The organism is Streptomyces sp. NPDC048290 (genome assembly GCF_040652095.1).
In the GTDB taxonomy this organism is placed as follows: Bacteria; Actinomycetota; Actinomycetes; order Streptomycetales; family Streptomycetaceae; genus Streptomyces.
Genome location: NZ_JBEZLM010000038.1, coordinates 1 through 56,112, shown reverse-complemented (window position 1 = coordinate 56,112; position 56,112 = coordinate 1). Strand labels below are relative to the sequence as shown.

The 56,112-nt window shown below is 71.2% G+C and carries 54 protein-coding genes, 1 tRNA gene and 1 pseudogene (1 of these 56 only partly in view); 44 read left to right on the top strand and 12 right to left on the bottom strand.

Translation table 11 applies throughout. The features are described 5' to 3' along the window. Positions 1-241: the 5' portion of an NUDIX domain-containing protein gene (locus AB0D49_RS39140; RefSeq protein WP_362768135.1), read on the bottom strand. Its footprint begins 167 nt before the window's first position; the window shows 241 of its 408 coding nt (coding positions 1-241); it begins with the start codon at positions 239-241; its stop codon lies off the left edge, out of view. A 112-nt stretch (positions 242-353) separates the two neighbouring features. Between AB0D49_RS39140 and AB0D49_RS39135 the strand changes: the two genes are divergently transcribed. From AB0D49_RS39135 to AB0D49_RS39085, 11 genes are all read left to right on the top strand, one after another. Next, positions 354-1,145 (top strand): GntR family transcriptional regulator, encoded by a 792-nt coding sequence (locus AB0D49_RS39135; RefSeq protein ID WP_362768099.1) that lies wholly within the window; start codon positions 354-356, stop codon positions 1,143-1,145. A 167-nt stretch (positions 1,146-1,312) separates the two neighbouring features. Next, the gene (locus AB0D49_RS39130) at positions 1,313-1,669 is read left to right on the top strand and encodes a hypothetical protein (RefSeq protein ID WP_362768096.1); all 357 of its coding nucleotides are present in this window, start codon (positions 1,313-1,315) and stop codon (positions 1,667-1,669) included. After that, the gene (locus tag AB0D49_RS39125; protein ID WP_362768093.1) at positions 1,669-3,036 is read left to right on the top strand and encodes an FtsK/SpoIIIE domain-containing protein; all 1,368 of its coding nucleotides are present in this window, start codon (positions 1,669-1,671) and stop codon (positions 3,034-3,036) included. Before AB0D49_RS39130 ends, AB0D49_RS39125 begins: the two co-directional genes overlap by 1 nt. Positions 3,037-3,114: 78 nt before the next feature. Beyond that, on the top strand, positions 3,115-3,375 hold the full coding sequence (locus tag AB0D49_RS39120; protein WP_362768090.1) for a hypothetical protein: 261 nt from the start codon (positions 3,115-3,117) through the stop codon (positions 3,373-3,375). Beyond that, entirely contained in the window at positions 3,372-3,962 is a 591-nt protein-coding gene (locus AB0D49_RS39115; RefSeq protein WP_362768088.1) for a DUF2637 domain-containing protein, read from the top strand. The genes AB0D49_RS39120 and AB0D49_RS39115 overlap by 4 nt, the downstream gene beginning before the upstream one ends. A gap of 11 nt (positions 3,963-3,973) precedes the next feature. Next, positions 3,974-4,165: a mobile element transfer protein gene (locus tag AB0D49_RS39110; RefSeq protein WP_362768085.1), complete on the top strand. Its 192-nt coding sequence runs from the start codon at positions 3,974-3,976 to the stop codon at positions 4,163-4,165. Positions 4,166-4,180: 15 nt separating this feature from the next. Beyond that, entirely contained in the window at positions 4,181-4,375 is a 195-nt protein-coding gene (locus AB0D49_RS39105) for a hypothetical protein (protein ID WP_362768082.1), read from the top strand. Positions 4,376-4,400: 25 nt separating this feature from the next. Then, a complete protein-coding gene (locus AB0D49_RS39100; RefSeq protein WP_362768079.1) occupies positions 4,401-4,646 on the top strand; it encodes a SpdD protein in 246 nt (81 codons plus the stop codon). 165 nt (positions 4,647-4,811) lie between these two features. Further along, entirely contained in the window at positions 4,812-6,086 is a 1,275-nt protein-coding gene (locus AB0D49_RS39095) for a replication initiator (protein WP_362768076.1), read from the top strand. After that, positions 6,083-6,295 (top strand): excisionase family DNA-binding protein, encoded by a 213-nt coding sequence (locus AB0D49_RS39090; protein ID WP_362768073.1) that lies wholly within the window; start codon positions 6,083-6,085, stop codon positions 6,293-6,295. The genes AB0D49_RS39095 and AB0D49_RS39090 overlap by 4 nt, the downstream gene beginning before the upstream one ends. Beyond that, positions 6,295-7,461 carry a tyrosine-type recombinase/integrase gene (locus tag AB0D49_RS39085; RefSeq protein WP_362768071.1) on the top strand — a complete coding sequence of 389 codons (1,167 nt, stop codon included), beginning with the start codon at positions 6,295-6,297 and terminating at the stop codon, positions 7,459-7,461. Before AB0D49_RS39090 ends, AB0D49_RS39085 begins: the two co-directional genes overlap by 1 nt. 79 nt (positions 7,462-7,540) lie before the next feature. Here the strand turns inward: AB0D49_RS39085 and AB0D49_RS39080 are convergent. Then, positions 7,541-7,614, bottom strand: a tRNA-Gly gene (locus tag AB0D49_RS39080). Positions 7,615-7,913: 299 nt separating this feature from the next. Between AB0D49_RS39080 and AB0D49_RS39075 the strand changes: the two genes are divergently transcribed. The 3 genes from AB0D49_RS39075 (at position 7,914) to AB0D49_RS39065 (ending at position 9,307) form a co-directional block, all read left to right on the top strand. Beyond that, the gene (locus AB0D49_RS39075) at positions 7,914-8,108 is read left to right on the top strand and encodes a hypothetical protein (protein WP_362768068.1); all 195 of its coding nucleotides are present in this window, start codon (positions 7,914-7,916) and stop codon (positions 8,106-8,108) included. Between the two features lie 118 nt (positions 8,109-8,226). Beyond that, positions 8,227-8,802, top strand: coding sequence for a dCTP deaminase (gene dcd, locus AB0D49_RS39070; RefSeq protein ID WP_362768065.1), 576 nt, complete (start codon positions 8,227-8,229; stop codon positions 8,800-8,802). 19 nt (positions 8,803-8,821) lie between these two features. Further along, entirely contained in the window at positions 8,822-9,307 is a 486-nt protein-coding gene (locus AB0D49_RS39065; protein WP_362768062.1) for a phosphoribosyltransferase, read from the top strand. 84 nt (positions 9,308-9,391) lie between these two features. Here AB0D49_RS39065 and AB0D49_RS39060 read toward each other — a convergent pair whose 3' ends face one another. The 6 genes from AB0D49_RS39060 to AB0D49_RS39035 form a co-directional block, all read right to left on the bottom strand. Next, positions 9,392-10,351 carry a YIP1 family protein gene (locus AB0D49_RS39060; protein ID WP_362768059.1) on the bottom strand — a complete coding sequence of 320 codons (960 nt, stop codon included), beginning with the start codon at positions 10,349-10,351 and terminating at the stop codon, positions 9,392-9,394. A 145-nt stretch (positions 10,352-10,496) separates the two neighbouring features. Then, entirely contained in the window at positions 10,497-10,664 is a 168-nt protein-coding gene (locus tag AB0D49_RS39055) for a hypothetical protein (protein ID WP_362768056.1), read from the bottom strand. A 183-nt stretch (positions 10,665-10,847) separates the two neighbouring features. Next, complete coding sequence (locus tag AB0D49_RS39050; RefSeq protein ID WP_362768053.1) at positions 10,848-12,287, bottom strand: FG-GAP and VCBS repeat-containing protein; 1,440 nt, start codon at positions 12,285-12,287, stop codon at positions 10,848-10,850. 355 nt (positions 12,288-12,642) lie between these two features. After that, positions 12,643-13,938 (bottom strand): VCBS repeat-containing protein, encoded by a 1,296-nt coding sequence (locus AB0D49_RS39045; RefSeq protein WP_362768132.1) that lies wholly within the window; start codon positions 13,936-13,938, stop codon positions 12,643-12,645. Positions 13,939-14,091: 153 nt separating this feature from the next. Further along, complete coding sequence (locus AB0D49_RS39040) at positions 14,092-14,871, bottom strand: GntR family transcriptional regulator (RefSeq protein ID WP_362768050.1); 780 nt, start codon at positions 14,869-14,871, stop codon at positions 14,092-14,094. Next, a complete protein-coding gene (locus AB0D49_RS39035) occupies positions 14,868-15,410 on the bottom strand; it encodes a UTRA domain-containing protein (RefSeq protein WP_362768047.1) in 543 nt (180 codons plus the stop codon). The genes AB0D49_RS39040 and AB0D49_RS39035 overlap by 4 nt, the downstream gene beginning before the upstream one ends. Before the next feature lie 155 nt (positions 15,411-15,565). Between AB0D49_RS39035 and AB0D49_RS39030 the strand changes: the two genes are divergently transcribed. Beyond that, positions 15,566-15,877, top strand: coding sequence for a hypothetical protein (locus AB0D49_RS39030; RefSeq protein WP_362768045.1), 312 nt, complete (start codon positions 15,566-15,568; stop codon positions 15,875-15,877). Positions 15,878-15,960: 83 nt separating this feature from the next. On the opposite strand, the gene AB0D49_RS39025 is transcribed toward AB0D49_RS39030, so the two are convergent. Continuing rightward, complete coding sequence (locus AB0D49_RS39025) at positions 15,961-18,246, bottom strand: (Fe-S)-binding protein (RefSeq protein ID WP_362768042.1); 2,286 nt, start codon at positions 18,244-18,246, stop codon at positions 15,961-15,963. Between the two features lie 619 nt (positions 18,247-18,865). On the opposite strand from AB0D49_RS39025, the pseudogene AB0D49_RS39020 reads away from it, so the two are divergent. The 7 genes and pseudogenes from AB0D49_RS39020 to AB0D49_RS38990 form a co-directional block, all read left to right on the top strand. Then, positions 18,866-19,786 (top strand): annotated as a pseudogene (locus AB0D49_RS39020) (MraY family glycosyltransferase); the annotation flags it as partial. Positions 19,787-20,165: 379 nt separating this feature from the next. Next, positions 20,166-22,007 carry a molecular chaperone DnaK gene (dnaK, locus tag AB0D49_RS39015; protein ID WP_362768039.1) on the top strand — a complete coding sequence of 614 codons (1,842 nt, stop codon included), beginning with the start codon at positions 20,166-20,168 and terminating at the stop codon, positions 22,005-22,007. Next, positions 22,004-22,660, top strand: coding sequence for a nucleotide exchange factor GrpE (gene grpE / locus AB0D49_RS39010; protein WP_362768036.1), 657 nt, complete (start codon positions 22,004-22,006; stop codon positions 22,658-22,660). Before dnaK ends, grpE begins: the two co-directional genes overlap by 4 nt. A 72-nt stretch (positions 22,661-22,732) precedes the next feature. After that, positions 22,733-23,914: a molecular chaperone DnaJ gene (gene dnaJ, locus AB0D49_RS39005; RefSeq protein ID WP_362768033.1), complete on the top strand. Its 1,182-nt coding sequence runs from the start codon at positions 22,733-22,735 to the stop codon at positions 23,912-23,914. Positions 23,915-23,919: 5 nt separating this feature from the next. Continuing rightward, a complete protein-coding gene (locus AB0D49_RS39000) occupies positions 23,920-24,381 on the top strand; it encodes a helix-turn-helix domain-containing protein (protein WP_362768030.1) in 462 nt (153 codons plus the stop codon). A 372-nt stretch (positions 24,382-24,753) separates the two neighbouring features. Next, a complete protein-coding gene (locus tag AB0D49_RS38995) occupies positions 24,754-25,857 on the top strand; it encodes a substrate-binding domain-containing protein (protein ID WP_362768027.1) in 1,104 nt (367 codons plus the stop codon). Between the two features lie 359 nt (positions 25,858-26,216). Then, a complete protein-coding gene (locus tag AB0D49_RS38990; RefSeq protein ID WP_362768024.1) occupies positions 26,217-27,266 on the top strand; it encodes a LuxR C-terminal-related transcriptional regulator in 1,050 nt (349 codons plus the stop codon). 185 nt (positions 27,267-27,451) lie between these two features. Here AB0D49_RS38990 and AB0D49_RS38985 read toward each other — a convergent pair whose 3' ends face one another. Next, positions 27,452-28,417, bottom strand: a complete 966-nt coding sequence (locus tag AB0D49_RS38985; protein WP_362768021.1) for a helix-turn-helix transcriptional regulator — start codon at positions 28,415-28,417, stop codon at positions 27,452-27,454. 380 nt (positions 28,418-28,797) lie between these two features. Here AB0D49_RS38985 and AB0D49_RS38980 point away from each other — a divergent pair, with 380 nt between their 5' ends. Then, a complete protein-coding gene (locus AB0D49_RS38980; RefSeq protein WP_362768018.1) occupies positions 28,798-29,133 on the top strand; it encodes a hypothetical protein in 336 nt (111 codons plus the stop codon). A gap of 144 nt (positions 29,134-29,277) precedes the next feature. On the opposite strand, the gene AB0D49_RS38975 is transcribed toward AB0D49_RS38980, so the two are convergent. Further along, the gene (locus tag AB0D49_RS38975; RefSeq protein ID WP_362768012.1) at positions 29,278-29,688 is read right to left on the bottom strand and encodes a TIGR03618 family F420-dependent PPOX class oxidoreductase; all 411 of its coding nucleotides are present in this window, start codon (positions 29,686-29,688) and stop codon (positions 29,278-29,280) included. 164 nt (positions 29,689-29,852) lie between these two features. Between AB0D49_RS38975 and clpB the strand changes: the two genes are divergently transcribed. Beyond that, positions 29,853-32,456 carry an ATP-dependent chaperone ClpB gene (gene clpB, locus AB0D49_RS38970; protein ID WP_362768130.1) on the top strand — a complete coding sequence of 868 codons (2,604 nt, stop codon included), beginning with the start codon at positions 29,853-29,855 and terminating at the stop codon, positions 32,454-32,456. Positions 32,457-32,613: 157 nt separating this feature from the next. Continuing rightward, positions 32,614-33,144 (top strand): YbjN domain-containing protein, encoded by a 531-nt coding sequence (locus tag AB0D49_RS38965; RefSeq protein WP_362768009.1) that lies wholly within the window; start codon positions 32,614-32,616, stop codon positions 33,142-33,144. Between the two features lie 180 nt (positions 33,145-33,324). On the opposite strand, the gene AB0D49_RS38960 is transcribed toward AB0D49_RS38965, so the two are convergent. Beyond that, a complete protein-coding gene (locus AB0D49_RS38960; protein WP_362768006.1) occupies positions 33,325-34,515 on the bottom strand; it encodes a pyridoxal phosphate-dependent aminotransferase in 1,191 nt (396 codons plus the stop codon). 130 nt (positions 34,516-34,645) lie between these two features. Here AB0D49_RS38960 and AB0D49_RS38955 point away from each other — a divergent pair, with 130 nt between their 5' ends. The 19 genes from AB0D49_RS38955 to AB0D49_RS38865 all read left to right on the top strand — a co-directional run bounded on the left by AB0D49_RS38955 (position 34,646) and on the right by AB0D49_RS38865 (position 56,021). Next, positions 34,646-34,951 carry a hypothetical protein gene (locus tag AB0D49_RS38955; protein WP_362768003.1) on the top strand — a complete coding sequence of 102 codons (306 nt, stop codon included), beginning with the start codon at positions 34,646-34,648 and terminating at the stop codon, positions 34,949-34,951. A gap of 367 nt (positions 34,952-35,318) precedes the next feature. Next, on the top strand, positions 35,319-35,843 hold the full coding sequence (locus AB0D49_RS38950) for a DUF2617 family protein (protein ID WP_362768000.1): 525 nt from the start codon (positions 35,319-35,321) through the stop codon (positions 35,841-35,843). Positions 35,844-36,252: 409 nt separating this feature from the next. Next, complete coding sequence (locus AB0D49_RS38945; protein ID WP_362767997.1) at positions 36,253-37,902, top strand: polyamine aminopropyltransferase; 1,650 nt, start codon at positions 36,253-36,255, stop codon at positions 37,900-37,902. Positions 37,903-37,954: 52 nt separating this feature from the next. Further along, positions 37,955-38,803: an SRPBCC domain-containing protein gene (locus tag AB0D49_RS38940; protein WP_362767994.1), complete on the top strand. Its 849-nt coding sequence runs from the start codon at positions 37,955-37,957 to the stop codon at positions 38,801-38,803. A 130-nt stretch (positions 38,804-38,933) separates the two neighbouring features. Continuing rightward, a complete protein-coding gene (locus AB0D49_RS38935; protein WP_362767991.1) occupies positions 38,934-39,725 on the top strand; it encodes an aldose 1-epimerase in 792 nt (263 codons plus the stop codon). A 32-nt stretch (positions 39,726-39,757) separates the two neighbouring features. Next, positions 39,758-40,306, top strand: a complete 549-nt coding sequence (gene pyrE / locus AB0D49_RS38930) for an orotate phosphoribosyltransferase (protein WP_362767988.1) — start codon at positions 39,758-39,760, stop codon at positions 40,304-40,306. A 123-nt stretch (positions 40,307-40,429) separates the two neighbouring features. Further along, positions 40,430-41,461 carry a class II fructose-bisphosphate aldolase gene (gene fbaA, locus AB0D49_RS38925; protein WP_362767985.1) on the top strand — a complete coding sequence of 344 codons (1,032 nt, stop codon included), beginning with the start codon at positions 40,430-40,432 and terminating at the stop codon, positions 41,459-41,461. 96 nt (positions 41,462-41,557) lie between these two features. Further along, positions 41,558-43,033 (top strand): MFS transporter, encoded by a 1,476-nt coding sequence (locus AB0D49_RS38920; protein ID WP_362767982.1) that lies wholly within the window; start codon positions 41,558-41,560, stop codon positions 43,031-43,033. A gap of 175 nt (positions 43,034-43,208) precedes the next feature. Further along, complete coding sequence (locus AB0D49_RS38915; RefSeq protein ID WP_362767979.1) at positions 43,209-43,622, top strand: DUF3151 domain-containing protein; 414 nt, start codon at positions 43,209-43,211, stop codon at positions 43,620-43,622. Between the two features lie 143 nt (positions 43,623-43,765). Beyond that, positions 43,766-44,704: a tryptophan 2,3-dioxygenase family protein gene (locus tag AB0D49_RS38910; RefSeq protein ID WP_362767976.1), complete on the top strand. Its 939-nt coding sequence runs from the start codon at positions 43,766-43,768 to the stop codon at positions 44,702-44,704. Further along, positions 44,697-45,938: a kynureninase gene (gene kynU / locus AB0D49_RS38905; RefSeq protein WP_362767973.1), complete on the top strand. Its 1,242-nt coding sequence runs from the start codon at positions 44,697-44,699 to the stop codon at positions 45,936-45,938. Before AB0D49_RS38910 ends, kynU begins: the two co-directional genes overlap by 8 nt. A 355-nt stretch (positions 45,939-46,293) precedes the next feature. Continuing rightward, entirely contained in the window at positions 46,294-47,244 is a 951-nt protein-coding gene (locus tag AB0D49_RS38900) for an alpha/beta hydrolase (RefSeq protein ID WP_362767970.1), read from the top strand. Between the two features lie 492 nt (positions 47,245-47,736). Further along, positions 47,737-48,735 carry an alpha/beta hydrolase gene (locus AB0D49_RS38895; protein ID WP_362767968.1) on the top strand — a complete coding sequence of 333 codons (999 nt, stop codon included), beginning with the start codon at positions 47,737-47,739 and terminating at the stop codon, positions 48,733-48,735. Further along, positions 48,728-50,140, top strand: coding sequence for an acyltransferase (locus tag AB0D49_RS38890; RefSeq protein ID WP_362767966.1), 1,413 nt, complete (start codon positions 48,728-48,730; stop codon positions 50,138-50,140). The genes AB0D49_RS38895 and AB0D49_RS38890 overlap by 8 nt, the downstream gene beginning before the upstream one ends. Positions 50,141-50,150: 10 nt before the next feature. Then, positions 50,151-51,695: a sensor histidine kinase gene (locus AB0D49_RS38885; RefSeq protein WP_362767962.1), complete on the top strand. Its 1,545-nt coding sequence runs from the start codon at positions 50,151-50,153 to the stop codon at positions 51,693-51,695. Next, complete coding sequence (locus tag AB0D49_RS38880) at positions 51,692-52,366, top strand: response regulator transcription factor (protein WP_362767959.1); 675 nt, start codon at positions 51,692-51,694, stop codon at positions 52,364-52,366. Before AB0D49_RS38885 ends, AB0D49_RS38880 begins: the two co-directional genes overlap by 4 nt. Positions 52,367-52,643: 277 nt before the next feature. Beyond that, positions 52,644-54,011 (top strand): histidine kinase, encoded by a 1,368-nt coding sequence (locus tag AB0D49_RS38875; RefSeq protein ID WP_362767956.1) that lies wholly within the window; start codon positions 52,644-52,646, stop codon positions 54,009-54,011. Beyond that, positions 54,008-54,673, top strand: a complete 666-nt coding sequence (locus AB0D49_RS38870) for a response regulator transcription factor (protein ID WP_362767953.1) — start codon at positions 54,008-54,010, stop codon at positions 54,671-54,673. Before AB0D49_RS38875 ends, AB0D49_RS38870 begins: the two co-directional genes overlap by 4 nt. A 127-nt stretch (positions 54,674-54,800) precedes the next feature. Next, positions 54,801-56,021 carry a cytochrome P450 gene (locus tag AB0D49_RS38865; protein ID WP_362767950.1) on the top strand — a complete coding sequence of 407 codons (1,221 nt, stop codon included), beginning with the start codon at positions 54,801-54,803 and terminating at the stop codon, positions 56,019-56,021. Positions 56,022-56,112: the final 91 nt, after the last annotated feature.

Here is a 56,112-nt window from a genome sequence, read left to right as displayed (position 1 = left end):
CGGTCTCGCAGCGGAAGACCAGGGAGACGATCAGGCCCGTCATGTTCTTGTAGATGCCGGTCAGGGTCGCCGGAAGTGCGATCTTGATACCGGTTTCTTCGAGGACTTCCCGTTGCAGAGCTTCGGGGATGGTCTCCTCGCGTTCGAGGATTCCGCCCGGGGGCTCCCACTTGCCGTTGTCCCGGCGCTGGATCAAGAGGGCACGGCCCTGGTCGTCCACTACGACCCCGGCGACGCTCACGGAGTGCGGGCGTTCAGTGCTCACGTTCCTCGGCCCTCTCATATGGCTAGGCTCTCCACCGTAGCAACAACACTCGCCCACTCGTCTAGATACCTAAAGGAGTGCATCCACCGTGACCCCTGCCCTTCCTTCCGGACAGCTCGGTGATCTCGACCCCACGAGTGATCGTGCGGTGTTCCGGCAGATCGCCGATCAACTGCGTGAGGCCATCGACCGTGGGCGATTCCGGGAGGGCGAGAAGTTGCCTTCCGAAGCGGAGCTTGTCGAGCATTACGGGGTGTCCAGGATGACCGTCCGGAACTCGTTCTCCGTCCTCCAGGGGGAGGGGCTCGTGCACGCCGAGCACGGCAAGGGCGTCTTCGTCCGGCCGCGTCCCCCCGTGCGGCGCCTCGCCTCCGACCGGTTCGCCCGGCGCCATCGCGAACAGGGGAAGTCGGCCTTCATCGTGGAAGCCGACGCCGCCGGTAGTCATCCCCAGGTCGACAGTCTTGAGGTCAAGGAGGAGAAGGCCAGCCAGGACATCTCCACCCGGCTCGGGTCTGTCCGGCGGGTGCTCGCTCGGCGGCGCCGGTACCTCCTCGACGGACGGCCCGTCGAGTTCGCCGCCTCCTACCTCCCGCTCGACATTGCGCGCGGCACGCAGATCGCCGAACCCAACCCCGGTCCCGGCGGCATCTACGCCCGTCTCGAAGAACTCGGCCACCGGCTCGACCACTTCGAGGAAGAGATCCGTGCCCGGATGCCCTCGCCGGCGGAGGTGAAGACGCTCCGGCTGGCCTCCGGCGTGCCGGTTATCCATCTGATCCGGACCGCCTTCGACACCGAGGGGCGGGCCGTGGAGGTCTGCGACACGGTGATGGCGGCGGATGCCTACGTCCTGTCGTACCAGCTCCCGGCCACGTGAGCGGGTGATCGGCGTGGTGCGCGGGGGAGGCTTCTCCGAACTCGTACACGCCAACAGGCATACTCGTATAGACGAGTGGGCAAGTTGTGTGGCAGAGTGGTCGCGTGATCCCGGGCTCCGGGTTCGCCGACTGCATCTCATCTAGACGAGTAGATAGGGAAACTCTCTTGCGTACCATCCGCGTTGAGACCTCCGCCGCGACGATCCTCCTCACCGAGTCACCTGAGCCGAAGGTCCGCGACCGGCAGACGGGCGAGATCGCCAAGGACGCCGTCAGCGGTGAAGCGCTGATGACGATCGGCGTCGTCTACATCGAGGAAGGCGAGTCGTCGCTGATCAAGGTCACCGTGCCCGAGAGCGGTGTTTCCGAGGGGCTCGCCCTCGGGGCGCCGGTCGCCCTCCCGGGGCTCGTCGCCCGGCCGTGGGAGTCGGTGTTCAACGGGCAGCAGCGTCACGGCATCGCCTACCGGGCCGCCGCCGTCACCCCGGCGGCCTTCCTGGGCGTCACCGGGGCCGCTGCCTGATGGCCGACATAGTGACGCTTCTGGAGGTAGGGGGTCCCCTCGCCGTGCTTGGCGGCGGGGCTGCCTACGCCCGATCAAGGCATCCGGCCGTGTACTGGATGACCGTCGGGCTCCTGATCGCCAGTGTCCGCCTGCTCGCCTCGTACGGCTCGGTCATGGAGGCGTGCGGCCTCACCGTGGCACCCTCCCGGCTCCGCGTCCTCGCCGTGAAGGCGACAACCCGCCGAGAGGTGCGGCCCGTACCGCCTCGCCGGGGCCTCATCCGTCCCACCTCAACCGGGTTACGGCTCCGTCTTCGGCTCGCTCCCGGTCAGGAACCCGCAGACGTCGCCGCCTCGGCCGAACGGCTCCGGCACGCCTGGGGCGTCCATGCCGTCTATGTGACGACCGTCAAGCCGGGGGTCGTGGAACTCAGGCTCGTCGGCTTCGATGTCCTGCGGCGGGTCCGGATGCCTCGGAAGCTCGACACCCGGGTTCTTCAAGTGCCGGTTGCTCTGCGGGAGGACGCAACGGCCTTCGTACGGGACTACCGGGCCGTTCCTCACCAACTCACCCTCGGCGCCACCCTGTCCGGCAAGTCGATGTACCTGCGGAATCTGATCGCCGGACTGGCCACTCAGCCGGTGGTCCTGGTCGGGATCGACTGCAAGCGGGGAGTGGAGCTGGCGCCGTTCGCCGCCCGGCTGTCCGCGCTCGCGACCGACCCGGGACAAGCCGCCGAACTGCTCCCCGTGCTCGTGAAGGAAATGGAGGACCGATACGACCTGATCAAGGCCCGGCAGGGCATCGCGCCCGGTACCCCGGACGAGGAGATCACCTCAGATATCTGGGGACTGCCGGACAGCGAGCGACCGGCGCCCATCGTGCTCTTCGTGGACGAGGTGGCCGAACTCTTCCTCGTCGCCACCCGCAAGGACGAAGATCGGCGCGACGAAATGGTCACCCAGCTCATCCGCCTCGCCCAGCTCGGCCGCGCGGCCGGGATCTACCTGGAGGTCTGCGGGCAGCGGTTCGGCGCCGAACTGGGCAAGGGCGCCACCATGCTCCGTGCGCAGCTCACCGGCCGTGTCTGCCACCGCGTCAACGACGAAGCCTCGGCCAAGATGGCGCTCGGTGACGTATCGCCCGAAGCGGCTTTCGCCGCCTGCGCCATTGCCGCTGAACGGCCGGGGCTCGCTGTGGCCGGTGACACTGCCGGTGGCTGGTCCCGCATCCGTACCCCGTATCTGTCCCTCGCCAGTGCCGCCACCACGTGCCGGGAGTCGGCGCACCTGGCCCCGAACGTACCGGCGCTCGCCCCCTTCCGGCCTTTCACACCAACTGCGGCCCCAGGGCGGTTCCCCGTACCGCGACGCGTCACCAGCTAGCGACGCGATCCCCCGACTGACATCACGCTCACGTGCCGAGTCCCTACCCCCGCCATCCCTGAAACGGAGAGAACCCCTGTGACTGCCTCGATGGCCTTCTACGCGGACGGTGACACCACCGTCCGACTCAGCCAGTACGGCACGACCCGTACCCCGATCCTCACCCTGGACGCTGACGGCCACTCCCTCTCGGTCTCGGCCTTCAACCAGGTGCCCATCGCTGATCACCTGGCCTTCGCCCGTGAGCTGGCCACCGCGTGCGCCGAGTACGTGACGGCCCTGGAGACCTACGCCGCCGCTCCTAGCGACGGCGAGGAGGCACGGGACGGAGCCGCGTGAACCGGCTGCCTGTCCGGCTGGACGCCGTACTCGTCCAAGCGCTCATCGCTGGTGCCCTGTCCTTCGCGCACCTGCACGACCTGGCCTCGGCTGCCGGACAGACGGGCTGGAAGGCATGGGCCTACCCGGTCTCCGTCGATCTGCTGATGGTGGCGGCCTGGCGGCGGTTGCGTTCGGGAGGGGGCAAGAAGGCTGGATGGTGCTGGTTCCTCGTGGCGCTGACGGCGTCCCTCGGCGCGAACGTCGCCACCGCCGGACTCCTCGACCCGAACGCCGTCCCGGCCTGGCTCCGCATCCTCGTCGCCGGATGGCCCGCCGTCGCCTTCCTGGGCGGCACGCTCCTCGCCCACTCAGCACCGCAACGCCCCCCGGATCTGATGGACCTGCCCGAGACGCCCGTCCAACCCTCTGCGGAGGCACCACCCAACCCGTCGCCCCCGCCCGTACCGGCCGCTCTCATCGACCACGCCCGAAAGGTCGCCACCGAGCATCACGCCCGCACAGGCACCCCGATCGACACCCCCACTCTCCGCGCTCGCCTCGGCGTCCCCGCGCCCCTGGCCGAAGCCATCGCCGCCCACCTCTGAGAGGAGACCCCATGCCCAGGAACCACCGCTTCCGAAACGTCACCCGCATCGGTCCCGTCCACGTCGCCACGTACTACGACAGCCGGGGTCGCGAGAAGCACACCGCCGCCTGCACGGCACCGCGCTGCGGCTTCTCCAGCGACTACGACAGCCGCGCGGCTGCCGAACTGGCCGCCCGTACCCACCGCTGCCCCGTCCGCTGAAAGGCCCGGCACCACGTGACCATCAGCCTCCCGCTAGTCGTCGTCCTCGGCCTCTTCGCCTGGGGAGCGGTCAAGTTCCTCGGCGTCCGCGTCTGGGTCGTCGTGCTGATCGCACTGTTCGGCTTCTGGCTCTCCCGCACCTTCCTCGCCCCCGCCATCGAGTCCGGCACGCGCACCGGCGTGGACGTCATAAACGGCTCACATGACTAGACGAGTAGGTAAGAAAGGTTTCGCTGTGCTCCTGCCCAAGTACCCGGACAACCCCACCCCACCAGCCGCTCACACCCACACCCCGACGGCCCCCGAACCCGACTCCCGCGCGCTGCCGTCGCTCTCGATCAGTACCGGCGCGGTAGTTGCTGTCATCGCGGGCGGCGTCGTCCTCACCGCGCTCCTGGCGGCCGTCGCCGTCACCGCCGTCTCGGTCGCCATAGCCGCCGTGGTCCTGCGCTCCGTCCTCCGCGAGAACCACCGCCGCTGACCCCACCCATGCCGACCCCGGGGCGACCACGACACCGCCAAGCATCCGGCCGCCCCGGGCCCATCACTCCCGACTGATCAAGCCCGCCAGAAGGAGACAGCCATCTTCTCCCGCGCCACCCCGCCCCCACTCCCGGAACTCACCAAGCTCGCCCAGCACGGCACCTTGCCCGGTATCCTCCGCCAACTCTCCGGACTCGGCGGTTGCACCCACCCGATCCGCCTCGACGGTCACCGCACCGAGTACACGGTCGACACGCACACAGGTGAGATCGGCCCCGCCCTCCACCACCTCGACTCCGCCACCCTCCCGGCCGGTCACCTCTTGGTCCGCTGCAACAACCGCCGCACGACCCGCTGCCCGGCCTGCGCCGAGACCTACCGCCGCGACACCTTCCACCTGATCACCACCGGCCTACGCGGCGGCAAGGGCACCCCCGAACAGGTCGCCACCCACCCCCGAGTCTTCGCCACCTTCACCGCTCCGAGCTTCGGCCCGGTCCACAACCGCCCCTCCACCTCCCGCCCCTGCCGCTGCGGCACCCACCACGACCAGGACGACCCCCGACTCGGCACCCCACTCGACCCCACCACCTACGACTACGAATCCGCCGTCCTCTGGAACGCGCACGCGGGCGCCCTCTGGCGGCGCTTCTCCACCTACCTCCGCCGGGAGATCGCCAAGCGAGCCGGTCTGCCCCAACGCCGCTTCCGCGAGCACGCCCGCGTCTCCTTCGCCAAGGTCGCCGAATACCAGAAACGCGGCGCCGTTCACTTCCACGCGGTCATCCGCCTGGACGGCCCCCAGGGCGGCGACACCCCACCCCCGTCCTGGGCAACCGCCGACCTGCTCACCGACGCCATCCGCACAGCCGCGACCAAAACCCGCGTGGACGGCCCCACCATCGACCGACGCACCCACACCTTCACCTTCGGTCGCCAACTCGACGTCCGCGCGATCCGCTCCGCCGACTTCAACGACGGCCAGGAACTCACCGAACGCGCGGTCGCCGCGTACATCGCCAAGTACGCCACCAAGGGCGCCGAGACCGCCACGGGAGCTCTCGACCGCCCACTCAAGTTCGCCGCCGAACTCGCCCAGCTCGACCTCAGCGACCACGCCCGCCGCCTCGTCCGAACCGCCTGGACCCTCGGCGCACGCAAGGAACTGGAACACCTCCGCCTGCGCGCCTGGGCCCACATGCTCGGCTTCCGCGGCCACTTCTCCACCAAATCCCGCCGCTACTCCACCACCCTCGGCGCCCTCCGCGACGCCCGCGCCGAGTGGAAGCGAGCCCAGACGGCGGACACCACCGCACCGGACACGACGTACATCCTCGCCCACTGGGTCTTCGCCGGTACGGGCCTCTCCGACGCCGAAGCCTGGCTCGCCGCGTCCCTCGAAGCCGCCCCCGGAACGGAAGGAGAACCCACCACATGAGCGACCGCTATCTGTCCGTGGACCAGGTGGCCGAGTTGCTTGGCACCTCCGCCCGCTTCCCCCGGCGCCTGATCGAGGAGCGGCGCATCCGGTTCGTCAAGGTCGGCCGGCACGTCCGTATCCCGGAGAGCGCGGTCAGCGAGTACATCCGAGCGCGCACGGTCGAGCCGATCAGGCTTCGCCGCCCCGGACTCCGGAGGGTCGCCTGATGGCCAACAAGAAGGGCAACCGCCGTCGCTTCGGTGCGGTCCGCCAGTACCGGTCTGGCAGTTGGACGGCTTCCTACCTCGGCCCCGGTGGGGAACGCATCCGCGCCGAGGAGACCTTCGAAACCAAGAAGGACGCCGAGATCTGGCTGTCTCAGATCGAAGCCGACCTGACCCGTGGAGACTGGCGCGCTCCCGACGCTGGCGCGGTCAACTTCCGGGTGTACGCCGAGAAGTGGGTCGAAGAGCGGGAGTTGGCTGTCCGTACCGTCGACCTTTACACACACCTGCTCCGCCTCTACCTCCTTCCGGCCTTCGGCACGCTCGACCTGGACGAGATCACGGCCCCGCGCGTACGAGAGTGGCGAGCCGAGCGGCTGAGAGCCACGGGCGCCAAGACGACCGTCGCCAAGTCGTACCGCCTCCTGAAAGCGATCATGGAGACGGCCGTCGATGACGAACTGATCAGCCGCAACCCCTGCCGCATCAAGGGCGCGGGCAAGGAGTCGGCCGCAGAACGCCGTATCGCCACCGTCGCCCAGATCGACGCCCTCGCCGACGCGATCGGGATTCGCTGGCGCCTCATGGTCTACCTCGGCGCCTATGGCCCGATGCGCCCGGAAGAACTGGCCGGGCTTCGTCGCCGGGATGTCGACCTTGACGCCCTGACCATCCGTGTGCGGGTCGCCGAACCCGAACGCACCAACGGCCAGCGAGCGCCTGGAGAGACCAAGTCGGATGCGGGCGTCCGTTCCGTCGTCCTCCCGGCCTTCCTCCACAAGGACGTGAAGCGGCATCTCGCCTGGTACGCCGAGAAGGGGCGGGACGGATTGGTCTTCGTCGGGGAGAAAGGCGCTCCCTTCCGTCGCAGTTCCTTCGGCCGGAAGTGGCGTCGGGCACGTACCGCCGTCGGCCTCCCGGACGGCTTCCGCTTCTACGACCTTCGTCACACCGGACACACCCTCTCGACCCGCTCGGGGGCGACCCTCAAGGACACGATGGTCCGTGCGGGTCAGTCGTCCGAGCGAGCGGCGCTGATCTATCAGCACTCCGACGAGGAGCGGCAACGCGATGTCGCCGCCGGGCTGGACGACCTGGTCCGCGCCGAGCGGGCGAAGCACGACCCGGGCGACCCCACGCACCACAACGGGGAGGCCGCTGAAGGCTAGTGGTGCGGCTGTGGTGCGCACCCCGCTAATTGGTCTAGACAACAAACAACCCCCGGGCCACTGGCCTGGGGGTCTGTCATGGAGCGGGTGACGAGAATCGAACTCGCGCTCTCAGCTTGGGAAGCTGATGTTCTACCATTAAACTACACCCGCGTAAGGAGTCGATCTTGTCGCTCCGAACGTTCGCCCACTGTACCCCATGCCATGCCCCCGGTGCTCGCCCCGGGGGCTTCGTCGTGCCAGGGGAGGGAGGCGGGTGAGGGGGGCGTTTCGACCCCGCGGCGCAGGTGCTGACGCGGGTGTGGGGGGCTGTAGTTGGGGCGTACGGTGGGGCCCGGCGTGGGGGTGTGCGGGGTCGGTGTGCCGTCGAGGAGTGGCTCCCTTTCGTCACGTAATGTGTGGGTTTGTCGTCCGGCGAGGAGCAGTCGGGCGCGGCTCTGGGGAAGGGACTCTTGGACTTGATGGAGCGCACCGTCGTCCGCTGTGCCGATGGGCACGTGTTCAGTACCGCTTCGTTCCCGATGCAGCAGGCCGAGCGGCTCGGGCCGGGTCGGCTGGTGCGATGTCCGCGGTGTGCGCGGCTGCGCAGCGTCGTGCCGGTCGCCCTGCGGGAGGGCGGGCTGAAGAGCGCGTTCGAGAAGCGGTAGCGGGCGGCGTCGATGGTGCGGTGTGGATGGTGCGCGCGGTGAGTGCGCGTTAGTGGGACGCGGGCGCGCGGGCCGTCGCGATTGTGGTCGGTCCGCGTGCCGTGCGTATCCTCAGGGCGTGCTTCTCTCAGACAAGGACATCCGGGCCGAGATCGACGCCGGGCGAGTACGGATCGATCCTTTCGATGAATCCATGGTGCAGCCGTCAAGCGTCGATGTACGGCTGGACCGGTACTTCCGGGTGTTCGAGAATCACCGGTACCCCCATATCGACCCCTCCGTCGAGCAGGTCGATCTCACGCGGCTGGTCGAGCCCGAGGGGGACGAGCCGTTCATTCTGCATCCCGGGGAGTTCGTGCTCGCCAGCACGTACGAGGTGATCTCGCTGCCCGATGATCTCGCCTCCCGGCTGGAGGGGAAGAGTTCCCTCGGGCGGCTCGGGCTCGTCACGCATTCCACCGCCGGTTTCATCGACCCCGGTTTCTCCGGGCACGTCACCCTTGAGCTGTCCAATCTCGCCACGCTGCCCATCAAGCTGTGGCCGGGGATGAAGATCGGGCAGCTGTGTCTGTTCCGGTTGTCCTCGCCCTCTGAGTTTCCTTATGGCAGTGAGCGGTACGGGTCCCGTTATCAGGGACAGCGTGGGCCCACTCCTTCCCGGTCCTTCCTCAATTTTCATCGGACGCAGGTGTGAGGGAGGGGGCGGTGGTCGTATGAGTGAGCGGCGGGAGAATCTCAGTTACTCGCTGTTCGGTGACGCCGTGCGTGAACTCGCCCAGGTGATCGCCGACGACGGATACCGGCCCGACCTCGTGCTCTCCATCGCCCGAGGCGGCGTCTTCGTCGCCGGAGGGCTCGCCTACGCGCTTGACTGCAAAAATCTTCATCTTGTCAACGTGGAGTTTTACACCGGGGTCGGTACCACGCTCGACATGCCCGTCATGCTCGCGCCTGTTCCCGACCTTGTCGACTTCTCCGACAAGAAAGTGCTCATCGCCGACGACGTCGCCGACACCGGCAAGACGCTCAAGCTCGTACGGGAATTCTGTCTCGATGCCGTGGCCGAAGTGCGGTCCGCGGTGATTTATGAGAAGTCGCATTCGCTGGTGAAATGTGACTATGTGTGGCGGCGGACCGATGAGTGGATCAATTTTCCGTGGTCCGTGCTGCCGCCCGTCCGGCGGACGGGTGAGGGCTGACCGGCTGACGGGCTGAGGGGTGGTGGCGGGCCGGGGCGGGCGTCCCGGCCCGCCCTGTCAGCCGTGGCGGCAGCGCCCCGGGGGCTAGAACGTGCCCAGCTTCACGATCGACAGCAGTGCGATCAGCTGGATGGCCGACGCGCCCAGCGCCCTCGGCCACGGCAGGTCGTGGGAGCGGCTGACCATCAGGGTCAGCAGCGCGCCGGCCGCCACCCAGGTCGCCCAGCCCAGGATCTGGACGAAGGGCGCGTCGCCGCCCGCGAACATCGCGACGAGCAGGCGTGGGGTGTCGGTGAGGGATGTGATCAGCATCGACAGGCCCACCGTCGGCTGCCACGCCCCGTCGCCGCCCAGCTGGCGCGCCAGCGTGTGGGTGACCACGCCCAGCACGAACGCGCTCAGCACCATCGCCACGGCCGTCGTCAGGACGATCGGGATGGCGTTGGAGAGCGTCGCGTTGATCGCGTCCTCGCGGGCGCCGTCGAAGCCGAAGACGGCCAGCAGCCCGTAGAGGAACGTCACGACGAGGGCCGGGCCCCACATCGCGTAGTCCCGCATCTGGAGGAACGTCTGGTTCGGCGCCAGCACGATGCCCTTCAGCAGGGCCTTCCAGTGCAGGCGGGGGCCCGGCGGGGGCGGCGGGGTCGAACCCGCGTGGTAGGTCTGGCCCTGGGTGTAGCCGGACGCCTCGTCGACCGAGAACGCCTGGGTGTGACCAGGGTTGTTCGCGGCGTACGGGTCCGGCGTGCCCTGGTGGTAGCCGCCGTCGCCGAAGTACTCCGGCTCGCCGTACGGCTGCTGCGGCGCCTGGGGGGCGTGCTGCGGGGTGTGCGGTCCCGGCGCGGGGGGATAGCCGTACGACGGTGGGCCCTGGGGGGCCTGCTGCCCGTACGGAGGGTTGTGCGGTCGCGCTTGCGGGGCCCGGTTGTCCCGGCCGCCGCGTCCGATCCTGAATCCAGCCACGTCATCGAACGTACCTGGTCCCGGAGAGTGACGTACCGGAGCCGGGTGTACGGGGCGGGGTTTGCGGCCGAGCTGTGACATCCCCTAAGGAGTCCCCGCGGCTTCCCTCAAGGGAGTTCCCTGAGATGTCCGTACGGCGTCCCCTAGGGGCCCTGATGAGTCCTGATGAGCCCTGATGAGCCCTGATGAGCCCTGATGAGCAATAGGGGCCCCTGGTGGGCCCTGGTCAGCCGTGTTCCGTCTCTCCGCCGCCCAGTCCCGCCGGCTGCGGTGCCGGAGCCTGGGCCGGTACCGCCTTCGACGTCACCGGGAAGACCGGGCCCATCGTGATCGTGAGCGGGGTCAGCTCCGTCGTCAGGGCGATGGCCAGGGACGCGACAGCGGGGAAGTGCATGGTGGTTCGTTCGCTTCTGTGGGGAGGGGGAACGGGGGGGAGGGGGCCCGGTGGTGTCATGCCGGAGTTCGGTGGGTCCGGCGGGCCCCGGCGCCCGGGTCCGCGAAGGTCTTCGCGTTCGGCGGCGGCGGGCCGGATGCCGTACCCCGCAGGGACTACATCCCGCCCGCGCCCGCGTTCTCGCTACTCCGCGATCTCCCAGCCGAACGTCGCCGGGCCCCGCAGCCCGACCTGCGCCGCGGTGAACGACTTCCCGCCGGACGCCGCCACGCCGGTGGACGTACCGCGCAGGACGGTGATGCCGCCATTCGCGTTCTCGTAGCCCGACCCGATGATCAGTTCGGCCTTGCGGTCCTTGGTGAGGTCGGTGAGCTGGACGGTGAGGCCGAAGGCGTCGCCGCGCTCGTCGGCGCCGGGGACGCCCGTGGTGTTCTGGGTGTACGACTTGGCGCCGGTCGCCTTGAGGCCGGTGCTGGAGCCGAACAGGACGGTCACCGCGCCGGTGTCCTTGACCGTGCCGTTGTCCTCGCCGGGCACGCCCACCGCGACATCGGCGAAGCCGTCGCCGTTGACGTCCCCGACGGCGACCGCCGCGCCGAAGCCGTCGTACGCCTCGCCCGCGCCGGGCACGCCCGCCGTGTCCTGGTGCACGACGGTCGGGCGCTGGGCCGGGTCGGGGCCGTTCTTCGAGCCGTACCAGACGGAGATCTGGCCGCCCTTGTGGCCGCCGGGCGCGGTCCCGTTCGGCTCGCCGGAGTCGCCGAGGACCAGGTCGCCGTAGCCGTCGCCGTTGATGTCGCCGATCGCGCCGGGGTCGCCGTCGGCGTTCGGCAGGTCGACGACGCGGTAGTCGGACTCGGGGGAGTTCCCGTCGAACGGGGCGTGGGTGAGGTAGCGGATCGCGCCGCGCTCGTCGCCGTCCTCGCCGAACGGATAGACGCGCTCGGCCTTGCGGTCGCCGTCGAGGTCGCCCGCGATCACCTCGTACGTGCTGCCCAGCTCGGCCACCGGGTTGTGCACGCGGGGCTTTCCTGAGGTGGCGAACGGGCCCTGGTAGAGGTGGGTGTTGTTCTGGCCGGTGCCGGTGACGTCGAGCTTGCCGTCGCCGTCCACGTCGGCGACCGCCACGTCCGAGCCGTAGCCGCCCCAGGCGGTCAGGCCGGAGGGCTGCGGGAGCAGGGCGCCGCCGGACAGGCCGGTCCGGCTGCCCCACAGCACGTGCAGCGAGCCGATGCCGCGCTTGGTGGAGGTGCTCTCGTACTGGGAGCCGACCACGAGGTCGCTGTAGCCGTCGCCGTTGAGGTCACCGGCGGCCAGGCTGTAGCCGAAGCGGTCGTCGGTCTCGGCGGTACCCGGCACATTGGGGGAGTTCTGGGTGAACACGGCCCGCTTGGAGGTGGTGGAGACGCCGGAGGCCGTGCCGTACATCACGACCACGGCCCCGGCCGCGTGCACCGAGCCGACGTCCGCGCCCCACGCGCCGATCGCCAGGTCCCGGTAGCCGTCGCCGTTGAAGTCGTGGGCGAGGCGGGACGGCGCGGCGGCGGCCGTGGCGGCGGGCAGCGCGGTGGTCAGCAGACCTGAGGTGAGGGCGGTGGCGAGAAGCAGGACGCGCTTGCGCAAGGGGGACTCCGTGGCGGCGGTGTGGTGGGGCTATGTGACTGAGGTGCCGTGTTACGGGCGGGTGCCGGGGGTACGGCGGTCCGGGCGGGAGGTTCCTTCCCGGGTTGGCGATACGTTTCGGCGATCATGAGACCCGCGGTGGGGGCGAAGGGTTGTACGGGTTCGGGGACTGTTTATGAGGTTCCTGTGACTCTGGTGGTTTCGGGGGTGCTGGTGGGTGCGGTGACTCCGGTGACTCCAGGGGTTTCGGCGGTTTCGGTGACTCCGGAGGTGCCGGTGATTTCACGGAATCCGTGGCCGACGCCTCACCCGGCCGGGAGTGCCGGCGTCTCACCCGCCCAGGAACTCCGGCGTCTCACCCGGCCAGGAACTCCGCCGTCGAGAACGTCACCGCCGCCTCACCCGACACCAGCGTCCCCCCGTCCTCCCCATCCTCGCCGTCCCCGCCATCCCCCTTCACCCCGGGATGTACGGCGATCGAGTCCCAGGTCTCCCCCCGGAACGTGCGGAGCACCAGGTCGGCCCGCTCGTCGCCGTCGAAGTCGCCCACCGCCAGGACGCGCGAGGTCCCCTGGGCACCCGTACCGGCGGCCGGGGTGAGCGTCGTGGCCGGTTCCGGACGCAGGCCCTGGGCGCCGCCCCGGAAGAGGCGCAGTTCGGGGCCGTCCGTGATCACCAGGTCGCTCAGGCCGTCCCCGTCGAAGTCGGCGGTGTCCAGGAGCGGGCCCGGGTGGTCGAGGACCGCGCGGGACGGGTCCGGGAAGTCGTAGCGCAGGGCGGTCCCGGACCGCGTGCCGACCGCCGCGTCCAGGGCGGCGCCACGCCCGAACCGGCCCACGGCGACATCGGTGCCGGGCGGCAGCGCGATCTCGGTGCCGGTGGGGCCGTCCGGTCCGCCGAGCACCAGGAAGGCGTCGCCCGCGCCCGTGGACGTACGGACGACCAGGTCGTCGTATCCGTCCCGGTCGACGTCGACCGACGGACCGGTGGGGACGTTGCCGGGGGCCGGGATCGGGGCGCCCGCCCCGCGCGGGGCGCCCTTGCGGGTGAACGGGCCGCGCAGATAGCTCAGTTGCTGCTCGGAGGCGTGCAGGACGAGGTCCTGGGCGCCGTCCCCGTCGAAGTCGCCGCACACCGGCTGGTCCGGCCAGTCGTTGCCCGCGCGGGCCGCGTCCGGCACGGCGAGGGTGACGGCCTTGCCGGTCAGGCCCTCGGGCGAGCCGAAGAGGACCTGGACCGGGACCGGGGGGCGGCCCTGGCCGTCGTAGGGCGGGTCGGTGGACAGGACCAGGTCCGTGAAGCCGTCGCCGTCGAGGTCGCAGCCGGTCTCCGCGTCGAACACGGCGGGCGCCTGTCCTTTGGTGCGGGCCGCCTGCTCGGCGGGGCTCAGCAGCTGCCACGCCCCGGGCGCGAGGCCGTCCGGACCGCCGTACACGATCCCGACCCCGGCGTCGTCCGCGTGTTCCTGGTCCTTGACGAGGTCGTTGAGGACGAGGTCCCTGCGGCCGTCGCCGTTGAAGTCGTCGAGGGTGTCGCTGCCGTCGCCGCGCGGGACCGGCATCCGGGGCGCGGGCTCCGCGGCCTTGTCCACCGGGGTCTGCCCGGCGGGCGCGGCACCGGAGCCGGGGCCGCAGGCGGCGAGCCCCGTCATCAGAGCGGCGGCCACCGTCACCACCACCGCGCCTCTTGACACGCGCACCATTCACCTCGCCGGCCTCTTGTGCAACGACTCCGTCATGATGCGGGCGCTCAAGACGTGGCGACAACCCTGGGTCGACGGCGACTTCGATCGCCCGGAGATCGCTCACCCAGGTGTGAACTCGTACTGCAACTCGTAGAGATGGCCCGCCTTCACCATGGATGTCACTTCGACGGGGCGTTCGCCGTCGGAGTGGACGACACGCAGGGTGCACAGAACGGGCAGGCTGCTCGGGAGCCGCAGCGCCCGGAACTGCTCCTGCGTGGGGACACGCGCCGACACCCGGTCGGTGCTCCGGCGGGGCGGGTACCCGAGTTCCGTCAGCAGAAGGGGAGTTCCGCCCTTGATCCGGCGTCGGTTCATCAGGTCCGTGCCCTCGGCGATGTCCAACGGGTAGTACGACTTCACGAGTTCGGCGGGTTCGCCGTCGATCAGGAGGATCTGGCTGCGGCAGAGGACCTGCTCGCCCTCCGGGATGCCGAGGGCGGCACGGACGTCCGCCGGCGGAGTGACATGCGTGACGTCAAGGAGGGTGAAGCGGGCGTCCGAGCCGTGCCGCGCCGCCTCCGCGAGCCAGGGGTAGGAGTCGGTGGCGGCGCCTGTCGCCAGGGACGCGGCAGGGCGTAGGGTCCGCTGCCGGTGGGGACGGACCGTGACCGCCGATCCCGCGCGGCCGATCACCAGCCCTTCGTCCTTGAGGAGCTGGAGTGCTTTCTGGACTGTGGCGTTCGAGGCGTCGAAACGCTCCTTGAGCCCCGCCGTTGAGGGCAGATTGGCGCCCGGCGGCAGCTCACCGCTCATGATGTCGTCGCGCAGGTCGGCCGCGATGCGTTCGTGCAGTGAACGCCGGTCGTGGGCGTGGGGTTCGGCCTTGGGCACGGTCATCCGATCGTGATCTCGTAGCTCAACCGCTGTCGCCGGGCGGGCATCACCATGCGGTCGACCTGGAGGGGGCGCTCGTCGCGGTCCAGCGTGAGCCGGGTGAGGCGCAGGACGGGGTCCCCGGGCGGAGTCGCCAGAGCCTGCCGTTCCTCCTCGCTCGGCAGGTCGGCCGACACGTCCTCACGGACCAGAGCGCCGACATGGCCCAACCGGGCCAGCAGGGTCACCGCTCCGCCGCGGATCTTGGCGGTCCCGGCGAGCGCGGTCCCTCGGGCGATGCCTGTGGGGTAGTAGGAGTCGGTCAGTTCGTGCGGTTCCTCGTCCAGGAGGATCAGTCGGCGGCGTACGACGACCGGCTCGCCGTCCGGCACGCCGAGCAGCCGCGCGACCTCGTCCGGCGCGGGCACCTCCCCGGCATGAAGGATGCGTTGGGAGCCGCGTCGACGCCGAGCTGCCGCGTCCGCGCTCCAGGCGTCGCCCTGTCCCTGCCCTCGCGGTGTCAGATACGGCGTCGAGGTACTGACCCACCTGTCTGAGCTCACGCGTCCTCCTGCGACTGACGGTGTTTCTGCTGCCGGACAACGGTAAGCGACCCAGGCCCGCGCCGAACGATGTGAATCCTTCCGCTTTTCGCGAATACTAGTATGGTTGAGAGTGTTGAGTCTCCCGCTGTAGAGCAGATCGGAGCCGATCGCACATGACCCATGCCGAAGCTGGGGAACGGAGGGACGGGACGCCGGGGCGAGCGCTGCGCCTGCTGCCCTGGGTGAGCCCCGAGGGCAAGCCGAGCTATCTCATCGGTGGCGTTCCTGGCGGGCGAGTCTCCCGTCTTGCCGATGCCGCCGAGGAGATCCAGCTCGCCATAGGCGCATTGCTCGTCGGTCACGCCGAGGAACTGCTGCCGGACGCTCCCGCGAGCGATGTCCGGTTCCTCGCCGAACGGCTGACCGAGGCACTTCGTGATGCCCTCCGCATCGCCGAGAGCCGGGGGTGCCGGACGGCTCCGTGAGCGTCCGCGCTCATGGCGGTGCCCCCGTCCCGGGCCATGCAGGCCATCAGGACGGGGGCACCGTGACGTACGGGCGGACCGGGCTACTTCACCGGCTCCGGCTCCGGAGCCGGCTCGCTGTCCGTGGCTCCGTCCGCCCCGTCCGCCGGTGTCCGGACCGACTCCAGCAGCAGCTGGGCCACATCCACCACCTGCACCGACTCCTTGGCCTGGCCGTCGTTCTTCTTGCCGTTGACCGAATCGGTCAGCATGACCAGGCAGAACGGGCAGGCCGTGGAGATGATGTCGGGGTTGAGGGAGAGGGCCTCGTCGACGCGCTCGTTGTTGATGCGCTTGCCGATCCGCTCCTCCATCCACATGCGCGCCCCACCGGCGCCGCAGCAGAAGCCGCGCTCCTTGTGCCGGTGCATCTCCTCGTTGCGCAGACCGGGGACCTTGCCGATGATCTCGCGCGGCGGCGTGTAGATCTTGTTGTGGCGGCCCAGGTAGCAGGGGTCGTGGTAGGTGATGAGGCCCTCGACGGGGGTGACCGGGATCAGCTTGCCCTCGTCCACCAGGTGCTGGAGCAGCACGGTGTGGTGGATGACCTCGTAGTCGCCGCCGAGTTGCGGGTACTCGTTGCCGAGGGTGTTGAGGCAGTGCGGGCAGGTGGCGACGATCTTCTTCGACGCCTTCGGCTTGCGGGACTCCTCGGTGACCTTGCCGTCGTCGTCCAGTTCCTCGCCGAACGCCGTGTTCAGGGCCATGACGTTCTCCATGCCCAGCTCCTGGAACAGCGGCTCGTTGCCGAGGCGCCGCGCGGAGTCGCCGGTGCACTTCTCGTCGCCGCCCATGATGGCGAACTTAACGCCCGCCATGTGGAGCAGCTCCGCGAACGCCTTGGTGGTCTTCTTGGCGCGGTCCTCCAGGGCCCCGGCGCAGCCGACCCAGTACAGGTACTCGACGTCGGAGAGGTCCTCGATGTCCCTGCCGACCACCGGGATCTCGAAGTCGACCTCCTTGGTCCACTCCAGGCGCTGCTTCTTGGCGAGGCCCCAGGGGTTGCCCTTCTTCTCCAGGTTCTTGAGCATCGTGCCCGCCTCGGAGGGGAAGGCCGACTCGATCATCACCTGGTAGCGGCGCATGTCGACGATGTGGTCGATGTGTTCGATGTCCACCGGGCACTGCTCGACGCAGGCGCCGCAGGTGGTGCAGGACCACAGGACGTCGGGGTCGATGACCCCGTTCTCCTCGACCGTGCCGATCAGCGGGCGCTCGGCCTCCGCGAGGGCCGCGGCCGGGACGGCGGCCAGTTGCTCCGCGCTCGCCTTCTCCTCGCCCTCCATGGACCTGCCGCCGCCCGCGAGCAGATAGGGCGCCTTGGCGTGCGCGTGGTCGCGCAGGGACATGATGAGCAGCTTGGGGGAGAGCGGCTTGCCGGTGTTCCAGGCGGGGCACTGGGACTGGCAGCGCCCGCACTCGGTGCAGGTGGAGAAGTCCAGCAGGCCCTTCCAGGAGAACTGCTCGACCTGGGAGACGCCGAACACGTCGTCGTCGCCGGGGTCGGTGAAGTCGATGGGCTTGCCGCCGGAGGTCATCGGGAGCAGCGCGCCCAGCGAGGTGTCGCCGTCGGCGTTGCGCTTGAACCAGATGTTGGGGAAGCCGAGGAAGCGGTGCCAGGCGACGCCCATGTCGGTGTTGAGCGCGACCACGATCATCCAGGTGAAGGACGCGGTGATCTTCAGCCCGGCGAAGAAGTAGGTGAGGTTCTGGAGGGTCGCGAGGTCCAGGCCGGACAGCGCGGACACCACCGGGTAGGAGACGAAGAAGGACGCCTCGTAGCTGTCGACATGGTGCATCGCGCCTTCCAGCGCGTGCAGCATGAAGATGCAGACACCGACGATCAGGATGACCGTCTCGACGAAGTACGCCTGGCCGGTGTTGGACCCCGCGAACCGCGACTTGCGCCCGGCCCCACCGGGCCGCGACAGCTGCCGGATCACGATCAGCGCCAGAATCCCGAGCACGGTCATGGTGCCGATGAACTCGACGAAGACGTTGTACGGCGCCCAGTCGCCGATGACCGGCAGCAGCCAGTCGGCCTGGAAGAGCTGGCCGACGGCGTTGACGATGGTCAGCAGCAGTGTGTAGAAGCCGATCGCCACGAACCAGTGGGCGACGCCGACGATCCCCCAGCGGTTCATCCGGGTGTGGCCGAGGAATTCCTTGGCGAGGGTGATCGTGCGCAGCACCGGGTCGTTGGTGCGGGCCCCGGCCGGGAGCGGCTGGCCGAGCATCATGAACCGGACGATCTGGAGGACGGCCCGGCCGAACAGGGCGACGCCGACCACGATGAGGACCATCGACACGATGATCGCGGCGAGTTGCATCTCAGGGCTCCTCGGGCCTGCGGGGGAGGGGAACGCGCCGGACGTCGGCGGACCCCGTCATTACTAAGCGGTAACTTACCCAGTTCTTCGAGATTACCCCGCATCCCGTCTCGCACTGTAGTCAGCCGCTCGGTGATCTGTGTCGCTGAGGGGAGCCTGTGTATCTCACGTCCGGCGTGTCGGGCGCGGTGGGGGCCGGTGGCCGGTGGGGTCCCGTGCCTCCTCGGAGCGCCCGGCGCGCCGAGTGAACCTCAGTATTCATCACAAATCGTGACATTCGGCTTAGCTTGAGCAGGTGCTCTACGGGATCGCCGCGGCCGTCGCCGCCCTGCTGCTCGCCGCCCTGCTCTCGGCGCTGCTCGGCACGCTCGCACGGCGGCGCGGATTGCTGGATCGTCGCGGACTGCTGGACCGGGGTGGATTGCCGGACCGGCGCGGACTGCCGGACCGGGGTGGACTGCCGGACCGGGGTGGACTGCCGGACCGGGGTGGACTGCTGGATCGGCGCGGGTTGCAGGACCGGCATGGATTGCCGGACGGGATCAGGCCGCTGGACCGGCGCGGACTTTCGGACGGGATCAGGCTGCTGGACCGGAGGGGACTGCTGGACCGGAGGGGACTGCCGGACCGGCGCGGACTGCCGGACCAGAGCAGACCGCTGGACCGGCGCGGACCGCTGGACCGGCGCGGACGCGCCCGCCCCGTACCGCTGCTCGGCGGCGCGGCGGTCGTCGGGGCCACGCTGCTGGTCGCCGGGGCGGGCGAGTGGGCCGGGGTCGCCCGGCTGGGCGACGGGGTCGGCGCGCTGCTGGCGGCCGGTACCGCCGTCGCCGGGCTCGGTCTGGCGGCCGACCTGTGGCGGCTGCGCACCCGCTTCCTGCTCGCCGGTACGGCCGTGGCCGCGCTGTGCGTGACCCTGCCGTACGGCGGTGGCGGGGTCGTGGGCGCGGTGCTGGCCGCCTGCTGGGCCGCCGGGGTGGCGCTGGCCTTCCGGTCCCTCGACCACGCCGACGCGCTCGCCGGGACGGTCGGCGTGGTGACCGCCTTCGGGATCGCGGTGTGCGCGGCGGTCGAGGTGCGGGACGGGCTCGCGGTGCTGCTGAGCGTGCTGGCGGCGGCGCTGACCGGGTTCCTGATGCACAACTGGCCCCCCGCGCGGATCGCCCTCGGTGCGACCGGCTCCCTGTTCGTGGGGTTCGTGCTGGCGGGCGGGGCGCTGTTGACCCGCGCAGGCGGGGATGTGCCGGTGTCCTTCGGCGTGTTGTTCGCCATGACGGCCGTCGGGGCAGCGGATGTGGCGCTGGTGCTGCTGGTGCGGCGGCTGTCCGGGCGTCCGCTCGCGCGGAGCGGGCCGGACCATCTGGCGCACCGGTTGCGGCGGGCGGGACTGACCGCGCGGGGCGTGGCCGTGGTGCTGGGCGCGGGCGCCTTCACGGCGGTGCTGGTCGGGGTGCTGGTGCACACCGGGTGGGCGGACGCGACGGCGGTGCTGTGGGTGGCGGGCGGGGCGGTTGTGGGGGTGGCGGTGCTGGTGCGGGTGGGTGCGGCCTCGGGGGTGCGGGTCGGCGCGGCCTCGGGGGTGCGGGGAGGGGCGGCCTCTGGGGCGCGCGTGGGTGCGGCTCCAGGGTCGCCGGTGGGTGCGACCTCCAGGTTGACGGCGGGGGCGTCCCCAGGGTCGCCGGTGGGTGCGACCTCCGGATTGCGGGTGGGCGCGTCCCCAGGGGCGCCGGTAAGTGCGGCCCCTGGATTGCAGGCGCGCGCAACCCCCGCCGGACGGGCTGCGTCTTCCCAGGCCAGAGGGCAGTTGCGTGTAAGGAACGGATAAAGGTTGAGCGGGGTCGACTCAGCTCTGTTGACCCAGTCGAGTCGGTGATGCACACTTGAGTCCGTTCCACTCAAGTCAGCTGGAGGAATCAGTCATGGCACGTGCGGTCGGCATCGACCTGGGCACGACCAACTCGGTCGTCAGCGTTCTGGAGGGCGGCGAGCCCACCGTCATCACCAACGCCGAGGGCGCCAGGACCACGCCGTCCGTCGTCGCCTTCGCCAAGAACGGCGAGGTGCTCGTCGGCGAGGTGGCCAAGCGCCAGGCGGTCACCAACGTCGACAGGACCATCCGGTCGGTCAAGCGCCACATGGGCACCGACTGGAAGATCAACCTGGACGGCAAGGACTTCAACCCCCAGCAGATCAGCGCCTTCGTGCTGCAGAAGCTGAAGCGGGACGCCGAGGCGTACCTGGGCGAGAAGGTCGCGGACGCGGTCATCACCGTCCCCGCCTACTTCAACGACGCCGAGCGCCAGGCCACCAAGGAGGCCGGCGAGATCGCCGGTCTGAACGTGCTCCGGATCGTCAACGAGCCGACGGCCGCCGCCCTGGCGTACGGCCTCGACAAGGACGACCAGACCATCCTGGTCTTCGACCTCGGCGGCGGCACCTTCGACGTGTCCCTGCTGGAGATCGGTGACGGCGTCGTCGAGGTGAAGGCCACCAACGGCGACAACCACCTCGGTGGCGACGACTGGGACCAGCGGGTCGTGGACTACCTGGTCAAGCAGTTCGCGTCCGGTCACGGCGTGGACCTCGGCAAGGACAAGATGGCGCTCCAGCGGCTGCGCGAAGCCGCCGAGAAGGCCAAGATCGAGCTGTCCAGCTCCACCGAGACCTCGATCAACCTGCCCTACATCACCGCCTCCGCCGAGGGCCCCCTGCACCTCGACGAGAAGCTCACCCGCGCCCAGTTCCAGCAGCTGACCGCGGACCTCCTGGAGCGCTGCAAGACCCCGTTCCACAACGTCATCAAGGACGCCGGCATCCAGCTGTCCGAGATCGACCACGTGGTCCTGGTCGGCGGCTCCACCCGGATGCCCGCCGTCGCCGAACTGGTCAAGGAACTGACCGGTGGCCGCGAGGCCAACAAGGGCGTCAACCCGGACGAGGTCGTCGCCATCGGCGCCGCCCTCCAGGCCGGTGTCCTCAAGGGCGAGGTCAAGGACGTCCTGCTGCTCGACGTCACCCCGCTGTCCCTCGGCATCGAGACCAAGGGCGGCATCATGACCAAGCTGATCGAGCGCAACACCACGATCCCGACCAAGCGCTCCGAGATCTTCACCACGGCCGAGGACAACCAGCCGTCCGTGCAGATCCAGGTCTACCAGGGCGAGCGCGAGATCGCGGCGTACAACAAGAAGCTCGGGATGTTCGAGCTGACCGGTCTGCCGCCCGCCCCGCGCGGTGTCCCGCAGATCGAGGTCGCCTTCGACATCGACGCCAACGGCATCATGCACGTGACCGCCAAGGACCTGGGCACGGGCAAGGAGCAGAAGATGACCGTCACCGGCGGCTCCTCGCTGCCGAAGGACGAGGTCGACCGGATGCGCCAGGAGGCCGAGCAGTACGCGGAGGAGGACCACCGCCGCCGCGAGGCCGCCGAGACCCGCAACCAGGGCGAGCAGCTCGTCTACCAGACGGAGAAGTTCCTCAAGGACAACGAGGACAAGGTCCCCGGCGAGATCAAGACCGAGGTCGAGGAGTCCGTCGCCGAGCTGAAGGAGAAGCTCAAGGGCGAGGACAGCGCCGAGATCCGCACGGCCACCGAGAAGGTCGCCGCCGTCTCCCAGAAGCTGGGCCAGGCCATGTACGCCGACGCCCAGTCCGCGCAGGCCGCGGGCGGCGCCCCCACGGGTGACGCCCCGAAGGCCGACGACGACGTGGTCGACGCCGAGATCGTCGACGACGAGCGCAAGGACGGTGCGGCGTGACGGAGGAGACCCCGGGCTTCGAGGAGAAGCCCGACGTCCCTTCCGGCGCGACCCCCGACGACGCCGAGCCGAAGACCGCCCCCGAGGAGGGGGCGGCCACGGCCGGGGACGGGACCGAGACAGCGGGTCGCCTGGCCCAGCTGGACCAGGTACGCACCGCGCTCGGTGAGCGCACCGCGGACCTCCAGCGGCTCCAGGCCGAGTACCAGAACTACCGCCGCCGGGTGGAGCGGGACCGCATCGCGGTCAAGGAGATCGCCATCGCGAACCTCCTGACCGAGCTGCTCCCCGTCCTCGACGACATCGGGCGGGCCAGGGAACACGGCGAACTCGTCGGCGGCTTCAAGTCGGTGGCGGAGTCGCTGGAGACCGTGGCGGCCAAGATGGGCCTCCAGCAGTTCGGCAAGGAGGGCGAGCCCTTCGACCCGACGATCCATGAGGCCCTGATGCACTCCTACGCGCCGGACGTCACCGAGACGACCTGCGTCGCGATCCTCCAGCCTGGGTATCGCATCGGCGAGCGCACCATCCGCCCCGCGCGGGTGGCGGTCGCCGAACCCCAGCCGGGAGCGCAGCCGGTCAAGACGGAGGGCGACTCCGCCGACGCCGACTCCGCCGAGACCAAGGAGAGCGGTGGCCCGGACGAGGGCTGACGTCGACCGGACGACGAGAACGACAGGGACGACAAGGACGACAAGGACGCCGAGGAAGGAGGGACGTCGGGGATGAGTACGAAGGACTACATCGAGAAGGACTACTACAAGGTCCTCGGCGTCCCGAAGGACGCCACCGAGGCCGAGATCAAGAAGGCGTACCGCAAGCTGGCCCGGGAGTACCACCCCGACGCCAACAAGGGCAACGCCAAGGCCGAGGAGCGCTTCAAGGAGATCTCCGAGGCCAATGACATCCTCGGCGACCCCAAGAAGCGCAAGGAGTACGACGAGGCACGGGCGCTGTTCGGCAACGGCGGCTTCCGGCCCGGCGGCCCCGCCGGCGGCAACTTCAACTTCGACCTGGGCGACCTCTTCGGCGGTGGCCAGCCCCAGGGCGGCGGTGGAGGCGGCGGCTTCGGCGGCGGAATCGGCGATGTCTTCGGCGGGCTGTTCAACCGCGGCGGCGCCGGGCCCGGGACGCGTACCCAGCCCCGGCGCGGCCAGGACATCGAGTCCGAGGTCACCCTCAGCTTCACCGAGGCGATCGAGGGCGCGACGGTCCCGCTGCGGATGTCGTCCCAGGCACCCTGCAAAGCCTGCTCCGGCACCGGCGACGCCAACGGCACCCCCCGGGTCTGCCCGACGTGCGTCGGCACCGGACAGGTGGCGCGCGGCTCGGGCGGCGGTTTCTCGCTGACCGACCCGTGCCCCGACTGCAAGGGCCGCGGCCTGATCGCCGAGACCCCCTGCGAGGTCTGCAAGGGCAGCGGCCGGGCCAAGTCCTCGCGCACCATGCAGGTGCGCATCCCGGCCGGGGTCGGCGACGGCCAGCGCATCCGGCTGCGCGGCAAGGGCACGCCGGGCGAGCGCGGCGGCCCGGCGGGCGATCTGTATGTGGTCGTCCATGTCGACGCGCACCCGGTGTTCGGCCGCAAGGAGGACAACCTCACCGTCACCGTCCCCGTGACGTTCACGGAGGCGGCGCTCGGCGGTGAGGTCCGGGTCCCGACCCTGGGCGGTCCGCCGGTCACCCTGAAGCTCCCCCCGGGCACCCCCAACGGCCGCACCATGCGGGCCCGTGGCAAGGGCGCGGTCCGTAAGGACGGCAGCCGGGGCGATCTGCTGGTGACGGTGGAAGTGAGTGTCCCGAAGGACCTTTCGGGGAAGGCTCGTGACGCCCTGGAGGCATATCGCGAGGCGACCGCGGACGAGGACCCGCGGGCGGAGCTGTTCCAGGCCGCGAAGGGAGCTTGATCGTGATGGACGGCCGTCGTCCCCGGCAGCGCGGGATCGTCCCCGAGATGACCGAGGAGACTCCGGTCTACGTCATCTCGGTGGCGGCCCAGCTCTCGGGCCTGCACCCCCAGACCCTGCGGCAGTACGACCGGATGGGCCTGGTCTCCCCCGACCGCACTCCGGGCCGGGGTCGGCGCTACTCGGTGCGGGACATCGAGCTGCTCCGCCAGGTGCAGCAGCTGTCCCAGGACGAGGGCATCAACCTGGCCGGCATCAAGCGGATCATCGAGCTGGAGAACCATGTCGCCGCGCTCCAGGCCCGGGTGGCCGAGCTGGAGTCCGCGGTCGACGGCGCGGCGGCGGCGATGCGCCAGCGCGAGGCGCAGGTGCACGCGTCGTACCGCCGCGACCTGGTGCCGTACCAGGAGGTGCAGCAGACCAGCGCGCTGGTGGTGTGGCGGCCCAAGCGGCAGCAGCCGGATTGAGCAAGGGCCGAGGCGGAGGCCCGAGGCTGAGGCGCTGATGTACCGACCGGTCGACGGCCGGGTGTTCCCGGTGAGGGCCGGGGGACGGGAGACCGTCCTCCGGCCCTTACTCGTGTCCGCCTCGCGGCTTCCCCCGCGCGCCCCGGCCGACCCGCCGTCAGCTCCCTTTCGGTGGAGGGCCGGTGGAGACGACCGGAAGGAGATCGACAGAGGAATCCGCTGTGTCTTCACCGGTTAAACGGAAGGTGATGTTGCCATCTCGTTAAGTAGTATCGCTTGACCGTTACCGCGACCGGCGCGTTGGCTTCCAGTCGTCCGCGGTGTGCCGTGCCGCCGACGGCGTCCCGTCCGCAAATGAAGTGAGCCCCCGAAATGCGTCGTATCGCCATACCCGTGGCCACATCCTCGCTGATCCTCTCGCTCGCAGGGTGCGGTGTCCTGGGCGCGACGGGCGAGAGCAGCGATGCCAGCCCCACCAAGGGCAACGACCTCACGATCGGGCTGCTGCTGCCGGAGAAGGCCAACACCCGGTACGACAAGTTCGACTACCCCATCTTCGAGCGGCGGGTGGCCGCGCTCACCGACAACCAGGGCCGGGTGGAGTACGCCAACGCCGACGCGGACGCGGCCCGTCAGGAGACCCAGCTCCAGGCCATGATTGACAACGGTGTCGACGCCATCGTGCTGGACGCGGTCGACGCCAAGGCCGTCGCGGACGGGGTGCGGAGGGCGAAGGACGCCGGAATCCCGGTGATCGCCTACGACCGGTTGGCCGAGGGCCCGATCGACGCGTACATCTCCTTCGACAACGAACTCGTCGGCGAGGTGCAGGGCCGCACCCTGCTGGAGAAGCTGGGCAGCGGCTCCGCGGCCGACAAGATCGTGATGATGAACGGCTCGCCCACCGACCCCAACGCCGGCCAGTTCAAGCAGGGCGCGCTGGACGAGCTGGAGGGACAGGTCACGGTCGCGAAGTCCTACGACACCAAGGACTGGAAGCCGGAGAACGCCGAGGCCAACATGGCCGAGGCGATCGAGGAGATCGGGGCCGGGGACATCGCCGGGGTGCTCTCCGCCAACGACGGCATGGCGGGCGGGGTCATCAAGGCCCTGGAGGCCGCCGGGGTCACCGACCTGCCCCCGATCACCGGTCAGGACGCCGAACTGGCGGCGGTGCAGCGCATCCTGAGCGGCGAGCAGTTCATGAGCGTCTACAAGTCCTACCCGCAGGAGGCCGAGGCCGCCGCGGAGATGGCGGTGGCCCGGGTGCAGGGCAAGGACATCCAGTTCGACGCGCTGACCCGGGACCGGGTCGACAGCCCCACCCACAAGGACATCCCCTCCCAACTGGTCACCGTGGTCGCACTGACGTCCGAGAACATCAAGGACACCGTGGTCGCCGACGGGATCTACAAGGTCTCGGACATCTGCACCCAGGACTACGAGGAGCCGTGCGCGGCGGCGGGCCTGAAGTGACCGATCCGGACAGGGTGTTGCCCGTTTCCTGTCCGGTCCATCCTTTTTGACCCTTCCGTTCTGCCCGTTTCTTCCCCCTGTCGGGGCTCTGCCGTCTCCCGGCGACCGCCTTGTGGCGCGTCTCGCCGCCCGTCGTGCGACTTCCCGCGCGGGATCGGGCCGAGGACGGCGGAAAGCAGCCCATAGCGGTGGTTTCTCCTGTTCGCTTCCCGAGGAGCCGTGTTGCGGAGCAGGTCCGGGCCGCGCATAGTTGCGGAGCCGAAAGGTCTCGTCGGTGCCGGCCTCCCGGGTACACCCGGGGCCCGTCGGCGGACCGAGCCGACGACACGGAGAGGCTGGAACCGGGGGTGGAATGGGCGATGGCCGGGCACGGAAGGGAGCATCCCCACGGTGCCGACCGACTGTGCGAGGCCGGCGACCGGGTGTACTCCCGTGCCGTACGACGGGGCCGGGTGCCGCGCACCGACGCCGTACCGGTGCCGTGTCTGCTGGAGCTGGCCCTGCTGCACCCCGACCCCGACGACATGGACTGGCTGGTGCCGACCGCTCCGCAGGAGGTCATGACCCGGCTGCTGCGCGGGGTCTACGACGAGGTCAGCGCGAGCCAGCGACGGGTGGGCGGCGCGGTCGCCGCCGTCGAGTGGTACGCGGGTCTCGGCGGCCCCGCGCCGACGTCACCGCAGGGTGAGGGCGCGGCGATCCGGGTACTGGACGGTCCGGCCCGTATCCAGGCGGCGCTGGACGAGGCGACGGACGCCTGCACCACCGAGGTGCTCACCGTGCAGCCGGGCGGCATCCGCCGGGAGCACGAGCTGTCCGAGGGGCTGCACCGCGCGCTGGCGCTGCGGGGGCGCGGGGTGCGGATGCGCGATCTGTACAACCATGTCGCCCGTCACGGGCAGGGACTGCTGAACTACCTCGAACTGATGGGGGAGGCGGTGGAGGCCCGCACCCTGGACGAGGTCATCGACCGGCTGATCCTCTTCGACCGCACGGTGGCCTTCATCCCGGCGAACGCGGACCGCACGATGGCGCTGGAGCTGCGCCACCCCGGGCTGGTCGAGTATCTGGTCACCGTCTTCGAACGGCTGTGGCGGCTGGCGATCCCGCTGACCGCGCCGCTGCCGGACACCGGGATCGAGGGGATCTCGCACCGGGAGCAGTCCATCGCGGCGCTGCTCGCCGAGGGGCATCAGGACGCGGTGATCGCGGAGCGGCTGGGGATCAGTGTGCGGACGTGCCGGGCGCATATCGCGCGGTTGTCGGAGACGCTGGGGGCGGCCAGTCGTACGCAGTTGGGGGTGCGGATAGCGCAGGTGGGGTTGCACAGTCCGTCGGGGACGCCTACGCCGGGGGTGGCTGCGGAGGTGACGATTCCTGGGCAGGAGTCTTCGCCGACGGCTCGCTGACGCGGTCAGTGGGGCGCGGGCGGGGGAGGTGCTGCCGGGTGCGGGTGGGTGGGGGCTGGTCGCGTGGTTCCTCCCCCAGAGGGGGTACCCCCAGCGCCCCTTAAGGGCGTGGCCCTGACGTCCCTTAAGAGCCACCCGGCGTCTCTGGAGAGCCCGCCCGGCGTGCTCTCACCGTCGCTGCCGGCTCACCGGTCGCCCTCCTTCTCCAGGATGCCCGACTGGGCGATCAGGTAGCCCAGTTGGGCGCGGCTGCCGCTGCCGAGGGCTGTGGCCAGTTTGGCGATATGGGCGCGGCAGGTGCGGACGTTCATGCCCAGGCGGCGGGCGATGGCCTCGTCCACATGGCCCTCCACCAGCAGCTTGGCGATGGTGTGCTGGATGTCGGTGATGCCGTCGGGGGCGGTCTCGTAGGGGGTGCCGGTACTCAGGGGGACCGCGCGGCTCCACATGAACTCGAAGACCTTGATGAGGTAGCGCACCAGACCGGGGTGGCGCAGTTCCAGGGCCACCTGGCGGTCGTCCCGGGTGGGGATGAAGGCGACCGTCTCGTCGCAGATGATCAGCCGCTCCACGAGTTCGTCGATGGTGCGGTACTCGACCTTGTTGTCGGTGAACTGGGCGGTGTACGCCAGGGTCTCGGGGCTGTGCCGGGCGGTGTGCTGGTAGAGCGTACGGATTCGGACACCGCGGTCGGTGAGTGCCCTGTCCCGTTCCAGTCCCTGCATCAGGGTGTGCTCAAGGCGTCTGCCGCCGGGCTGGACGGTCAGCATCTCGGTCTGGCACTGCCCGGTGGCCAGATCGAGGGCGCCGTTGATCCGTTCGAATCCCTCCAGGACGGTGAGCGACGGGGTCGACGTCGTCGTCTGGGTGGCGAGGCTCATGAACGGCTCGAAGATGTCGGTCAGTTCGACCGAGGTCCGCCGTCGCTCCGCTATCTCCCGCTCGATGGGGTTGAGCCGCTGGGCCAGCGCGATGGCCGGGGGTACCGGTCGCAGCCATTCGGGGTCGTCCGGATCGGGGTGTAGCAGGGCGAACTCCATCAGACAGGGAGCCGCTTCTGCCTCCGTGCGGGCGATACGTCCGCCACGGAGGGCGGCGGCGTAGAGACGACTGCCCTCCTCGCACAGTTCGGTCACCGGATGGGGATGCATCCTAGATGTCCCTTTGGTTACCAAATTTCCACCCCCCAGGGTCCTGAACATGCAGGAACATGATGCACCGTTTGTGTGGCCACGACGTGCCTGAATGAGCCATCGTCTTATCCGACGGGGGAAGAGGGGACCTTCAAGTGAGGACGAAGCCGACTATGCGCAAGAGAACGCTTCGCTCGGTGCTTGTCGCAGCCTTCTCCGCCGTTGTGGCCATCGGAACGCTCAGTGGTCTGGCCGGCGCGAAGGGCGACACCAGGGCTGACAGCAGTTGGGGGCTGGTGCGGGCGACTGCGGCCGGCGAAGCGGACAGTAGTTGGGGTCCGAATCCGCCAGCCGATGTCACACCGGTCCGGGCAAACGACAGTAGCTGGGGCTGACCGATGACCACTCCGCCGGACGACCGGTCGTTTCGCAGGGAAATGGCCACGGCCTACCGCTCGGGCTGGCACTTCATCGATCTTGTCACCGCGCTCCCCCACAACGGTGACTCGCTGATGGTGACGGTGTTCGGCGAGCCGGTGGTGGTGACCCGGGACGAGGACGGGGACGTGCGGGCCTATCGCTGCCTGCGCCGCCCCCGGGGCGCGCCGCAGCCGGTGCGCTGTGCCATCCGCTACGGAATGATCTTCGTCAATCTGGACCAGCGGGACCATCAACTGGCGGAGCCCACGCCCGCCACATCACAGACCATCTCAGCCACCCCCCGCAGTGCCTGACGCGATTCCCCCGTCGTAACAGATCGCTCAGGTGCTTCCCCCCGCAGCGGCGTCACCGTGACCTGAACACGGTGACGCCGCTGCAGTTTTCGGGGAAATTTCCGGGTATCGGGTGATCTTCACGGTGGCTGAAAATGATCTCTCTCAGCCCCGGCCTGTTGCTCGTGTCACTGTGATCTCGATCACCACACGCGTGGGATTGACCGATGGCGTGCGGTAGCGCTCGGCGTATCGCCGCTCCGCCTCCGCCACCTGCTCCGGCTCGTCGCGGACCACCGCCCGCCCCTCCAGCGTCGCCCAGCGTCGCCCGTCCACCTGGCACACCGCCACCCGGGCCCCCTCCGCCCCGGCCGCCGCCACATACCGCGCCTTCGCCGTCGCCCGGTCCGTGATCACCCGGGCCAGCCGGGTGCCGGGGTCGTAGGTGACCCCGACCGGCACGACATGCGGGGTGCCGTCCGGGCGGATCGTTGTCATGGTGCACACATGCCGCTCACGCCAGAAGCTGAGGTACGACGCGTCCGGCGCGCCCGGGTCCTGTGGATACGAAGCCATGGCCGGAAGGTAGTCCCCAGGGCCTCCCGAGCACTGCCTTGAGTGGAATAGACTCAACTTTATACACGTTGGATGAGTCAGTACGAGGAGATGGGCCGACGGGCCATCCGGCGCGGGTGCCGAGGGCGATGACGGCGGGGAACGCCGAGGAGGAGACAGCGAACGTGGACGCCGAGCTGACCAACCGGAGCCGGGACGCGATCAACGCGGCCGGCCAGCGGGCCGTGACCGAGGGAAACGCCGATCTGACGCCCGCGCATCTGCTGCTGGCGCTGCTGCAAGGTCAGGACAACGAGAACATCACCGACCTGCTCGCCGCCGTCGACGCCGATCAGGCCGCCGTACGCGCCGGGGCCGAGAAGGTCATCGGGCAGCTGCCCAGCGTGACCGGGTCCACGGTCGCGCCCCCGCAGCCCAACCGGGAACTGCTCGCGGTGATCGCCGACGCCCAGTCCCGCGCCCGTGACCTCGGCGACGAGTACCTCTCCACCGAGCATCTGCTGATCGGTATCGCCGCCAAGGGCGGCCAGGCCGGTGAGGTGCTCACCCAGGCCGGGGCCACCGCCAGGAAGCTCCAGGACGCCTTCCGTACGGCCCGCGGCGCCCGCCGGGTCACCACCGCCGACCCCGAGGGCTCCTACAAGGCCCTGGAGAAGTTCGGCACCGACTTCACCGCCGCCGCCCGCGACGGCAAGCTCGACCCGGTGATCGGCCGCGACCAGGAGATCCGCCGGGTCGTCCAGGTGCTGTCCCGGCGCACCAAGAACAACCCCGTCCTCATCGGTGAGCCCGGCGTCGGCAAGACCGCCGTGGTCGAGGGGCTCGCCCAGCGGATCGTCAAGGGGGACGTCCCCGAGTCGCTGAAGGACAAGCGGCTGGTCGCGCTGGACCTCGGCGCGATGGTCGCGGGTGCGAAGTACCGGGGCGAGTTCGAGGAGCGGCTGAAGACCGTCCTCGCCGAGATCAAGGACTCGGACGGCCAGATCATCACCTTCATCGACGAACTGCACACGGTCGTCGGCGCGGGCGCGGGCGGCGACTCGGCCATGGACGCCGGGAACATGCTCAAGCCGATGCTGGCCCGCGGCGAGCTGCGGATGGTCGGCGCCACCACGCTGGACGAGTACCGCGAGCGGATCGAGAAGGACCCCGCCCTGGAGCGCCGCTTCCAGCAGGTGCTGGTCGCCGAGCCGTCCGTCGAGGACTCCATCGCGATCCTGCGCGGACTCAAGGGCCGCTACGAGGCCCACCACAAGGTGCAGATCGCGGACAGCGCGCTGGTCGCCGCCGCGACCCTGTCCGACCGGTACATCACCTCCCGCTTCCTGCCCGACAAGGCCATCGACCTGGTGGACGAGGCCGCCTCCCGGCTCCGGATGGAGATCGACTCCTCCCCGGTGGAGATCGACGAGCTCCAGCGGGCGGTGGACCGGCTGCGCATGGAGGAACTGGCCCTCGCCAAGGAGACCGACCAGGCGTCCAAGGAGCGGCTGGACAAGCTGCGCCGCGACCTCGCCGACAAGGAGGAGGAGCTGCGCGGGCTGACCGCCCGCTGGGAGAAGGAGAAGCAGTCCCTCAACCGGGTCGGCGAGCTGAAGGAGAAGCTGGACGACCTGCGCGGCCAGGCCGAGCGCGCCCAGCGCGACGGCGACTTCGACACCGCCAGCAAGCTGCTGTACGGGGAGATCCCGGGCGTCGAGCGCGACCTGGAGGCCGCCTCCGAGGCCGAGGAGGAGGCCGCCAAGGACACCATGGTCAAGGAGGAGGTCGGCGCCGACGACATCGCCGACGTGGTCGCCTCCTGGACCGGCATCCCCGCCGGGCGCCTCCTGGAGGGCGAGACGCAGAAGCTGCTGCGGATGGAGGAGGAGCTGGGCAGGCGGCTGATCGGACAGTCCGAGGCCGTCCGCGCGGTCTCCGACGCCGTACGGCGCTCCCGCGCGGGGATCGCCGACCCGGACCGGCCCACCGGCTCGTTCCTCTTCCTCGGCCCGACCGGCGTGGGCAAGACGGAGCTGGCCAAGGCGCTCGCCGACTTCCTCTTCGACGACGAGCGGGCCATGGTCCGTATCGACATGTCCGAGTACAGCGAGAAGCACAGCGTGGCCCGGCTGGTCGGCGCCCCGCCCGGATACATCGGCTACGAGGAGGGCGGCCAGCTCACCGAGGCGGTGCGCAGGCGGCCGTACAGCGTGGTGCTGCTGGACGAGGTGGAGAAGGCGCATCCGGAGGTCTTCGACATCCTGCTCCAGGTGCTGGACGACGGCCGGCTCACCGACGGTCAGGGCCGTACCGTCGACTTCCGCAACACCATCCTGATCCTCACCTCCAACCTGGGCAGTCAGTATCTGGTGGAGCCGCTGACCAGCGCCGAGGAGAAGAAGCAGCAGGTCCTGGAGGTGGTCCGGGCGTCCTTCAAGCCGGAGTTCCTGAACCGGCTGGACGACCTGGTGGTGTTCTCCGCCCTCGACAAGGCGGAGCTGGAGCGGATCGCCCGGCTCCAGATCGACCGGCTCGCCCGGCGGCTCGCCGAGCGCCGGCTCCTCCTCGACGTCACCCCCGAGGCCCTGGCCTGGCTCGCCGACGAGGGCAACGACCCGGCGTACGGCGCGCGCCCGCTGCGCCGCCTGGTGCAGACCGCCATCGGCGACCGGCTCGCCAGGGAGATCCTCTCCGGCGAGGTCAAGGACGGTGACACGGTCCGGGTGGACGCCTTCGGCGAGGGCCTGATCGTCGGCCCGGCGACGGCCCCGGAGAAGACCCTGTAGCCGACGGCCAGCACGTCCTGGGGCGGTCCCTTCCCGCCCTCCGCAGCCTCTCCCGGCCTTATCCCGTCAGCCGACGGCGGACAGAGCCGGGCGGGGCTTGCCACCCCCCTCCCCGGATGGGGGAGGATGGCGGAATCCGTACGAAGGGAAATTCACGGTGACCATCGACCCGTCCTCGATTCCGAACTTCGGGGGCCAGCCCCAGCAGCAGCCCCAAGGACCGGCGGGCCCCGTCGTCCCGGATCAGGACCTCGTGAAGCAGCTCCTCGACCAGATGGAGCTGAAGTACGTCATCGACGAGGAGGGAGACCTCGCCGCGCCGTGGGAGCAGTTCCGTACGTACTTCATGTTCCGCGGCGAGGGTGACCAGCAGGTCTTCTCGGTGCGCACGTTCTACGACCGGCCGCACCAGATCGAGGAGAAGCCCCAGCTCCTGGAGTCGATCGACGACTGGAACCGGCGCACGCTCTGGCCCAAGGTCTACACCCACACCCATGACGACGGCACGGTCCGCCTGATCGGCGAGGCCCAGATGCTGATCGGCCCCGGGGTGAACCTGGAGTTCTTCGTGTCGTCCACGGTCAGCTGGGTCCGCGCGGCGATCGAGTTCGACCGCTGGCTGATCGAACAGCTCGGCCTGGAGCAGGAGGTCAACGACGCGGAGAAGCCCGAGGAGGACGGCGAGTAGTCACCCGCCGCCGCGTCCGCCCCGGACTACGACCGGCTCTCGTCCGGCTCGCGTCCGGCTCTGGCCGGCTTTCGTCCACCCTCCGTGCGTGCGCCGTCCACAGCCTGTGGACGGTGGCACGGCGGGACGGGACCCGTATGGACCCGTGGGGGTGTACCCCGACGGGTCGGCCCCCCGGCGCTAGGCCGCCAGCGCCTTCAGCCGCCCTACGGCCTCCTCCAGGACCCCCGTCCGCTTGCAGAACGCGAACCGGACGAAGGGCGCCCCCTCCTCCCGGTGGTCGTAGAAGACCGCGTTCGGGACGGCGACCACCCCCGCGCGCTCCGGCAGCGCCCGGCAGAACGCGAAACCGTCGCTCTCGCCCAGCGGACGGATGTCGGTGGTGACGAAGTAGGTCCCGGCCGGCCGGAAGACCGCGAACCCCGCGTCCGCGAGGCCCGCCGCCAGCAGATCCCGCTTGGCCAGCAGATCCGCGCGGAACCCGGCGAAGTAGGAGTCCGGCAGCGCCAGCGCCTGCGCCACCGCGTACTGGAACGGCCCCGAGGCCACGTAGGTCAGGAACTGCTTGGCCGAGCGCACCGCGGTGACCAGCTCGGGCGGGCCCGTCACCCAGCCGACCTTCCAGCCGGTGAACGAGAACGTCTTGCCCGCCGAGCCGATGCTGACCGTCCGCTCGCGCATACCGGGGAAGGTCGCCAGCGGCACATGTGCGGCGCCGTCGAACACCAGGTGCTCGTACACCTCGTCCGTGACCACCAGCAGGTCCCGCTCCACCGCCAGCTCCGCGATCGCGGCCAGCTCCGCGCGGGTCAGGACCGTGCCGGTCGGATTGTGCGGGGTGTTGATCAGCAGCAGTCGGGTGCGGTCGGTGACCGCGTCGCGCAGCTCGTCCAGATCGAGCCGGAACGCGCCCTCGCGCGGGCGCAGCGTCACCGGCACACGCCGGGCGCCCGCCATGGCGACACACGCCGCGTACGAGTCGTAGTACGGCTCCAGGGCGATCACCTCGTCGTCCGGCTCCAGCAGTGCCAGCAGCGAGGCGGCGATGGCCTCGGTGGCGCCCGCCGTCACCAGCACCTCGCTGTCCGGGTCCCAGGACAGGCCGTAGTACCGCTCCTGGTGGGCGGTGATCGCGGTGCGCAGCTCGGGGACGCCCGGCCCCGGCGGGTACTGGTTGCCCCGCCCGTCGCGCAGCGCCCGCACCGCCGCCTCCCGGATCTCCTCGGGACCGTCGGTGTCGGGGAACCCCTGCCCCAGGTTGATCGCCCCGGTCCGCACGGCCAGCGCGGACATCTCGGCGAAGATCGTCGTGCCGAACTCGGCGAGACGGCGGTTCAGGACGGGGCGCGCGGCTGAGGTCATGCGGGCCATCCTGCGCCCAAGCTCTTGAGTTCCTCAACTCTGCTTTGAGGCACCGGCCGGGAGGGCATCCCCCGTTCACGCACAGCACGAGACGCCCACGGGGGGTCGTCTCGGGGGGATACGGAAGGAGGGTGACGCCATGGCTCTGGGCATCATCCCGTTCGTGGTTGTGGGAGCGTTCGTCGCCATACTCATCGTCCTGGCCCTGGCGGCCATGCGGGCCCGCAGCGTGCGCCGCCGCGCCCGTGCCCGCGCGAGGGGCCGCCGGGTGTACGGGAGCACCAGCGGGGGCGGCGGAGCCGGTGACTCCGGTGGCGGTGGCAGCTGGTGGTCCTTCGGGGACGGCGGTTCGTCCGGCGACTCCGGTGGGGGCCACTCGTGCGGGGGCGGCGGATCGTCCTCGTCCTGTGGAGGCGGCGGTGGATGCGGTGGAGGCGGCGGCTGACACGGGGCAGCCGGGCTCCTGAAGGGGGAACCGCATCCACCCGCCGAGCGCCCGCCGGGACCCCAGGTCCCGGCGGGCGCTCGTCCATGAGGCACTCCGCTCCGGCGTACGCCCGCACGGCACGGCGTACGCCGTAGTTGAACAGTTGAGCTGAGGAGCCCTCTGAGGGATGGAAACCCCACGAACTTGGGTAAAAACGCTGTGGGGGCCCGGCGGTTCATGATTCCCTCTAAATCACCAACGCGGCCCCCTCGGATGTCCTTCGGACACCTCTGCTTACGGGGCTGACCGGGCCGATCCTCCCGGTGGCGACCGGGGTGCGCCGGACCCACACCGCCTTTCTTCTGCGTGCTAGCGGAGCCGACCCATGCTCACGACCCTGAACACCTCGTACACCGACACGCGCGCGGCCGATCTCGCCTGGACCCTCGGGCGCGAGCCACTGCCCGCACTCGCCACCCTCGATCTCGAACTCGCCGGTGCCAAGCTCCAGTTGAGACTTCTCGGCGCCTCCCACCAAGTCCTGCTGGAGGAGGAGCGGGCCAACTGTTCGGAGACGGTGGCGTGCATCCCCGGCAGCAGCACACCCCTTCCGCTCGGCGTGGCCAAACGCGTGGGCGACTGGGAGTACGAGTTCGCCGCCCGCGTCGAGGCCCTCTCCCCGGGCTCCTTCGCGGGCCGCGCCCAAGAACTCCTCGCCCTGGTCTCCGACCACCCCAACGGCCTGGCCGGGGTCTTCCCGGGCAGTCCGCACGCCTTCACCGCGATGCTGGCCCAGCGCCATGAGGGCCAGGTGCACTGGCGCACCTGGCACGCCTACCCCCAGGACGGCCAACTCGTGGCGACCCGGACCAGGGTGGGGGTGCGGACGCCTGCGGCGGCGGTGCGGTGAGGTGAGGGCGTGCCGGTGAGGTCGCCGGTGGGGGTGCTGGCGGGGGTGCCGGTGGGCGCCGGTCGGGATGACGGCAGGGGGACGGCAGGGGGGACGGCAGGGGGTGCCGACTCCGCTGCCGGTAGCCCGTGGTGCCCTCTGTCGTACCTCTGCCGTATCTCTGTCGTGCCTTCTGCCGTACCTCTGCCGTGCCTTCCGTCGCGCCCTCCGCCGCGCGTCGGTGTGCCCTCCGTGTGCCCTCCGCCGGGCCCCGTCACGCCCGTTGTCGCGCCCGTTGTCGCGCCCGTCGGGCGGCGCCTTCGCGGCGGTCCCGCGTGGCGGGCGATGAAACCCCCGGCACCCCATCAACGCCCAGTTCCACACGTGTGGGTGACATGACGCACCGCACCGGTGACGTAACGTCGCAGTCGTGATCGACCCGCACGCCCCGGCCCCGCCCGGCCCCCCGCCGTCCTGGGGCACCGCCCACGGTCCGGCCGCCGTGCGACTGCCCGTGCGGCCCGGCACCGGCCGGTTCCTGGTCCTGGCCTGCGTCTTCGTCTGCGCCGCCTGCGGCCTGGTCTACGAACTGGAACTCGTCGCCCTCGCCGCGTACTTGATAGGCGACTCGGTCACCCAGGCGTCCATCGTGCTGTCCGTCATGGTCTTCGCCATGGGCATCGGCTCGCTCGCCGCGAAACGCCTGCGGCGGCTCGGCGCGGCCGGTTTCGGCGCCGTCGAGGCCGGTCTCGCCCTGGTCGGCGGATGCAGCGCGATGGCCCTCTACGCGGTCTTCGCCTGGACCGGCGACTGGGGCGGCCTGTGGGCGCACGGCCCCCGTCTCCTCCTGGTCGCCTTCTCCCTGGCCACCGGACTGCTCATCGGCGCCGAGGTGCCGCTGCTGATGGAGCTGATCCAGCGCATCCGCCGCCAGGACGCGGGCGGCGCCGTCGCCGACCTGTTTGCCGCGGACTACGTGGGCGCGCTGGTCGGCGGGCTCGCCTTCCCCTTCCTGCTGCTGCCCTTCCTCGGCCAGCTCACCGGGGCGCTGCTCACCGGCACGGTCAATGTGATCGCCGGGGGCGCGCTGGTCCTCGGCCTCTTCCACCGCGACCTCACCCGCCGGGCCCGCTGGCTGCTGCTGATCACCAACGTCACCGTGCTCGGGCTGCTCGCCTCCGCCGCCGTCCTCGTCGACGACTTCGAACGCGCCGCGCGGCACGCCGTGTACGGCGACGACGTCCGGGTGGCCGTGCAGAGCGAGGTCCAGGAGGTCGTCCTCACCGGCGGCACCGGCGGCACGCCGTTCGCGCTCTTCCTCGACGGGCGGCTGCGGGTCAGCGGCGCGGACGAGCGCCGCTACCACGAGGCGCTGGTCCACCCCGTGATGAACGGCCCCCATGGGCGCGTCCTCGTGCTCGGCGGCGGCGACGGCCTAGCCGTCCGCGAGGTGCTGCGCCACCCCGGGGTGCGCGGGGTCGACCTCGTGGAGATCGACCCCGAGGTGGTCCGCCTCGCCCGCCAGGACCCGGCGCTGGCCGCCCTCAACGGGCATGTGTACGGCGACCCCCGGGTCCATGTCACCGTCGCCGACGCCTTCGGCTGGCTGCGCTCGGCCCCGGCCGGGACGTACGACGTGGTGATCTCCGATCTGCCGGACCCGGCCATCACCGACAGCACCAAGCTGTACTCGCAGGAGTTCTACGGGCTCGCCCGGCGCACGCTCGCCCCCGGCGGCCGGATGGTGGTGCACGCCGGGCCGCTCGCCAGCCGCCCGCGCGGCTTCTGGACCGTCGACGCCACACTGCGCGCCGCCGGGCTGCGGACGTCCCCGTACGCCGTCGGGGGCGGCACCACCGGGTTCGCCGCCGGACCCGACCGGTCGACGGACGCCTCCGAGCGGCCCCACGACTGGGGGTTCGTGCTGGCCGCGCCGGGCTCCGCGCCGCCGCTGGGGCTGGCCGACGGGCCCCGGCCGGACACTCTCACGGCCCAGGCTCTGGCCGCGGGCGCGCGGGCGGCCGAGCGGACCCGGATCGACGGGCTCGCGGTGTCCACGCTGGTGCATCCGCGGTACTGATTCCCCGGCGGCCCGGGTGCGATCACGGCCGTGCTGGGTAGGCTCCACCGACATGGAGCTTGAGGTCTTCATTCCGGTTCCCGCCGAGCGGCTCAGAGCGGTGCTCGACGACCCCGCGCGGGTCGCCCGAGCGCTTCCCGGGCTCCACCAGGAGGCCGGTGCCGAGCCGGTCGCCGGGCGGCTGAAGCTGCGGATCGGCGGGACGACCATCACCTACCGGGGGACCCTGCGGGTCGCTCCGCGGGGGGACGGGTCGTACGGGGTCGCCGTGGACGGGGTCGAGGCCCGGGGCGGCGGGGTGGTGTCGCTGGACCTGGTGCTGACCCTCCGGGAGGGGACGGGGGAGGGGGACGCCGAGGAGCCGGGGACGGTGCTCGTGTTCGCCGGGGCGGGGAGTGTGGGCGGGCGGATCGTGGATCTGCCGGGGGACGCGGTGCGGGGGGCTCTGACGCGGTTGGTGGGGCGGTTCGGGGAGAGCGTGTCCCTGGACGTGGGGAGCGGGGAGTCCCCTGAGGACGGGGCTGAGGACGGTTCCTCCGGGTCCGCGACGTCCGCGACCGAGGGGGCGTCTTCGTCGTTGGAGGGGCTTGTGGACGATGACGAGACACCCACCGGGCCCTCCGGGTCCGCCGAGCCGTCCGGGTCCGCCGAGCCGTCCGGGTCCTCAGGATCCTCGGGGTCGGGTGGGGAGCCGCCTGCCGAGGCGGCTCATGCGCGGCGGACGATGATCGGGCGCAGTGCGGAGGAAGTGGACCATGCGCCGCCGCGTGGGCGGTACGCGCCGGTGCCTGCGCCGCAGACGGTGGCGCCGAGCAGTGCGCTGCGGTGGGCTGCGCCCGCGGCGGCGCTTGCGCTGGCGTCGGCGATCGTGGTGAGTCGGGCGTTGCGGAAGCGGCGGTGAGGGTTGTGTGTTGGGCGCGGGCCGGTGGGGCTCGTTCGCGCAGTTCCTCCCCCAGAGGGGGTGCCCCCAGCGCCCCTGAGAGGGGCGTTGTCGATCAGCCTCTCTTGATGGTCCAAGTAAGGTCATGCGGGTGAGTGACCATGACATCACCCTGACCGCAGGTGACGCCACGCTGACGGTGGACCCCGGTAACGGCGGACGACTGGCGAGCCTGCTGATCGACGGCACGGAACTGCTGCGGCAAGGGGAGCGGTACGGCTGCTTCCCGATGGTCCCCTGGTGCGGGCGGACCCGCGACGGACGGTTCCGGGACGGGGCGACCGTCCACCAGCTGCCCCTGAACTCCCCGCCGCACGCCATCCACGGCACCGCCCGCGACGGAGCCTGGCGCACCGCGCGGGTCTCGGCGGACGAGGCGGTGATCACGTACGACCTGGGCGCGCCCTGGCCCTACCCCGGGCGGGTGACGCAGATCGTGGCGCTCACGGCGGAGAGTCTGACGCTGACCATGGCCGTCGAGACGTACGACGACTCCTTCCCGGCGCAGATCGGGTGGCATCCCTGGTTCAACCGGCGGCTGGACGGCGGGGCGGGGGCGGTGATCGACTTCCGGCCGGGGTGGCAGGAGGAGCGGGGCGACGACCATCTGCCGACCGGGAAGCGGATCGAGCCGCTGCCGGGGCCGTGGGACGACTGCTTCGGGATGCCGGACGGGGTCGAGGTGACCCTCACCTGGCCGGACCGGCTGGAGCTGGTCGTCGGCAGCCGGGAGAAGTGGGTCGTGCTCTACGACGAGCAGGACGCCGCCGTCTGTGTGGAGCCGCAGACCGGGCCGCCGGACGGGCTGAACACCGCGCCGCGCCTGGTCACCCCGCTGGAGCCGCTGGAGGCCACGACCACCTGGCGCTGGCGGCGCCTGTGAGCGGCGTACCGGGGCGCATCTAAGCTGGTCGCATGACGGACGTACGGGGCGAGCTGCTCCAGCAGATCAAGGACAAGGCCGTGGTGCACGGCAAGGTGACGCTCTCCTCGGGCCTGGAGGCCGACTACTACGTCGATCTGCGCCGGGTCACCCTCGACGGCGAGGCCGCCCCCCTGGTCGGCTCGGTGCTGCTCGATCTGACCGACGGTCTGGAGTTCGACGCGGTCGGGGGGCTGACCATGGGCGCCGACCCGGTCGCCGCGAGTATGCTGCACGCCGCCGCCGCCCGGGGGCGCAGGCTGGACGCGTTCGTCGTCCGCAAGGCCGCCAAGGCGCATGGGCTCCAGCGCCGGGTGGAGGGGCCGGACATCGCCGGGCGCCGGGTCCTGGTGGTCGAGGACACCTCCACCACCGGCGGCTCCCCGCTGGCCGCCGTCGAGGCGGTACGGGAGGCGGGCGCCGAGGTGGTCGCCGTCGCCACCATCGTCGACCGGGCCACCGGCGCCGCCGAGAAGATCCAGGAGGGGGCCGGGGTGCCGTATCTCTTCGCGTTCTCCAAGGACGAGCTGGGTCTGGGCTGAGACGGGACTCCGTTCGGCGGGGCGCGTCTGGAAGGATGTGCGTGACGACGGCGTCACATCTCCGAGGTTCCAGGTCAGGGCCTTTCGCAGTAACACCCACCCGCACATATGAGGAGCGGACAGATGCCCATCGCAACCCCCGAGGTCTACAACGAGATGCTCGACCGGGCGAAGGCAGGCAAGTTCGCCTACCCGGCCATCAACGTGACCTCGTCCCAGACCCTGCACGCTGCGCTGCGCGGCTTCGCGGAGGCCGAGAGCGACGGCATCATCCAGATCTCGACCGGCGGTGCCGAGTTCCTGGGCGGTCAGCACAGCAAGGACATGGTGACCGGTGCGGTGGCGCTCGCCGAGTTCGCGCACATCGTCGCCGCGAAGTACGACGTCACGGTCGCGCTGCACACCGACCACTGTCCCAAGGACAAGCTCGACGCGTACGTCCGTCCGCTGATCGCGGTCTCCGAGGAGCGGGTGGCGCGCGGCGAGAACCCGCTGTTCCAGTCGCACATGTGGGACGGCTCCGCCGAGACCCTCGCCGACAACCTCGCCATCGGCCAGGAGCTGCTGGCCCGCGCCGCCGCCGCCAGGATCATCCTGGAGGTGGAGATCACCCCCACCGGCGGTGAGGAGGACGGCGTCACCCACGAGATCAACGACGAGCTGTACACCACCGTCGACGACGCCATCCGCACCGCCGAGGCCCTCGGGCTCGGGGAGAAGGGGCGCTATCTGCTGGCCGCGTCCTTCGGCAATGTCCACGGGGTCTACAAGCCGGGCAATGTCGTGCTCCGCCCGGAGCTGCTCAAGGACCTGAACGAGGGTGTCGCCGCCAAGTACGGGCGTCCGGCCGGTACCAAGGTCTTCGACTTCGTCTTCCACGGCGGCTCCGGCTCCACCGAGGACGAGATCCGCACCGCGCTGGAGAACGGCGTGGTCAAGATGAACATCGACACGGACACCCAGTACGCCTTCACGCGTCCGGTCGCGGGCCACATGTTCGCGAACTACGACGGGGTGCTGAAGGTGGACGGCGAGGTCGGGTCGAAGAAGACCTACGACCCGCGCACCTGGGGCAAGCTCGCCGAGGCGGGGATGGCGGCGCGGGTGGTCGAGGCGTGCGGGAACCTGCGGTCCGCGGGGAACAAGCTGAAGTAGCTTCCGCTTCGTTCGGGGGCCTCGCGCGGTGTCGCGAGGTCCGTGAGTTGTGGCGAGCCCGGCGCTTCGGTGCCGGGCTCGCTGTATATCTGGGTCATGCCTGACGTCCGGATCTCCTCACCGCGGGGCAAGTGGCTCCTGTTCACCACCGTTCTCGGCTCCAGCATGGCGCTGCTGGACTCGACCGTCGTCAATGTGGCCCTCCCGCGCATCGGTGAGGACCTGGACACCGATCTCGCGGCCCTCCAGTGGACCGTCAACGCCTACATGCTCACCCTCGCCGGGCTGATCCTGCTCGGCGGTTCCCTGGGCGACCGCTACGGGCGCCGCAAGGTCTTCCTGATCGGCGTGATCTGGTTCGCCGTGGCCTCGCTGATGTGCGGGCTGGCGCCGAACGCCGAGGTGCTGATCGCCGCGCGGGCCCTCCAGGGCATCGGCGGGGCGCTGCTCACACCGGGGTCGCTGGCCCTGATCCAGGCGTCCGTGCACCCCGACGACCGGGGGCGGGCGGTCGGTCTGTGGTCCGGGTTCGGCGGCATCGGGGCGGCCGTCGGACCGTTCCTCGGCGGCTGGCTGGTGGACGGGCCCGGCTGGCGCTGGGTGTTCCTGCTGAACGTGCCGCTGGCCCTGGTGTGTGTGCCGGTCGCGCTGCGGCACGTACCGGAGTCCGCGGACGGCAGGGCGCACGGGCGGTTCGACGTCCTCGGCGCCTGTCTGGGCGCGCTGTCGCTGGCGCTGGTGACATACGCGCTGATCGAGGCCCGCTCCGGCACCCCCGTGGTGGTGGTGACGGCGGTCGCGGGTGTGGCGGCGGGGGTGGCGTTCATCCAGGTGGAGCGGCGGCGGGCCGATCCGATGATGCCGCTGGACATCTTCGCGTCCCGCCAGTTCACGGCCGTCAACCTGGTCACTCTCTGTGTGTACGCGGCGTTCGGCGGGTTCTTCTTCCTCGCGGTCCTCCAGCTCCAGGTGGTGTCCGGGTACTCGGCGCTCGAAGCCGGTACGGCGCTGCTGCCGACGACCGTGCTGATGCTGCTGTTCTCCGCCCGCTCCGGGGAGCTGTCCGACAAGATCGGGCCGCGTATCCCGCTCACCGTCGGGCCGCTGCTGTGTGCGACGGGGCTGCTGCTGATGACCCGGGTCGGGCCGCACGCCTCCTATCTGACGGACGTCCTGCCCGCGCTGGTGGTGATGGGGCTCGGCATGGTCACGCTGGTCGCGCCGCTCACCGCGACCGTGCTGGCCTCCGTGGACACCGCGCGGGCGGGGCTGGCCAGCGGGATCAACAACGCGGCGGCGCGGGCGGCGGGGCTGGTCGCGGTCGCCGCGCTGCCGCTGCTGTCGGGGATGGGGGAGGACGCGTACCGGTCGCCCACCGCGTTCGACAGTGCGTTCATGCGGGCGATGGTGATCTGTGCGGGGGTGCTGGTCGTGGGGTCGGTGGTGGCGTTCGCGACGGTGCGGCGGCCGGCGCCGGACTGTACGCGGCCGGAGTGTCTGACGCATGGGAGTGTGACGGCTCCGCCGCTGGAGCCGGGGGTCAGGTCTTCGGGGAAGTTGGGGGAGGGGTAGGGGTAAGGGGAGGGGGCGGGGTGAGGGGCGGGGAGGGGTAGGTCTTGGGAGGTACGGGGTCGGGTGGCCCGTAGGGGAGCTGCTCCGGTGGCCGTGGGGGAGAACGTCGCCGGTGGCCGTAGGGGAGCTGCTCCGGTGGCCGTAGGGGATGGGCCGGATGTACGAGACTGGACCCATGACGATTCACGAGAACCTTCTCGGGGGCCCGCCCCCGACCCACCTCCCCGACGACCCCGAGCCGCGTGAGCTGCTGGCCGGCGGGACCCCCGCCGCCGAGGTCGCCGCGAAGTACCCGACGTCCTCGCTGGCCTGGGCGGTCCTCGCCGACGACGCCTACCAGCGGGGCAGCACGGTCGAGTCGTACGCCTACGCCCGGACCGGCTACCACCGCGGGCTGGACTCGCTGCGCCGCAACGGCTGGAAGGGCCACGGCCCGGTGCCGTGGGAGCACGAGCCGAACCGCGGCTTCCTGCGCGCGCTGCACGCGCTCGCGCGGGCCGCGCAGGCGATCGGGGAGCAGGAGGAGTACGAGCGCTGCTCCCAGTTCCTGAAGGACTCCTCGCCGACGGCGGCGCAGACGCTGGGCTGACCGGTCCTGTGTCGTGGGGTGCTCCTGGGACCCGCCTTGCGGGGTGGCGGGGGCACCCCGCAGGATGCGAGGTGGGGACCGGGGCCCCCGTGCCGGAATCGGCAGGGGCGGACCGCTACCCGGAGTGACAACAGGAGACAGCGATGTCCCACGAGGCTCACGAGCCCGCGGCTCCGCATCTCGACTTCCAGGGGACCACCCCGTACGAGGACTACGTCAAGGCGGATGTCCTCACCCACCTCCAGCACACCCTCTCCGACGATCCCGGAGAGATGGTCTTCCTCGTCACGACCCAGGTCATGGAGCTGTGGTTCACCGTCGTCGTCCATGAGTGGGAGACCGCGGCGCGGGCCCTGGCCTCCGACGACGTACCCACCGCGATCGACGCGCTGAAGCGGTCGGTGCGGGAGCTGGAGGCGTTGAACGCCTCCTGGAAGCCGCTCGGGCAGCTCACGCCGCGGCAGTTCAACTCCTATCGGGGCGCCCTCGGGGACGGGTCCGGGTTCCAGTCGGCGATGTACCGGCGGATGGAGTTCCTGCTGGGGGAGAAGTCCTCGTCCATGCTGGTCCCGCACCGGGGCGCGCCCCGGGTGCACGCCGAGCTGGAGAAGGCGCTGCACGAGCCGAGCCTGTACGACGAGGTGCTGCGGCTGCTCGCCCGGCGTGGGTACGCCGTGCCGGAGGCGGTCCTGAACCGGGATGTGGCTCTGCGGTACGAGGGGGACGACGGGGTCGAGCGGGTGTGGGCCGGGATCTACGGGGGCGGTGACGCGGGCCCTGAGGGGTACGGGGCTTCTGAGGGGGACCGGGTTGCTGAAGGTGACCGGGCTACTGAGGGGGACCGGGGCTCCGGTGGTCCGGGGGCCGGTTCCGGGGCGCGGGACGAGGTGGCGCGGCTCGGTGAGGCGCTGACGGACGTGGCCGAGCTGGTGTGGCGGTGGCGCAACGACCATCTGGTCGCCACCCGGCGCGCGATGGGCGCGAAGGCCGGTACGGGGGGTTCGGCGGGGGTGGCCTGGCTGGAGAAGCGGGCCCGCAAGAGCGTGTTTCCCGAGCTGTGGACGGCACGGTCCTATGTCTGACGCGGGTACCGGGGCTGTTGCTGCGGCTGAGTTGGTGCGCCGGGCGGAGAAGCTCGACGCCGGTGATCCGCTCGCCGGTAAGCGGTCGTCGTTCGTGCTCGACGGCACCGTGTACCTGGACGGCAACTCGCTGGGCGCGCTGCCCGTGGGCGTCCCCGCGCGGGTCGCGGACGTGATCGCGCGCGAGTGGGGTGAGCTGCGCATCCGGTCGTGGGACGAGAGCGGCTGGTGGACCGCGCCGGAACGGATCGGCGACCGGATAGCCCCGCTGGTGGGGGCGGCGCCCGGCCAGATCGTGGTCGGCGACTCCACCAGCGTGAATGTGTTCAAGGCGATGGTGGGGGCCGCCCGTATGGCCGGGCCCGGCCGGGACGAGATCCTCGTCGACGCCACCACGTTCCCCACGGACGGGTACATCGCGCGGTCCGCCGCCCGGCTCACGGGCCGTACGGTACGGGCGGTACGGCCCGAGGACGTGCCGGACGCGCTGAGCGGTCGTACGGCGGCGGTGCTGCTGAACCATGTCGACTACCGCACGGGACGGCTGTACGACCTGCCCGGTCTGACGGCCGCCGTCCGGGCGGCGGGCGCGGTCTCCGTGTGGGACCTCTGCCACAGCGCGGGGGCCCTGCCGGTGGGGCTGGACGAGCACGGGGTCGACCTGGCGGTCGGCTGCACCTACAAGTACCTCAACGGGGGGCCTGGCTCACCGGCGTACCTGTATGTGAGCCGGGCCCGGCAGGACGCCTTCGACTCACCGCTGCCCGGCTGGACCTCACATACGGACCCGTTCGGAATGCGCGGCACATATGAACCGGCTCCCGGGGCGGTCCGTGGGCGTGTCGGGACCCCCGACATCCTGTCGATGCTGGCCCTGGAGGCGGCACTTGATGTCTGGGACGGCGTGTCACTGGCGGACGTCCGGGCCAAGTCCCTCGCCCTGGGGGACTTCTTCCTGGAGTGCGTGGCGGCGTATGTGCCGGACGGCCGGGTGGAGTGTGTGACTCCGCGGGCGCACGGGGAGCGGGGGAGCCAGGTCGCGCTGCGGTGCGGTGGAGCGGAGGCGGTGATGCGGGAGTTGATCTCGCGGGGGGTGGTGGGCGACTTCCGCCACCCCGATGTGCTGCGCTTCGGACTGACGCCGCTGTATGTGGGGTTCGGGGATGTGGAGCGGGCGGCGCGGGTGCTTGCGGTGGTGTTGGAGGGGGTGGGCGGGGAGGTGGGGGTGGGGTGATCCGGGGTCGGGTTGGTTCAGGATCGGGGTGATCCGGTGCCGGGGTTGATCCGGTATCGGGTTGATCCGGCGTCGGGTGAGGGTTCGGCGGTGGTGAGGGTCCGGTCGTGGGGTCGTGCGTACCGGCGTTGTGGTGCGCGGCTTCTGACGGACCCTCATCCCGCCGCGTACGTAAGCATCCGTATCCGCACAACAGAACCGTTTACCCCTCACCCAGCGTGACATCCGCGTGTCCCCGCACGTCACCTGACTGATACCGTCCCCGCCAACGGCCGTATCCCCACCTGGTCCGCCACTGCCTCCCCCCGTGCCGCAAGCCGGGGAGGTATCCCCATCGCCGTTGAGAGGTTGGAGCATGCCGGACGACGTCGCCGCAGCCAGGGCCGCAGTGGAGGCCGCCGAGGAGGCGTCGGCCTTCTCGCATCCGCCCGTCGAGCCCGACGCCACCGCCGCGTACGGCGACCATCCCGACCAGGTGATCGACTTCTACGCTCCCCGGGCGGCCTTCGAGGGCGAGGCGTCCTCCCTCGCTCCGCTCGTCGTCGTGCTGCACGGCGGTGCCTGGCGTGCGGCCCATGACCGGCGGCACATCAGCCCGTTCGCCGGTTTCCTGGCCCGCAGGGGGTTCGCGGTGGCCAACGTCGAGTACCGGAGGGGGGCTCTGGACGCCCCGGGCGCCTCCGAGGCATTGGGCGCCTCCGCCGGGCCTGAGCCCGGCATCGGGGCGCCGCTCGCTCCGGCCGGGCGCTGGCCGGACACCCTCGATGACGTGGCCACCGCGCTCGACGCCCTCCCCGCGCTCGTACGGGAGTCCCTCCCGCAGGCCGATCCGCGCCGGACGGTCGTCACCGGTCACTCCGCGGGCGGTCATCTCGCGCTGTGGGCGGCGGCCCGGCACGTCCTGCCCGCCGACGCCCCGTCCCTCTGGCGTACGCCTCGGCCGGCGCCGCTACGGGGAGTGGTCGCCCTCGCGCCGATCGCCGATCTCTCGGTCGCGGAGAAGCTGGATGTGTGCGGTGGGGCACCCGTACAACTTCTGGGTGGCCGAGACGAGTTCACCGCCCGGCGGCCGTACGCCGACCCGGCGCTGCTGCTGCCCACCGGGATCGCCACGGCGCTGGTGCAGGGGATGACGGACGCGGTGGTGCCGCAGGCGGTCGCCGAGTCGTACGCGGAGGCGGCGGCTAAGGCGGGCGAGGTGGTGGGGCTGACCCTGCTGGAAGAAGTGGGGCACTTTCCGCTGATCGACCCGGCGGCGGACGCGTGCGCGGTGGTGGTGGAGGAGATCGCTCAGCTGGCTTGGTGAGGGGCGGTGCCGTGGGGGTGGGGCGGTGTTGCTGGTGGGGTGCCGGTGCGGGTTCCGGTGTCGGTGGTGAGGCGTCGGTGCGGGTTCCGGTGCCGGTGGTGAGGCGTCGGTGCCGGTGTCGCTGATGAGGCGTTGGTGCCGGTGTCGGTGGTGAGGCGTTGGTGCCTGGGAGTGACCCGGCTGGTGTGGTGGCGGTCGGTCGGTCATACCCGTAGTACCTGAGAGGGACCTCGTGGAACCGCTCGCTGGCGGGACGCGAGCGACACGCGCGGCTCCGTAATTTCCCCAGGAGAGCGGCTCGATGGACGGGCCGTGGGGGGAGGCACGGGCATGGGCGGCGGGTTGGGCGGTTCGGGGACGGTCGGGGCGGTCGGGGGCTGCGGCGAGGTTGGTTCCGGCAGTGTCGGGTCTGCGGCGGTCGGGTCTGGGGCGGGCGGGGGTCGTGGCAAGGGCGGTTCCGGGGCGGTCGGTTCGGGTGTGGGTCGCCGTCCGGTGCGCGGGGATACGGGCCCCCGCCTCACGGCCCGTTGGCTGCGGGCCTTTCTCGCCGCTCTCGTCATGGGCGCCCTGGTGGTGCCGCTCGCCGCGGCCACCCGGCCCCGCGTGCCCGCGCCTCCCCCGGCCGACCTGGGCCGGGTCACGGCACGGACGCTCGACGCGGCGTACGCGGCCAACCGTGCCAACGCCGCCGAGGCGGCCCGTATGGCGGAGGACCACGGCGACCGCCGACGCGCGGCGGTGGAGCGCGCGATGGCCAGGGACCCCGCCCGCCGGCTCCTCGTCTTCGACGGCCGGGGACCGGGCCGGGCCGCCGAGGTCTTCGGCGACCTGGCGGACGCCGACCGGGTCGCCGTCCTGATACCCGGCTCCGACACCACCCTCGACACCTATGACCGCTTCCGCGCCACGGCCGAGTCCCTGCACCGCCAACTCGGGTCGCGGGCCCCGGCGGGCAGCCGTACGGCGGTGATCGCCTGGCTCGGCTACGCGACACCGGGCACGGTCGGTACGACGGTCATGACCACGGGGCGGGCGGAGCAAGCCGCCCCGGAACTGGCGGAGTTCGTCGCCGGTCTGTACGGGATCGCCGGGCCGGACACCCAGGTCTCCCTGCTGTGCCACTCCTACGGCTCGGTGGTCTGCGCCCGGACGGCCCCGGCACTGGAGCGGGCGGGGACCCCGGTCGCCGACATCGTCTTCGTCGGCAGCCCGGGAACGGGCGTGGACCGGGCGTCCGATCTGCGCACCTCCGCCCGGGTGTGGGCGGGCCGGGGCGCGGGCGACTGGATCGCGGACGTGCCGCATGTGCGGGCGGACCTCTTCGGGACGACGGTCGGTTTCGGCACCGACCCGATGTCCCCGGCGTACGGCGCCCGCCGCTTCCCGGCCGGTTCCGTCGGACACAGCGACTACTTCACTCCGGGCTCCGAGTCGCTGGCCGGTCTCGCACGGATCGTGCTCGGCGAGACCACAGAGGTGCGCCATGACTGAGAGGACCGAGCGGGCGGCATCCCACCCGGGGGCCGCGAGGTTCCGCGGCGCCGGTGCCACCGGCGGCCGGTTCGGTGCCGCGCTGCGCCACCGGGCCCGCCGGGTCGACGCGGCCACCCCGCCGGACCGGGACCGCGCGGTGGACGCCCTGCGCGGCTTCGCGATCCTCGGTGTGGTCCTGGGCCACTGGCTGGTGACGGCGCTGGTGGCCGACGGCGACACCCTGCGCGCGGTCAGTCCGCTGGACCCGATGCCCTGGCTGGCCCCGGTGTCCTGGCTGTTCCAGACGCTGGCGGTGTTCTTCCTGGTGGGCGGGCATGTGGCGACCCGGAGCCTGGCGTCGGCGCGGGCCCGGGGCATCGGCTACCGCCCATGGCTGACCGCCCGGCTGTCCCGGCTCTTCGCCCCGGTGCTGACCGTCCTCACCCTGTGGACGGTCATGGCGGTCGCGCTGCTGCTGGCCTCGGCCGACCTCACCACGCTGTACACCCTGCTCAAACTCGCCCTGTCCCCCCTGTGGTTCCTGCTGGTCTTCGCCGCGTTGACGGCGGCGACCCCGCTGCTGACGCGGCTCAGCCCGCTGTGGCCGCTGGCGGTCGTGCTCCATGTCGACCTGGTCCGCTTCGGTCTCGGCGGCCCCGACTGGCTGGGCTGGGTGAATCTGGCGGCGGGCTGGCTGGTGCCGTACACGCTGGGCGCCGCCTGGACACGCGGTGAGCTGGAGCGGCCCCGCGCGGGCCGGACCCTGCTGATCGGGGGCGCGGTGACGACGGCCGGGCTGGTGGCCTTCGGCGGGTATCCGGCCTCGATGGTGGGGGTGCCGGGCGCCGAGGTGTCCAACCTGAACCCGCCCACGCTGGCCGCCGTGACCTTTGGGCTGGCGCAGTGCGGGCTCGCTCTGCTGCTGCGCGGTCCGTTGCGCCGCTGGATGCGCCGCCCGACGGCGTGGGCGGCGGTGGCGCTGCTCAACCTCTCGGCGATGACGATATTCCTCTGGCACCAGACGGCGATGATGGCGACCACGGTGACGGCCCTGTCGGCGGGTCGGCTGCCCGGTCTGCACACCCGCCCCGACGACCTGGCCTGGGTCGCCCACCGGCTGGCCTGGCTCCCGGTGTTCGCCGTGGCGCTGGCGGTGTGCTGGGCGGCGTTCCGGTTCCGGGAGCAGGGGCGCCCGGCGCGTGGCCCACGGGGAAGGTCCCGCCCCACGGTGGTTCGGGCCCGGCACACACCGGCGCCTCTGCCCCCGGCTCCGCCCTCTCCCCGGTCCGTGTCCACGTCGTCGCCCTGGACGTCGTCCCCATCCACAGCCCCATCCACAGCCCCATCCACGCCCTCGTCCGCCTTCTCGGCCGGGCGGGAGCCGGTGGCGGCGGCGCTGCGGCGGAGGTCGACCGGTGTCTAGGGTGAGCGGCATGAACGGCAGGGGGGACCGGGGCGGACGCTCCGGGAAGAAGCCGGGGCGGACCGGCCCCGATGCGCGGAGTGCGACGGCGGCGGGGGCGTCCGGCGGCCGGGGAGCGGACGGCAGGACACCCGTCACCGCGGACGGCGTGCCCCCCGAGGACCTGATGCCGGGACGGCCCGGCGCGGACACCTGGCTGGACCCGCGCCGCGCCGCAGCGTGGCTGCGGACGCTCGGCCACGACCTGCGCAACCTGTCGTACGATCCGATGCCCCCGTCGCTCTGGCTGCGCTGGCTGCCGCACGGGCTGGTCGTGCTGCTGGCGGTGGTCCTGGTGGCGACCGATGTCCAGCAGTTCGCGGACGGGTACCGGCTGGGCGTCGAGTTCGCCGTGATCGCCGCCCTGGTGCAGGGCGGGGCGGTGGTGCTGGCGCCCTGGTACCCGGCGGCGGCGTGCTGGCTGTCGCTGACGACGGTGGTGGTGACGGCGCTCGACGCCCGCGAGCAGCTCCTGTCCGTCCCCATGGTGGAGGGCGCGCCCTGGCCCTGGTCGCCGTCCACCATGAGCGCGCACGCCGTCGTGCTGTTCCTGCTGGCGCTGCGCGTACGGCCCGCGGTCGCGGTGACGGCCGTCGGGACGACCGCGCTGGTCACCTGGCTCGTCCAGGGCGTGCTGGGCGCGGCGGGGCACAATCCGAATGGCGCCTTGGCGGTGGCCCTGTTCGCGGCGGTCACCCTGGTCGGCGCGGCCCTGCGCGGGCGCCGGGTGGCACGGGTGAAACTGGTGGAGCAGACCGGTATCACGGCGGAGGAGCGCGCCCGGCGCACCCTGCTGGAGGAGCGCAGCCGGATCGCGCGGGAACTGCACGATGTGGTGGCGCACCACATGTCGGTGATCTCCATACAGGCACAGGTGGCCCCCCACCTGGTGGAGAACCCGCCGGACGAGCTGAAGGAGAACCTCGACGGCATCCGCCAGAACGCCCTGGAGGCGCTCACCGAACTCCGCCGGGTGCTGGGTGTGCTGCGCTCGGAGCACCCCGGGGACGCCGAGGGCCTGGCGACCGGGTCCGCGCCGCACGCTCCGCAGCCCACGCTGGACCGGCTGGACGACCTGATCGACAACACCCGCGCGGCGGGCCTCACGATCGTCACGGACATCCGGGGCGAGCGGAGCCGCCCGTACCCGCCGGGGGTGGAGCTGTCGGCGTACCGGATCATCCAGGAGGCGCTGAGCAACGCGCTGCGGCACGCGCCGGGTTCGTCGGTGCGTGTGGAGATCAGTCACTTCGGGAACGGCCTCTACCTGGGGGTGATCAACTCCCGTCCGAGCGGCCCGGTGCAGCCGTCGCCGGGCGCGGGCCACGGTCTGCTCGGCATGCGGGAGCGGGCGACGATGCTGGGCGGCTACCTCCACGCGATCAGAACGCTGCACGGCGGCTTCTCCGTGTCGGCGTTCCTGCCGAGGGACGGCACGGCGGAGCACCCCACCGACCCCCCGCCCGGTCCCGCCCGGACCGGCTCCACCAAGGACCCGAAGGACAAGAACCGATGACCAGCGGCACGATTCGCGTACTGATCGCCGACGATCAGCAGATGGTCCGGCAGGGCTTCACCGTGCTGCTCAACACCCAGGCGGACATCGAGGTGGTGGGCCAGGCGGTGAACGGTCTCGAGGCGGTGGCGAAGACCGCCGAACTGGCCCCGGACGTCGTCCTGATGGACATCCGCATGCCCGAACTGGGCGGCATCGAGGCGACCCGCAGAGTCACCACCGACACCACCCACACCAAGGTCCTCGTCCTGACCACGTTCGACCTGGACGAGTATGTGTACGAGGCGCTGCGCGCCGGGGCGTCCGGCTTCCTCCTCAAGGACGCCTCTGCGGACCAACTGGCGGAGGCGGTACGGGTGGTGGCGGCCGGTGACGCGCTGCTGGCGCCCGGGATCACCCGGCGGCTGATCGCGGAGTTCTCCCGGCTGGGCGCCTCGCCGCCGGCCCCGCTGAAGCAGCGGGTGGCGGATCTGACGGAGCGCGAGACCGAGGTGCTGTCCCTGATCGCCCGTGGACTGTCCAACGCGGAGATCGCCCAGCGGCTGGTGGTCGCCGAGCAGACGGTGAAGACCCATGTCAGCCGCATCCTGGTGAAACTGGGCCTGCGGGACCGCACCCAGGCGGCGGTGTTCGCCTACGAGTCGGGAGTGGTCCGTCCCACGGGCTACTGACATCGCGCCCGGTGGTGCCGGTCAGGGCGGGCCGGGGCGCGGGCGATGATCCCTGGCGGGCTGGCGGGCTGGCGGGCTGGCGGGCTGGCGGGCTGGTGGGCTGGTGGGCTGGTGGGCTGGTGGGCTGGCGGGCTGGCGGGCCGGGGCGCCTGCGTGTTCCGGCGCGGCCCCGGGCGGAGGACGTTCGTTCTCCACCCCGTAGTACCTGAGACGGACCCGGTATGACCCGTCTCACTGGTGACGACGGTGGGGCGGGGTGGCGCATACCGTTTTCTGTGTGAGTGAGACGACCCAGACGATTCCGACCTCGCCGGAGGCTGACGGCGGGGCGTACCGGCGCAGTCCTGAGTTCCGGATGGCCGCCGATGCCCTGCGCGGGCTGCGGCAGGACCTGGTGGAGGACGCGTTCGCCTACCGGCCGCTGCCCCCGATGGCCATGGACGGCCGCTTCACCCGGCGCCTGCGGGGGCGGGCGAGGGAGTACGTGGCCTACACGCCGCACGCGGTGGTGTGCGCGCTCGGCGCGATCGCGTTCCTGACCGGCTGGTTCAGCGGTTCCGGAGGCCCGGTCCCGCTGCTGACGGGGCTGCTCGGGCTCGTGCCCGTGCTGGCGACCCTGGTACGGCCCGTCGGCGCCTTCTGGATGTCGATGGCCGCCACCCCGCTCGCCGCGATATCCGGCGAGTGGTACGACTGGCCCTGGTCGCCGGGCACCCTCTTCACGCATCTGACGGTGCTGACGGTCGTGGCCCTGCGCACCCATCCGCGCACGGCGGCCTGGATGTGGCTGCTGACCGCCGCGTACAGCCTGCTCGCCGAGACGGGCCTCGGCCGGGGGCTCGACGGTGGCACCTCCGGACCCGTGCTGTTCGGCTCCGCCCTGATCCTTCTCGCGATTTCCCTCGGTCACATCCGCAGTGCGGCCACCAAGGAGGTCAGACAGGCCAAGCAGGAGGTCACCGCGCAGCAGACGGTCACCGCCCACGAGCGCTCCCGGCGCACCCTGCTGGAGGAGCGCACCACCATCGCCCGCGAGCTGCACGACGTCGTGGCGCACCACATGTCCGTGGTCGCCATCCAGGCCGAGGCCGCCCCCTACCGGGTGGAGAACCCCCCGCCCGAGCTGGAGCGCGCCTTCGCCACCATCCGGGAGAACGCGGTCGCCGCGCTCACCGAACTGCGCCGCGTCCTCGGCGTGGTGCGCGCCGAGGACTACCAGGCCCCCGACGCCCCGCAGCCCACCCTGGGCGACCTGGACCGGCTGCTGGACAACGTCCGTGAGGCGGGCCTGGGCGTGGAGAAGACGGTGACCGGCGCGGTCCGGGAGCTGCCGCAGGGCGTGGAGCTGTCGGCCTACCGGATCGTGCAGGAGGCGCTCAGCAACTCGCTCAGACACGCGCCGGGCGCGGTGGCGCGGGTCGAGGTGGGCTATGTGCTCGGTGGGCTGGGGCTGCGGATAGTGAACGACCCGCCGCCCAACCCGTCCCTGATCAAGCCCTCGCCCGGCGCGGGACACGGCATCACCGGGATGCGTGAGCGGGTCTCCATGCTCAGTGGGGAGATGACGGCGGGGGCGATGGACGACGGAGGCTATGAGGTGGCGGTGTTCCTGCCGGTCGCCCGGGTGGATGAGGGTGACGCATGACCATTCGCGTGCTGATCGCGGACGACCAGATGATGGTGCGTGAGGGCTTCTCGGTCCTGCTGAACGCGATGCCGGACATCGAGGTCGTCGGCGAGGCCGTCAACGGCCGCGAGGCGGTCGAGCGGGTGCGCGAGCTGGCGCCGGACGTGGTCCTGATGGACATCCGGATGCCGGAGCTGAACGGCATCGAGGCGACCCGGGAGATCGTCGCGGCGGACGGCGGGGCCAGGGTGCTGGTGCTGACCACCTTCGACCTGGACGAGTACGTGTACCAGGCGCTGCGGGCGGGAGCCTCCGGGTTTCTGCTCAAGGACGCCTCGGCGCGGCAGCTCGCCGACGGGGTGCGGGTGGTGGCCGGCGGGGAGGCGCTGCTGGCGCCGTCGGTCACCCGGCGGCTGATCACGGAGTTCTCGAAGCTGTCCGACGCGCCCCGGGTGATGGCCTCCGCCCAGGCGGCGTACGGCGAGCTGACCGAGCGGGAGACGGAGGTGCTGGTGCTGATCGCGCAGGGGCTGTCCAACGCGGAGATCGCCGAGCGGCTGGTGGTCGCCGAGTCCACGATCAAGACCCATGTGAGCCGGGTCCTGGTGAAGCTCGGGCTGAGAGACCGTACGCAGGCGGCGGTGTTCGCCTACGAGGCGCGACTCGTCACACCGGGCTAGCGGGAACGGGGGGGCGCTCCGGCAGCGGCGCGGCAGCGGTGGCGGTGGCGGTGGCGGTGGCCGCTGGGCTGGGGGAACGGTGGGAACGGTCTGGTCAGGCCGGTGGGCGGCGGGCTAGCGTCCGGTCATGGCACATGGTGATATTTCGCAGGTGTTCGACCCGTGGGACCCGGAGTTTCTGGCCGACCCCTATCCGGCGTACGCGCGGTTGCGGGCGCGGGGGCGGGTGATCCGGTACGAGCCCAGTGACCAGTGGCTGGTGCCGCATCACGCGGATGTGTCGGCGCTGCTGCGGGACCGGCGGCTGGGGCGGGCGTATCAGCACCGCTTCTCGCACGAGGAGTTCGGGCGGACGGCGCCTCCGGCGGAGCAGGAGCCGTTCCACACGCTGAACGACCACGGGATGCTCGACCTGGAGCCGCCGGACCACACGCGGATCAGGCGGCTGGTGTCGAAGGCGTTCACCCCGCGGACGGTGGAGCGGCTGAAGCCTTATGTGGAGCGGCTGGCGGGGGAGCTGGTCGACGGGCTGGTGCGGGAGGGCGGGGGTGATCTGCTGGCGGATGTGGCGGAGCCGCTGCCGGTGGCGGTGATCGCGGAGATGCTCGGTATCCCGGAGGGCGAGCGGGCGCCGCTGCGGCCCTGGTCGGCGGACATCTGCGGGATGTACGAGCTGAACCCGTCGCAGGAGACGGCGGTGCGGGCGGTGCGGGCGTCGGTGGAGTTCTCGGAGTATCTGCGGGAGCTGATCGCCGAGCGGCGCAAGGAGCCGGGGGACGATCTGATCTCCGGGCTGATCGAGGCGCATGACGAGGGGGACCGGCTGACCGAGCAGGAGATGATCTCCACGGCGGTGCTGCTGCTCAACGCCGGGCACGAGGCGACGGTGAACGCGACGGTCAACGGGTGGTGGGCGCTGTTCCGGAACCCGGAGCAGTTGGCGGCGCTGCGGGCGGACCGCGCGCTGGTGCCGTCGGCGGTGGAGGAGCTGATGCGGTACGACACTCCGCTCCAGTTGTTCGAGCGGTGGGTGCTGGACGACATCGAGATCGACGGGCAGGTGATCCCGCGCGGATCGGAGCTGGCGCTGCTGTTCGGTTCGGCCAACCATGATCCGGCGGTGTTCACCGATCCCGAGCGGCTCGATCTGCGCCGGGGCGACAATCCGCACATCTCCTTCAGCGCGGGTATCCACTACTGCATCGGCGCCCCGCTGGCCCGTATCGAGCTGGCGGCGTCCATGACCGCCCTGCTCGATCGGGCTCCGGAACTCCGCCTCGCCGCGGAGCCGGAGCGCAAGCCGAACTTCGTCATCCGGGGGTTGGAGGGGCTGAAGGTGGAGGTCTAGTGCTGTGACCGGATAGGTTCGCCGGGTTGGTCAGGCGGCGGTGGTGAGGGGGCGTCCGCCCCAGCGGATGCCTTTCTCGCTTCGTATGCGG

Excerpts from the sequence above, each read along its gene's own strand:
- AB0D49_RS38955 (WP_362768003.1), top strand. The coding sequence starts at position 34,646 with ATGGCTCTGGGCATCATCCCGTTCGTGGTTGTGGGAGCGTTCGTCGCC.
- AB0D49_RS38885 (WP_362767962.1), top strand. The coding sequence starts at position 50,151 with ATGAACGGCAGGGGGGACCGGGGCGGACGCTCCGGGAAGAAGCCGGGG.
- AB0D49_RS38980 (WP_362768018.1), top strand. The coding sequence starts at position 28,798 with ATGACCACTCCGCCGGACGACCGGTCGTTTCGCAGGGAAATGGCCACG.
- AB0D49_RS38975 (WP_362768012.1), bottom strand. The coding sequence starts at position 29,688 with ATGGCTTCGTATCCACAGGACCCGGGCGCGCCGGACGCGTCGTACCTC.
- AB0D49_RS38890 (WP_362767966.1), top strand. The coding sequence starts at position 48,728 with ATGACTGAGAGGACCGAGCGGGCGGCATCCCACCCGGGGGCCGCGAGG.
- AB0D49_RS38990 (WP_362768024.1), top strand. The coding sequence starts at position 26,217 with ATGGCCGGGCACGGAAGGGAGCATCCCCACGGTGCCGACCGACTGTGC.
- AB0D49_RS39000 (WP_362768030.1), top strand. The coding sequence starts at position 23,920 with ATGGACGGCCGTCGTCCCCGGCAGCGCGGGATCGTCCCCGAGATGACC.
- AB0D49_RS39110 (WP_362768085.1), top strand. The coding sequence starts at position 3,974 with ATGCCCAGGAACCACCGCTTCCGAAACGTCACCCGCATCGGTCCCGTC.
- AB0D49_RS38960 (WP_362768006.1), bottom strand. The coding sequence starts at position 34,515 with ATGGCCCGCATGACCTCAGCCGCGCGCCCCGTCCTGAACCGCCGTCTC.
- AB0D49_RS38870 (WP_362767953.1), top strand. The coding sequence starts at position 54,008 with ATGACCATTCGCGTGCTGATCGCGGACGACCAGATGATGGTGCGTGAG.
- AB0D49_RS38920 (WP_362767982.1), top strand. The coding sequence starts at position 41,558 with ATGCCTGACGTCCGGATCTCCTCACCGCGGGGCAAGTGGCTCCTGTTC.
- fbaA (WP_362767985.1), top strand. The coding sequence starts at position 40,430 with ATGCCCATCGCAACCCCCGAGGTCTACAACGAGATGCTCGACCGGGCG.
- AB0D49_RS39025 (WP_362768042.1), bottom strand. The coding sequence starts at position 18,246 with ATGCAACTCGCCGCGATCATCGTGTCGATGGTCCTCATCGTGGTCGGC.
- AB0D49_RS39125 (WP_362768093.1), top strand. The coding sequence starts at position 1,669 with ATGGCCGACATAGTGACGCTTCTGGAGGTAGGGGGTCCCCTCGCCGTG.
- dnaJ (WP_362768033.1), top strand. The coding sequence starts at position 22,733 with ATGAGTACGAAGGACTACATCGAGAAGGACTACTACAAGGTCCTCGGC.
- AB0D49_RS38915 (WP_362767979.1), top strand. The coding sequence starts at position 43,209 with ATGACGATTCACGAGAACCTTCTCGGGGGCCCGCCCCCGACCCACCTC.
- AB0D49_RS38865 (WP_362767950.1), top strand. The coding sequence starts at position 54,801 with ATGGCACATGGTGATATTTCGCAGGTGTTCGACCCGTGGGACCCGGAG.
- AB0D49_RS38880 (WP_362767959.1), top strand. The coding sequence starts at position 51,692 with ATGACCAGCGGCACGATTCGCGTACTGATCGCCGACGATCAGCAGATG.
- AB0D49_RS39055 (WP_362768056.1), bottom strand. The coding sequence starts at position 10,664 with ATGCACTTCCCCGCTGTCGCGTCCCTGGCCATCGCCCTGACGACGGAG.
- AB0D49_RS38900 (WP_362767970.1), top strand. The coding sequence starts at position 46,294 with ATGCCGGACGACGTCGCCGCAGCCAGGGCCGCAGTGGAGGCCGCCGAG.
- AB0D49_RS38985 (WP_362768021.1), bottom strand. The coding sequence starts at position 28,417 with ATGCATCCCCATCCGGTGACCGAACTGTGCGAGGAGGGCAGTCGTCTC.
- AB0D49_RS38940 (WP_362767994.1), top strand. The coding sequence starts at position 37,955 with ATGGAGCTTGAGGTCTTCATTCCGGTTCCCGCCGAGCGGCTCAGAGCG.
- AB0D49_RS39065 (WP_362768062.1), top strand. The coding sequence starts at position 8,822 with ATGAGTGAGCGGCGGGAGAATCTCAGTTACTCGCTGTTCGGTGACGCC.
- pyrE (WP_362767988.1), top strand. The coding sequence starts at position 39,758 with ATGACGGACGTACGGGGCGAGCTGCTCCAGCAGATCAAGGACAAGGCC.
- kynU (WP_362767973.1), top strand. The coding sequence starts at position 44,697 with ATGTCTGACGCGGGTACCGGGGCTGTTGCTGCGGCTGAGTTGGTGCGC.
- AB0D49_RS39040 (WP_362768050.1), bottom strand. The coding sequence starts at position 14,871 with ATGACCGTGCCCAAGGCCGAACCCCACGCCCACGACCGGCGTTCACTG.
- AB0D49_RS38950 (WP_362768000.1), top strand. The coding sequence starts at position 35,319 with ATGCTCACGACCCTGAACACCTCGTACACCGACACGCGCGCGGCCGAT.
- AB0D49_RS39085 (WP_362768071.1), top strand. The coding sequence starts at position 6,295 with ATGGCCAACAAGAAGGGCAACCGCCGTCGCTTCGGTGCGGTCCGCCAG.
- AB0D49_RS39060 (WP_362768059.1), bottom strand. The coding sequence starts at position 10,351 with ATGTCACAGCTCGGCCGCAAACCCCGCCCCGTACACCCGGCTCCGGTA.
- AB0D49_RS39045 (WP_362768132.1), bottom strand. The coding sequence starts at position 13,938 with ATGACGGGGCTCGCCGCCTGCGGCCCCGGCTCCGGTGCCGCGCCCGCC.
- AB0D49_RS39030 (WP_362768045.1), top strand. The coding sequence starts at position 15,566 with ATGACCCATGCCGAAGCTGGGGAACGGAGGGACGGGACGCCGGGGCGA.
- AB0D49_RS38910 (WP_362767976.1), top strand. The coding sequence starts at position 43,766 with ATGTCCCACGAGGCTCACGAGCCCGCGGCTCCGCATCTCGACTTCCAG.
- dnaK (WP_362768039.1), top strand. The coding sequence starts at position 20,166 with ATGGCACGTGCGGTCGGCATCGACCTGGGCACGACCAACTCGGTCGTC.
- AB0D49_RS38995 (WP_362768027.1), top strand. The coding sequence starts at position 24,754 with ATGCGTCGTATCGCCATACCCGTGGCCACATCCTCGCTGATCCTCTCG.
- AB0D49_RS39090 (WP_362768073.1), top strand. The coding sequence starts at position 6,083 with ATGAGCGACCGCTATCTGTCCGTGGACCAGGTGGCCGAGTTGCTTGGC.